General features: G+C 48.0%; 41 protein-coding genes, 1 tRNA gene and 4 pseudogenes (2 of these 46 only partly in view). 22 read left to right on the forward strand and 24 right to left on the reverse strand.

From position 1 onward, the window contains the following. The 5 genes and pseudogenes from hemF to scpB all read right to left on the reverse strand — a co-directional run. Positions 1-141: the 5' end (the start) of an oxygen-dependent coproporphyrinogen oxidase gene (gene hemF / locus KMZ15_RS04200; protein WP_223694505.1), read on the reverse strand. 786 nt of this gene lie to the left of the window's left edge; 141 of the gene's 927 nt are visible here — the first part of the coding sequence; the start codon lies at positions 139-141; its stop codon lies off the left edge, out of view. A gap of 97 nt (positions 142-238) precedes the next feature. Further along, positions 239-1,507: a phosphoribosylamine--glycine ligase gene (gene purD / locus KMZ15_RS04205; RefSeq protein WP_223694506.1), complete on the reverse strand. Its 1,269-nt coding sequence runs from the start codon at positions 1,505-1,507 to the stop codon at positions 239-241. A gap of 24 nt (positions 1,508-1,531) precedes the next feature. Beyond that, positions 1,532-2,260, reverse strand: coding sequence for a YebC/PmpR family DNA-binding transcriptional regulator (locus KMZ15_RS04210; protein ID WP_223694508.1), 729 nt, complete (start codon positions 2,258-2,260; stop codon positions 1,532-1,534). Between the two features lie 30 nt (positions 2,261-2,290). After that, positions 2,291-3,802: a 23S rRNA pseudouridine(2605) synthase RluB gene (rluB, locus tag KMZ15_RS04215; RefSeq protein ID WP_223694695.1), complete on the reverse strand. Its 1,512-nt coding sequence runs from the start codon at positions 3,800-3,802 to the stop codon at positions 2,291-2,293. 147 nt (positions 3,803-3,949) lie between these two features. Next, positions 3,950-4,504: pseudogene (gene scpB / locus KMZ15_RS04220) on the reverse strand (SMC-Scp complex subunit ScpB); the annotation flags it as partial. A gap of 310 nt (positions 4,505-4,814) precedes the next feature. On the opposite strand from scpB, the gene KMZ15_RS04225 reads away from it, so the two are divergent. From KMZ15_RS04225 to KMZ15_RS04245, 5 genes are all read left to right on the forward strand, one after another. Next, a complete protein-coding gene (locus KMZ15_RS04225; protein WP_223694510.1) occupies positions 4,815-5,516 on the forward strand; it encodes a peptidoglycan DD-metalloendopeptidase family protein in 702 nt (233 codons plus the stop codon). Between the two features lie 55 nt (positions 5,517-5,571). Beyond that, positions 5,572-5,648 (forward strand) — tRNA-Arg (locus KMZ15_RS04230). 12 nt (positions 5,649-5,660) lie between these two features. Next, entirely contained in the window at positions 5,661-6,434 is a 774-nt protein-coding gene (gene tsaB, locus KMZ15_RS04235; RefSeq protein WP_223694512.1) for a tRNA (adenosine(37)-N6)-threonylcarbamoyltransferase complex dimerization subunit type 1 TsaB, read from the forward strand. Positions 6,435-6,438: 4 nt separating this feature from the next. Beyond that, positions 6,439-6,933: a ribosomal protein S18-alanine N-acetyltransferase gene (rimI, locus tag KMZ15_RS04240; RefSeq protein WP_223694515.1), complete on the forward strand. Its 495-nt coding sequence runs from the start codon at positions 6,439-6,441 to the stop codon at positions 6,931-6,933. After that, positions 6,920-7,672 carry a uracil-DNA glycosylase family protein gene (locus KMZ15_RS04245; RefSeq protein WP_223694517.1) on the forward strand — a complete coding sequence of 251 codons (753 nt, stop codon included), beginning with the start codon at positions 6,920-6,922 and terminating at the stop codon, positions 7,670-7,672. Before rimI ends, KMZ15_RS04245 begins: the two co-directional genes overlap by 14 nt. A gap of 144 nt (positions 7,673-7,816) precedes the next feature. Here KMZ15_RS04245 and KMZ15_RS04250 read toward each other — a convergent pair whose 3' ends face one another. Then, a complete protein-coding gene (locus KMZ15_RS04250; protein WP_223694519.1) occupies positions 7,817-8,740 on the reverse strand; it encodes an Rpn family recombination-promoting nuclease/putative transposase in 924 nt (307 codons plus the stop codon). Between the two features lie 207 nt (positions 8,741-8,947). On the opposite strand from KMZ15_RS04250, the gene KMZ15_RS08975 reads away from it, so the two are divergent. Beyond that, positions 8,948-9,151, forward strand: a complete 204-nt coding sequence (locus KMZ15_RS08975; protein WP_223694521.1) for a hypothetical protein — start codon at positions 8,948-8,950, stop codon at positions 9,149-9,151. Here KMZ15_RS08975 and thiD read toward each other — a convergent pair. Beyond that, entirely contained in the window at positions 9,084-9,890 is an 807-nt protein-coding gene (thiD, locus tag KMZ15_RS04255) for a bifunctional hydroxymethylpyrimidine kinase/phosphomethylpyrimidine kinase (RefSeq protein ID WP_223694523.1), read from the reverse strand. The two genes, KMZ15_RS08975 and thiD, sit on opposite strands and share 68 nt — an antisense overlap. 34 nt (positions 9,891-9,924) lie before the next feature. Further along, complete coding sequence (gene lplT, locus KMZ15_RS04260) at positions 9,925-11,229, reverse strand: lysophospholipid transporter LplT (protein WP_223694525.1); 1,305 nt, start codon at positions 11,227-11,229, stop codon at positions 9,925-9,927. A 136-nt stretch (positions 11,230-11,365) separates the two neighbouring features. Between lplT and alr the strand changes: the two genes are divergently transcribed. Together alr and radA are read left to right on the forward strand one after the other, a co-directional pair. After that, the gene (gene alr / locus KMZ15_RS04265; protein WP_223694527.1) at positions 11,366-12,436 is read left to right on the forward strand and encodes an alanine racemase; all 1,071 of its coding nucleotides are present in this window, start codon (positions 11,366-11,368) and stop codon (positions 12,434-12,436) included. Position 12,437: 1 nt separating this feature from the next. Beyond that, the gene (gene radA, locus KMZ15_RS04270; protein WP_223694529.1) at positions 12,438-13,820 is read left to right on the forward strand and encodes a DNA repair protein RadA; all 1,383 of its coding nucleotides are present in this window, start codon (positions 12,438-12,440) and stop codon (positions 13,818-13,820) included. A 110-nt stretch (positions 13,821-13,930) separates the two neighbouring features. Here the strand turns inward: radA and KMZ15_RS04275 are convergent, their stop codons facing one another. Together KMZ15_RS04275 and KMZ15_RS04280 are read right to left on the reverse strand one after the other, a co-directional pair. Then, entirely contained in the window at positions 13,931-14,191 is a 261-nt protein-coding gene (locus tag KMZ15_RS04275) for a hypothetical protein (protein ID WP_223694531.1), read from the reverse strand. Next, entirely contained in the window at positions 14,188-14,535 is a 348-nt protein-coding gene (locus KMZ15_RS04280) for a holin (RefSeq protein ID WP_223694533.1), read from the reverse strand. The genes KMZ15_RS04275 and KMZ15_RS04280 overlap by 4 nt, the downstream gene beginning before the upstream one ends. Before the next feature lie 292 nt (positions 14,536-14,827). On the opposite strand from KMZ15_RS04280, the gene KMZ15_RS04285 reads away from it, so the two are divergent. Both KMZ15_RS04285 and KMZ15_RS04290 read left to right on the forward strand, forming a co-directional pair. Beyond that, positions 14,828-16,243, forward strand: coding sequence for an MFS transporter (locus KMZ15_RS04285; RefSeq protein ID WP_223694535.1), 1,416 nt, complete (start codon positions 14,828-14,830; stop codon positions 16,241-16,243). A 150-nt stretch (positions 16,244-16,393) separates the two neighbouring features. Further along, positions 16,394-16,537 (forward strand): annotated as a pseudogene (locus KMZ15_RS04290) (recombinase family protein); the annotation flags it as partial. Positions 16,538-16,638: 101 nt separating this feature from the next. Here the strand turns inward: KMZ15_RS04290 and KMZ15_RS04295 are convergent. The 7 genes from KMZ15_RS04295 to dapC form a co-directional block, all read right to left on the reverse strand. Beyond that, a complete protein-coding gene (locus tag KMZ15_RS04295; RefSeq protein ID WP_223694537.1) occupies positions 16,639-18,567 on the reverse strand; it encodes an ATP-binding cassette domain-containing protein in 1,929 nt (642 codons plus the stop codon). Positions 18,568-18,576: 9 nt separating this feature from the next. After that, positions 18,577-20,025, reverse strand: coding sequence for a cardiolipin synthase (gene cls / locus KMZ15_RS04300; protein WP_223694539.1), 1,449 nt, complete (start codon positions 20,023-20,025; stop codon positions 18,577-18,579). After that, positions 20,025-20,912 carry a 50S ribosomal protein L3 N(5)-glutamine methyltransferase gene (gene prmB / locus KMZ15_RS04305; RefSeq protein ID WP_223694541.1) on the reverse strand — a complete coding sequence of 296 codons (888 nt, stop codon included), beginning with the start codon at positions 20,910-20,912 and terminating at the stop codon, positions 20,025-20,027. Before prmB ends, cls begins: the two co-directional genes overlap by 1 nt. A gap of 13 nt (positions 20,913-20,925) precedes the next feature. After that, on the reverse strand, positions 20,926-22,071 hold the full coding sequence (gene dapE, locus KMZ15_RS04310; RefSeq protein WP_223694543.1) for a succinyl-diaminopimelate desuccinylase: 1,146 nt from the start codon (positions 22,069-22,071) through the stop codon (positions 20,926-20,928). Between the two features lie 118 nt (positions 22,072-22,189). Beyond that, positions 22,190-22,549 carry an ArsC family reductase gene (locus KMZ15_RS04315; protein ID WP_223694545.1) on the reverse strand — a complete coding sequence of 120 codons (360 nt, stop codon included), beginning with the start codon at positions 22,547-22,549 and terminating at the stop codon, positions 22,190-22,192. Then, on the reverse strand, positions 22,546-23,391 hold the full coding sequence (dapD, locus tag KMZ15_RS04320; RefSeq protein ID WP_223694547.1) for a 2,3,4,5-tetrahydropyridine-2,6-dicarboxylate N-succinyltransferase: 846 nt from the start codon (positions 23,389-23,391) through the stop codon (positions 22,546-22,548). The genes KMZ15_RS04315 and dapD overlap by 4 nt, the downstream gene beginning before the upstream one ends. Positions 23,392-23,419: 28 nt before the next feature. Beyond that, positions 23,420-24,625 carry a succinyldiaminopimelate transaminase gene (dapC, locus tag KMZ15_RS04325; RefSeq protein ID WP_223694549.1) on the reverse strand — a complete coding sequence of 402 codons (1,206 nt, stop codon included), beginning with the start codon at positions 24,623-24,625 and terminating at the stop codon, positions 23,420-23,422. 182 nt (positions 24,626-24,807) lie between these two features. Here dapC and KMZ15_RS04330 point away from each other — a divergent pair, with 182 nt between their 5' ends. The 5 genes from KMZ15_RS04330 (at position 24,808) to KMZ15_RS04345 (ending at position 36,395) form a co-directional block, all read left to right on the forward strand. After that, positions 24,808-25,785, forward strand: coding sequence for a DMT family transporter (locus tag KMZ15_RS04330; protein WP_223694552.1), 978 nt, complete (start codon positions 24,808-24,810; stop codon positions 25,783-25,785). Positions 25,786-26,151: 366 nt separating this feature from the next. Next, the gene (locus KMZ15_RS08980) at positions 26,152-26,358 is read left to right on the forward strand and encodes a DUF1127 domain-containing protein (RefSeq protein ID WP_223694697.1); all 207 of its coding nucleotides are present in this window, start codon (positions 26,152-26,154) and stop codon (positions 26,356-26,358) included. Between the two features lie 343 nt (positions 26,359-26,701). Then, positions 26,702-30,220 (forward strand): chromosome segregation protein SMC, encoded by a 3,519-nt coding sequence (smc, locus tag KMZ15_RS04335; RefSeq protein ID WP_223694554.1) that lies wholly within the window; start codon positions 26,702-26,704, stop codon positions 30,218-30,220. 26 nt (positions 30,221-30,246) lie between these two features. Then, positions 30,247-31,386 carry a cell division protein ZipA C-terminal FtsZ-binding domain-containing protein gene (locus KMZ15_RS04340; protein WP_223694556.1) on the forward strand — a complete coding sequence of 380 codons (1,140 nt, stop codon included), beginning with the start codon at positions 30,247-30,249 and terminating at the stop codon, positions 31,384-31,386. Positions 31,387-31,490: 104 nt separating this feature from the next. Then, positions 31,491-36,395 (forward strand): YadA-like family protein, encoded by a 4,905-nt coding sequence (locus tag KMZ15_RS04345; protein ID WP_223694558.1) that lies wholly within the window; start codon positions 31,491-31,493, stop codon positions 36,393-36,395. Here the strand turns inward: KMZ15_RS04345 and KMZ15_RS04350 are convergent. Continuing rightward, positions 36,392-36,571 carry an Hpt domain-containing protein gene (locus KMZ15_RS04350; RefSeq protein WP_258134767.1) on the reverse strand — a complete coding sequence of 60 codons (180 nt, stop codon included), beginning with the start codon at positions 36,569-36,571 and terminating at the stop codon, positions 36,392-36,394. The two genes, KMZ15_RS04345 and KMZ15_RS04350, sit on opposite strands and share 4 nt — an antisense overlap. Before the next feature lie 956 nt (positions 36,572-37,527). On the opposite strand from KMZ15_RS04350, the gene KMZ15_RS04355 reads away from it, so the two are divergent. Next, entirely contained in the window at positions 37,528-41,466 is a 3,939-nt protein-coding gene (locus KMZ15_RS04355; RefSeq protein WP_308710591.1) for a YadA-like family protein, read from the forward strand. On the opposite strand, the gene KMZ15_RS04360 is transcribed toward KMZ15_RS04355, so the two are convergent. Together KMZ15_RS04360 and KMZ15_RS04365 are read right to left on the reverse strand one after the other, a co-directional pair. Then, positions 41,463-43,973 carry an ATP-binding protein gene (locus tag KMZ15_RS04360; RefSeq protein ID WP_223694562.1) on the reverse strand — a complete coding sequence of 837 codons (2,511 nt, stop codon included), beginning with the start codon at positions 43,971-43,973 and terminating at the stop codon, positions 41,463-41,465. The two genes, KMZ15_RS04355 and KMZ15_RS04360, sit on opposite strands and share 4 nt — an antisense overlap. 284 nt (positions 43,974-44,257) lie before the next feature. Beyond that, positions 44,258-44,758 carry a DUF4385 domain-containing protein gene (locus KMZ15_RS04365; protein ID WP_223694564.1) on the reverse strand — a complete coding sequence of 167 codons (501 nt, stop codon included), beginning with the start codon at positions 44,756-44,758 and terminating at the stop codon, positions 44,258-44,260. 463 nt (positions 44,759-45,221) lie between these two features. On the opposite strand from KMZ15_RS04365, the gene KMZ15_RS04370 reads away from it, so the two are divergent. Beyond that, positions 45,222-50,912 (forward strand): pentapeptide repeat-containing protein, encoded by a 5,691-nt coding sequence (locus tag KMZ15_RS04370; protein ID WP_223694566.1) that lies wholly within the window; start codon positions 45,222-45,224, stop codon positions 50,910-50,912. Between the two features lie 135 nt (positions 50,913-51,047). Beyond that, positions 51,048-51,302 carry a DUF6429 family protein gene (locus KMZ15_RS04375; protein WP_223694568.1) on the forward strand — a complete coding sequence of 85 codons (255 nt, stop codon included), beginning with the start codon at positions 51,048-51,050 and terminating at the stop codon, positions 51,300-51,302. A gap of 124 nt (positions 51,303-51,426) precedes the next feature. On the opposite strand, the gene KMZ15_RS04380 is transcribed toward KMZ15_RS04375, so the two are convergent. From KMZ15_RS04380 to KMZ15_RS04395, 4 genes are all read right to left on the reverse strand, one after another. Then, entirely contained in the window at positions 51,427-51,624 is a 198-nt protein-coding gene (locus KMZ15_RS04380) for a hypothetical protein (RefSeq protein ID WP_223694570.1), read from the reverse strand. Positions 51,625-51,736: 112 nt separating this feature from the next. Continuing rightward, entirely contained in the window at positions 51,737-53,428 is a 1,692-nt protein-coding gene (locus KMZ15_RS04385) for an IS66 family transposase (RefSeq protein WP_223691060.1), read from the reverse strand. A gap of 21 nt (positions 53,429-53,449) precedes the next feature. Then, complete coding sequence (gene tnpB, locus KMZ15_RS04390) at positions 53,450-53,806, reverse strand: IS66 family insertion sequence element accessory protein TnpB (protein ID WP_223691061.1); 357 nt, start codon at positions 53,804-53,806, stop codon at positions 53,450-53,452. Further along, positions 53,806-54,033: a hypothetical protein gene (locus tag KMZ15_RS04395; RefSeq protein ID WP_223694151.1), complete on the reverse strand. Its 228-nt coding sequence runs from the start codon at positions 54,031-54,033 to the stop codon at positions 53,806-53,808. The genes tnpB and KMZ15_RS04395 overlap by 1 nt, the downstream gene beginning before the upstream one ends. A 191-nt stretch (positions 54,034-54,224) precedes the next feature. Between KMZ15_RS04395 and KMZ15_RS04400 the strand changes: the two are divergent. The 4 genes and pseudogenes from KMZ15_RS04400 to KMZ15_RS04415 form a co-directional block, all read left to right on the forward strand. Beyond that, positions 54,225-54,482 (forward strand): annotated as a pseudogene (locus tag KMZ15_RS04400) (IS3 family transposase); the annotation flags it as partial. Positions 54,483-54,522: 40 nt separating this feature from the next. Continuing rightward, positions 54,523-55,488, forward strand: coding sequence for an IS481 family transposase (locus tag KMZ15_RS04405; RefSeq protein ID WP_223694572.1), 966 nt, complete (start codon positions 54,523-54,525; stop codon positions 55,486-55,488). Positions 55,489-55,551: 63 nt separating this feature from the next. Further along, a pseudogene (locus tag KMZ15_RS04410) lies at positions 55,552-55,671 on the forward strand (IS3 family transposase); the annotation flags it as partial. A 600-nt stretch (positions 55,672-56,271) separates the two neighbouring features. Beyond that, positions 56,272-57,671, forward strand: partial view of an ATP-binding protein gene (locus tag KMZ15_RS04415; protein ID WP_223694574.1) — the 5' portion only. Its footprint extends 46 nt past the window's final position; the window shows 1,400 of its 1,446 coding nt (coding positions 1-1,400); its start codon is at positions 56,272-56,274; its stop codon lies beyond the right edge, outside the window.

Consider the following 57,671-nt stretch of genomic DNA (forward strand, 5'->3'; position numbering starts at 1 on the left):
ACGTAGGCGCTCGCCCGGCTCGCGGCTCCATGGCTCATGGATAAATCGCGGCTCATCGAGTTGTTCAAAAGAAGTCGTGATCTGTTGCTGCAAATGCAGCAAATAGCTGCGCACACGCGTAATGTCGATTTGAGTATCCATGCCTTGATTGCTTATCAATGAAATAAAAGTGACAGAAGTGCGCCAGATTCAAGTGTTAACACTCATAAAATGACGCACCCCAAGCCCCCTCATATTTTTAATTCAATGGTTTTCGATTCAATGCACGGTAACCAATATCTCGCCGATATTGCATCCCATCGAAAGCAATCTGATTGACGGTATCGTAGACGGCTAACTGTGCGCTGCGCACGGAGTCTGCTAGCCCAACCACACACAGTACGCGCCCGCCCGCCGTCACCAGGCGATCATCTACTAGCGCTGTGCCTGCATGAAAGGTTTGGATGTGCTCAGTTTGGGCTGGGATGCCGGAAATCAAATCACCTTTACGTGGCGCTTCTGGATAGCCGTGAGCCGCTAGCACAACCCCTAACGCAGTACGGCGATCCCACTCCAATTCAACCTTGTTCAAGGTACCCGCAATAGCGTGCTCAATCACGTTGGAGAAATCCCCTTTTAAGCGCGCCATGATCGGCTGCGTTTCTGGATCGCCCAAACGGCAATTGAATTCAAGTGTCTTGGGGTTGCCTTGCGCATCGATCATAATCCCCGCATACAGAAAACCTGTATAACGAATCCCTTCTTGCTCCATGCCTTGCACCGTAGGCAAAATAATTTCTCGCATAATGCGCGCATGCAATTTAGGCGTCACAATCGGGGCCGGCGAATACGCTCCCATGCCACCTGTATTGGGACCTGCATCACGCTCAAGTAAACGCTTGTGATCTTGGCTAGAAGCTAGGGGCAAGACATGTTTGCCATCTACCATGACGATAAAGCTAGCTTCTTCGCCGCTGAGGAATTCTTCAATCACAACGCGCGCACCGGTGCCCCCGGCCAACATCGTATCAATCGCGGCATGTGCTTCAGCCAACTCAGTGGCCACCACCACGCCCTTGCCGGCGGCCAGGCCATCGGCTTTAATGACAATCGGCGCGCCTTGGGCTTCAACGTAACGGTGGGCGGCTTGCGCATCCTCAAAACTAGCGTAGGTGGCAGTCGGAATCTTGTGCCGTAGCATAAAGGCTTTGGCAAAATCTTTTGAGCTTTCCAGTTGAGCGGCTTCCCGCGTTGGGCCAAATACTTTAAGCCCGCGGGCTCGAAACAGATTGACCGCACCGGCGGCCAGTGGTGCTTCTGGCCCGATGACAGTAAAGGCCACTCCTTCTTTGTGTGCAAACTCGGCGAGTTCTTCTAAATCGGTTAGGTCGATATTGCGTAGACGCTCGTCACGGGCCGTGCCGCCATTACCCGGGGCAACGTAGACAAACTGCACACGTGGCGATTGGGCAAGTTTCCATGCCAGTGCATGCTCACGGCCCCCAGAGCCAATAACAAGTAACTTCATGCGTATGTGTATCCTAGAAATGACTTAGATTTCGTCGATCAGTGCATTGGTAAAGACGGCTTGTACATCATCGAGATTTTCGAGGGTATCAAGCAATTTTTGCATTTTTACGGCATCTTCACCGGCAAACTCGACTTCGCTTTGTGGTTTCATGGTGATTTCGGCCAGTTCAGCCTTCAACCCCGCTGCTTCTAGCGCGCTTTTGACTTGGCTAAAATCATTGGGCGCGCACAAAACTTCAACACTGCCATCGCTATGGCTGATGACATCATCAGCGCCTGCTTCAAGCGCTATTGTCATTAAGCTTTCTTCCGGCGCACCAGGTGCAAACAAAAATTGCCCACAGTGGGTGAACATAAAAACCACAGAACCGTCTAGACCTAAGTTACCGCCATGTTTTGAAAAAGCATGCCGGACTTCAGCGACTGTGCGTGTGCGATTATCTGTCATGCAATCGACAATAATGGCAGCACCCGCCAGACCATAGCCTTCATAACGGATTTCTTCGTAGTTCGCGCCTTCAAGCCCGCCAGCGCCACGTTGAATTGCCCGTTGAATATTGTCTTTGGGCATATTGGCATCCGTGGCTTTATCAATCGCTAGCCGCAAGCGCGGATTGCTATTTACCTCGCCTCCGCCTAAGCGGGCCGCTACTGTAATTTCTTTAATCAGACGTGTCCAAACTTTGCCGCGCTTTGCATCCGCTGCAGCTTTTTTATGTTTGATATTAGCCCATTTAGAATGGCCAGCCATACGCTGTTTTCTCCTTGTCTATGCTAACGATCAACGGTCACGAGGTCGGTTACGAGAGTTACCGCGGGGGGCGGCCGGGTCGCTACGATTACCATTGCTGCGTCCTGCACCCGTGCTATTACCGTTGCTGCGTCCCGCACTCATGCTATTACCGTTGTTACTACGTCCCGCACCCGTGCTATTGCCGTACGAAGCCTCATTGTGGTAACGATTACCATTGCTATTGCCAGTGCGTTGACCGCTGCTGCTACGCACGCCGTCATTAAAAGGTGCTCGCGCTTGTCCATAACGGTTAGGTGCGGTCGAACGGTTATTGTAGTCAGCAAAGCCAAGCGCCGTTTGCATCGGATCAGGCTGGCGGCGGCGAGGCGTAGTTTGGGCTCCGCCCGTTCTGTCGGTGTAGCGCGCTGGTTTATTGCCATGGGCCGGCGGCTTCAGTCCCACCGCAGTCAATAATGTACGCACTTGATTTTCGTCCATTTCTTCCCAGCGGCCGCGTTTTAAACCTCGAGGCAAAGCAATTGAGCCGTGGCGGGTGCGGATCAGCCGGCTCACCAGCAGACCAACTGCTTCAAACATGCGCCGGACTTCGCGGTTGCGGCCTTCGGCCAAGGCGACGTGATACCAGCGATTGGTGCCTTCGCCGCCGCCTGCTTGCAGCCGCAGAAAATTAGCTGGGCCATCATCGAGCATCACACCTTGTAAAAGCTGTTGGCGCGCAGCCTCCGATAATTCACCCACCACCCGCACTGCATATTCGCGCTCAACGTTGTAACGCGGATGCATAAAACGATTGGCTAAATCGCCAGAGGTCGTAAGCAATAGCAGGCCTTCAGTATTAAAATCAAGCCGACCAATCGACAGCCATTTCGCCATTTTTATAATGGGTAATTTATCGAAGACAGAGGGCCGTTGCTCTGGATCAGCGTGGCTGACAATTTCTCCGGCCGGCTTGTGATAGAGCAGCACACGGGGTGGTTGGGTCGAGACTTTACGAGCGACCAATTTGCCGTTAATGCGCACCAGGTCAGTTGGCATAATGCGCTGCCCAATATGGGCTGGCTCGCCATTGACCGAGACCCGGCCGGCCATAATCAATTCTTCCATTTCGCGCCGTGAGCCCATGCCCGCTTCAGCCAGCACTTTGTGCAACTTAGGCACATCCTCGTCCGGGGCCAGCACGCGTTTTTGCGGCATATCTTTGCGTGGCCGCCCAAGCATTGGAGCGTGTACACTGCCGCCGGTATTATCCGCATCATAAGCTGGCGAAGTGACATAAGAAAAAACATCCTCTGTTACCTTGCTATTTTGAGCAGATGGCTTTTCATCGGAGATCAGTGCTTTTTCTGGTCTTGGCGAGCGTTTGGGGCGCGGGTTAGCGTCCCGGCGTGGTGCGCCTGGGGGCGCATCTGCCGACTGCGGTCCTTTGGTTTTTTCAGCGCGGCGGCGAGCAATTAAGCTACGTGGGCCACGGCGCAGACCGCGCCGGACGGGTCCTTCGCTCGGCGCGGTTTCTTGGGCAGGCGTGTCTACTGGCCCAATGCCAGTACCTGCATCATATGCAGCGGAGGGTGTATGAGTATCACCTTGGCTGACCTTAGGTAGATCGGTTTCTTGACTATGTTTCAAAACAACCTCTGGAAAGTAAAAGTGGGCGCCACGGATAAAGTGGTGCGTTTTGTTTTTTTAATCATTAAATTCAATTGTATGTTGCTCAATTTGATTATGTGTTGATAGATTGGACAAAGCCGGTAATGCATCGAGCGCACTTAAACCAAGATCATCGAGAAAAAATCGGGTCGTGGCATACAGCGCCGGCCGTCCTGGCACCTCACGTTGCCCGATGACCTCAATCCAGCCGCGTTCTTCAAGTTGCTTGATCACTTGGGTATTGACGGTCACGCCACGGACCCGTTCTATATCGCCTCGGGTAACAGGCTGGCGGTAAGCAATAATCGCTAAGGTCTCCAGTACAGCACGTGAGTATTTGGGCGGTTTTTCAGGATGTAGCTTGTCTAGCAAAGGCTGCATTGCAGACTTACTCTGAAAACGCCAGCCACTGGCTAATGAAACAAGCTCAACGCCTCGCCCAGACCAGTCACTGCGCAACTCTTCAAGCAGGCTGTGCACGCTATCGGCGGTCATATCAGCCGCAAACAATTTACGTAAATCATCGACTTTGAGCGGTTCCTGCGCACATATCAAAGCAGTCTCGAGCGCAATTTTTGCTTCTTCAGCATTCATCTTGCCAGTATCCTGTCCCATCAATGAATTTACAGCTTTCATCAAAAATATCACATATACGTGTAGCGCGCGCTAGTTGCAGATACTACTTTGCAAGCCCGTGGCGTTGTCTCGCAACGCTAACGCTTTTGTTTGTTTCATCATAACCAAAAATGAGGTGATTTATTTCCATTTTACCGCTTTGCTCAATTAAGCTGACTGTGCTTGCACATTTTTGCACATCCTATTTTTAGGACATGGTCATTAACAGCTGCGTTAGAATGAATGCTGTTAAACTTTTTTGCTACGCAGTAAGCGTAAGCCATGTGCAATGCAATACAGATTTTTGCGCCGGCTGTTGGCCGTTTTGGGCCTTGCCCTAATCGCCGTTTCTTTAACTGGGTGCAGTTCATCATCGGGGTACTACCGGGTACGGCGCGGCGATACTTTAGGCCGTATTGCACAACGTCACGGCGCCAATGCGAAAGATTTAGCACGTTTGAACCGTCTGTCTAAACCTAATGCCTTGGCGGTTGGCCAAAGACTGCGCGTCAAACCCTCTGGGCGCCGCAGAGCGCCGGTTCGCACAGCTCACACTCCACCGCCTCGCTCAGCGCAAGTACTTTCCAATTTGCCGTCTAGTATAACAAATATACCTGCTTCTGTTTCGTTTGCCTGGCGCTGGCCCGCTCAAGGAGCAATTATCCGTGGCTTTGATGGAATAAATAATAAAGGCATCAATATTGCTGGCAAGGGGGGGGACCCAGTCTATGCCGCAGCAGATGGCACCGTTGTGTATGCAGGCAATGGGCTGCGCGGCTATGGTAACTTACTTATTATTAGACATCCTGCCGATTTTTTAACCGCCTATGCCCATAATCGGAGGTTATGTATTCCTGAAGGACAAAATGTAAAAAGAGGGCAACTCATTGCCCAAATGGGGAATACGGATAGCACAGATGTGATGCTTCACTTTGAGGTGCGTTACAAGGGCCGCTCGCTTGATCCACTACGCTATTTGCCTGCTCGTTAGAAGGGGGTTATGTGTTAGAATCCGCCTTTATCCAAAGGCCTTGCGCCATTTATTTCTGCCCATAGCTCAGTTGGATAGAGCATCGGCCTTCTAAGCCGAGGGTCGGGGGTTCGAATCCCTCTGGGCAGGCCATTCTGCGTATTTATGAGTCGCACGACCACTCTGCTTGCCATTGATACATCCACCGAATTTTGTTCTGTGGCGCTTGCGGTAAGCTCGACCGCGAGGGCACAATCGCAACTTTTTATCCGGCATGAATTGACGGGAGCCGCCGCCAGTTCGCGTGTGTTGCCGGCTGTGCAAGAAGTATTCGCTGAGGCCCAGCTCAATCTGCGTGAGTGCACGGCGCTGGCTTTTGGAGTGGGGCCCGGCTCGTTTACCGGCTTGCGTACTGCAACCGGCGTGGTACAAGGATTAGCCTTTGCGCTGCAGGTGCCGGTGGTGCCGGTGAGCACTTTGCTGGCTTGTGCGCAAGCTGCGCGTGAGCGCGCGCCAGCGATCACAAGAGTGCTGGCAGCACTGGATGCGCGTATGAATGAAGTGTATTGGGCGCAGTTTGACTGGGATCAAAACACACATAGTTGGCAGATTGTGCAACCTGTGACACTTACCTCACCTGAAGCTGTCAAAATCCCAGATGCTCCATTCACCCTGGCGGGCAATGCTGCCGATATCTTTGGCGAGCGGCTTGCTGCTTTGCCACACGCAGCGAGTATTGATCGGTTAGCGCTGCCTCATGCAGCGGCGATTGCGACCCTGGGTTTATGCAGTTTGCGGGCGGGTCATACTGTGTCTGCTGAATGTGCGATGCCGCTTTATATTCGCAATAAAGTGGCCTTGACGACTGCCGAGCGCGCGGCTCAAGCGACTAGCAGTTCATCCATGCCTAGCCATGCGGCTACTATCCAGCGAGGATGAGCGGATGAGTGCAGTCATGCCTACGGCATATCATTTTGCGGCAATGCGTCAGATTGATTTATCTGAAGTGATGGCCATTGAGCATGTTGCCTATGCTTTTCCATGGAGCCTGGTTCACTTTGAAGATGCGTTACATAATAATAATCTTGGCATTTGCATGCGTGATATCGGTGGGACCCTACTAGGCTACTGTGTTTTAATGCCAGTTGTGGACGAAATGCATATATTAAATTTATGTGTCGCGCCACCTGCTCAGGGCAGCGGTATGGGCCACGCGCTGCTGAATGCAGCCATCCAATGCACGCGTACGGCAAAGTTGCCTCAGCTTTTACTTGAAGTAAGATCATCGAATCAGCGTGCCCTCCGGTTATATCAGCAATTTGGCTTTATGGTTATCGGCCACCGGAAAGGCTATTATTTAGCCCAACATGGCACGCGTGAAGATGCGACTGTCATGCGGTTGACATTATCCATGGAGAGTGCGGATGTCTCGACCTGATCCGATTTTAGAAGAACTGGGTTTGATGCCGGTGTGGGTGAGGCGTGCCTCGGATACAGCCAACGTTGCTGGGCCTGTGGCGGTTGATCCAAGCCCAATCACGAGCATCGAGGCGCAAACAAAAGAACTTGAAGCCACGCCTGGCTCGTTCCCAGTTTCCTCTGAAACGCCAATTAACCTGCTTGATTGGGACACCCTCAAAGCACGCGTTGCCAATTGTACGCGTTGCCGGTTATGCGAAAAGCGCACTCAAACGGTATTTGGCACTGGCGATGAAAAGGCGAGTTGGATGCTCGTAGGCGAAGCGCCTGGCGCAAATGAAGACCGCTTAGGAGAGCCTTTTGTGGGGCAGGCCGGTAAGCTACTTGATAATATGCTGCGCGCAGTAGGGCGCACGCGTAATAACGGTGTCTATATTGCGAATGTCATCAAATGCCGCCCGCCTGGCAATCGTGATCCTCAATTTGATGAAGTGGCTCAATGTGAGCCGTATCTAAAACGACAGCTAGCGATCATTCGACCGCAACTGATTATCGCGCTTGGCCGCTTTGCGGCGCAAAGTTTACTCAAAACCGATGCCAGTATTTCATCGTTACGGACGCGTGTGCATCAATATGAAGGCGTGCCTGTGATTGTCACGTATCACCCAGCTTATTTGTTGCGCAATTTACCTGATAAAGCAAAAGCGTGGGCGGATCTATGCCGAGCGCAAGAAATTTATCAAGAAATAAGCCGTTAGTTAATTTCAATTCTTGTTTTGGCGTATCGCGATAATGGTTGGGATACGAACTACCGCCACCTTAATTGCAGACCTTCCTGTCTACCCAGACGTTCAATGCTGGTTAAGTATGGCATATTGCGCTCCTACTCTAATACGTACAATTCAATGAAATGTAAGTGCTTTGATTTTATCGTCAGAAAGTTTAGTGGCTTGCTTGATCAAATCTAGCGTGACACCTCTTGCTAGCAAATTTTTAGCAATTTCAAGCGCAGCTTTTTGCCAACCTTCGAGCAGTCCTTTTTGCTGTCCTTCAAGTAGCCCTTTTTGCCGGCCCTCTTCAATTAAATATTGTGCAGCAGACATAATATCCTCCTGATAATGTGGTGCGATGTTAATCATAGATTGGACAAATTGCGTGTCTATTCCTCGGCCTTCCTTTGCTAGATAATATAGTAATGCTTGTCTTTTTTCAATCGAAATTGGATAACGCTCAAATAGCTCAAATATTTTTGGTGCAAGCTCCATCAATTCCCGATCATGAATGTATTTTTGCGCCAATTCCATTACTGCACAACGTTTATGTGTCATCAACACTTCGTCTGGTATAGTCGATAACGCAATCAGTTGAATGGGTTCTGTTAACGCAAATATTTTTTGTGCTATTGGCTTGTGTCTGAAACACTCTAAGAGACAGAGTGAGCCTTTATATGGATCTGCACCCCGATAAAAAATTAATGGCAATACCACCGGTAGCAATGTATCGCCTTGATTAAGGTGTTGTTTCATGATGGCACTTTGATAACGCCACAGCTTAAAAGGCGTTAACTTACCCACCGCACTTTCATGTTCTAGCAGGATATACGCTAAGCCTTGGTTTTTCATTACGTGGACTGAATAGACAATGTCGCTGTAATGTTGGCTTAAATTGGACTCAACGAATGCGCCTGGAGCAAGGGATAGAGTATTGAAATCAAATTCTTGTTGCCAAGAGTCAGGCAAATGGATTTGTAGAAATTCTTTGGCAATCTCGACATCCATAAGAAATAATTTAAATAAGGCATCGTGCGGCATTGATAAGTTGTTCATCTAGCATTTATCTTGTTTGTTGACTTACCGCCAACATGTTGAGAATGCTAAATATTCTGGCACGATGCCCCAATAATAAATACTAGGCTGAATGGCTAATTTGTTTTCCCTGAAAGAGTTCTTTTTAATGAAGGATTATTCGATCTTCCACATTTAACAAACACCAGCGGCTATCTATGTGAATTTGACAAAACTCGCTACGATGATGTGCTTTTCGCTCAGCACGAGATTGAGTATGCGCCTTCCCTAAACCGTGCAGACATTAAAAGAAAAGCGGAGTTTTTTGCCGGGCGTTATGCTGCGCATCAGGCCATTAAAAGGCTGGGGACAGTTGTCATGATGGCTACCACCACTGATAAAAATGATGCACCGGACCGATGCCGCTTCCTACCGTCAATCTTGAGCTATTGATTAAGGCCTGGGTCAGGTAAGCCTTGGCATCACTGACCGCACTTTCTAAATCTAGCCGTTGCGGTCTTAAGGCCGCAATCGCCGAGGACAACGTGCATCCTGTGCCATGGGTATGGGGACTTAGAACGCGTGCGCCACCCAGGCGGGCATTGCCATTTGCTTCAATCAACCAATCAGGGCTGAATTCACCATTCAGGTGGCCGCCCTTCATCAAAACCGCGCGCGCGCCTAGAGCCCGTAGTGCTTCGCCTTGGCGTACCATCTCTTCTTCACTGGTCGCGCAGTCTTGTTCGAGCAAAGCGGCTGCCTCAGGCAGATTTGGGGTAACCAACTCGGCCAGGGGCATGAGTTCTTCGCGTAAGGTGGCAATGGCCTCTGTATCGAGCAGTGCATGCTTGCTTTTTGAGAACATCACCGTATCCAGAATCACATGCGCTGGTTGGTAGCGGCGCAACGCAGCCGCTACCGCCCGCACAATACCTGCATTCGCAAGCATACCGATTTTGATGGCATCAATCTTGATATCGCTTAAGACAGCGTCGATCTGTGCGCTGACAAATTCTGCTGTCGGCGTATAAACGCTTTGTACGCCATGAGTATTTTGTGCGGTGAGGGCAGTAATCACCGTTGCTCCATACACGCCCAGCGCTGAAAAAGTTTTCAAATCAGCCTGCACGCCAGCGCCACCTCCAGAGTCGGAGCCTGCGATTGTGAGTACATTGTGAATAGAAGTAGACATAGAGAGCTTCCTTGGCATTTCCCTAAGCTAGAGGTTAATGTTTATGCTCGCCAATCAACGCCACTGAATCAAATTGGCGTTGATTGGCTTGATGTAAGCGCATCAAAGCCCACATCATGAGGCAAACCGAGATACCGAACAAGACGATTACTAATTTAACTGAAATATCAAACCAAATCAGAGCCGAATATAGGCACAGCATCACCAGGACTGACAAATTCTCGTTGAAATTTTGCACTGCAATTGAGTGGCCAGCGGAAAGTAAAACATGTCCTCGATGCTGCAGCAAGGCATTCATCGGCACTAAGAAAAAGCCTGAAAGTAGACCGACTATCAGTAAGAGCAGATTAGCCAGCACCAAATACATAGGTATTTGTAGATAACCCAGATTTAAGATCCAGGTTGGCGCAAGATCATGCGTGATAAATGCCATCACGATTAGCGCCAGGCCCATTAAAATGCCGATTGGCAGGACACTGAGCGAGCGCTGCAGTGGAATTTTGGTGGCGGCAATGATGGCGCCTATCGCTACCCCTAACGAGACTACGATCTGTAGCGCCGCTCCTTGGGACAAGCTCATGCCAAGCGATATCTCCGCCCATTTCAGTACAATAAATTGCAAGCTCGCGCCTACGCCCCAAAATAAAGTCGTGACGGCAAGCGAAATCTGGCCAAGCTTGTCACGCCATAGGGTGACAAAGCAATGAGAAAAATCGGCCAATAAGCGCAACGGATTAGATTGCTGTTTTGGATAGCGGGCGCCGGTATCTGGAATGCCAAGATTAAACGCTGAGGCCAGAATATAAACCCCGGTAATCACCAGCATGGCAGCTTGTGTGCGGGTCTCGATTAACGGTAGATTGAGTTCAAGTAGATGACGCGCAATCGGAGGGCTAATCAAGAGGCCGCCAAGCGCTGTGCCAAGAATGATTGAGCTAACCGTCGTACCTTCAATCCAACCATTTGCAGCAACTAATTTTTCAGGCGGTAGCAGTTCAGTGAGAATGCCATATTTGGCAGGTGAATAGGCGGCTGCGCCAAAACCTACAATGCCATAAGCTAGTAGTGGGTGGGCGCCAAACAACATAGTTAGGCAGCCGGCTACTTTAATGGCATTGGTGATCAACATCACCCGGCCTTTGAGCATAGAATCGGCAAAAGCGCCGACAAAAGCCGCCAGTAGCACATAAGAGAGCACAAAAAAAAGCTTCAGCAGCGGAGTCATCCACTGCGGTGCAAGTAGATCGCTCAGTAAAGCGATGGCAGCGATGAGTAAAGCATTGTCGGCCAGCGAAGAAAAGAACTGTGCGGCCATAATAATGTAAAAACCTTTTTTCATTGAAATCAAATAGCCTAGGCTACTGCGAAAAGAGTTATGCAAAAGAGGGTTGTTTTCGTGACGTTATAACACGAAAATACGGTTTTCTAAGTGAACAACCTTAAGACAACACGATTTGTCCCTACCATCATAATCCATGCCCCGTCCAATTTCTGCCGCTATTAATCTGATCGCACTGGCTCATAATCTCGAGATTATCCGCCACCTTGCGCCGCACTCCAAAATCTGGTCTATCGTTAAAGCGAATGCTTACGGGCATGGACTTGCCCATGCTTTGCGAGGACTTTGTAAGACCGATGGTTTTGGCGTGATTGATGTTGAGTCCGGGATTAAATTGCGGGAGCTTGGCTGGGCGGGGCCGATTTTGTTGCTTGAAGGATTTTTTCATCCTAGCGACCTTGAAATGGTCGATCGTTACAGTTTGAGTACCGCAATTCATTGCGATGCACAGTTGCAAATGCTTGTCGCAGCACGCTTAAGCAAGCCAATCAATATTCACTTAAAAATGAATACCGGCATGAACCGGCTTGGCTATCGGCCAGAGTTATATCAAGCTGCTTGGCAACGTGCTCGTGACTGCACGAATATCGGTCAAATTACGCTCATGACGCATTTTTCTGATGCCGATAACGGCCGCGGCATTGAACACCAAATGGATGAATTTGAACGCGGCGCCAAAGAGTTGGCTGGCTCGCGTTGCCTAGCCAATTCGGCTGCTGTGCTGTGGCATGCGCGCGCCCATGCCGACTGGGTGCGCCCAGGAATATTACTCTATGGCGCATCCCCCTCTAGCGCGGTGGCAGCGCTTACCGGCCACGGCTTTTTGCCCGCAATGACGCTGACCAGTGAGATTGTTGCCGTGCAAAACCTAACGCCAGGAGACACCGTAGGCTATGGTTCTACTTATATAGCAGAAAAACCCATGCGCATTGGCGTAATAGCGTGTGGTTATGCAGATGGTTACCCACGCGCCGCTCCTCCTGGCACACCAGTCATCGTAGATGGCGTGCGGACTCAGCTTGTTGGCCGCGTGTCGATGGATATGATGACGGTTGATTTAACCTCACTACCCAACGCCGGCATTGGCTCTAACGTACAATTATGGGGTGCGCAGCTAGCGGTTGACGAGGTTGCACAGGCTTGTGGCACGATAGGGTACGAGTTGTTATGCGCGCTTGCGCCGCGCGTCTCTGTACAGGTGAGCTAAGATGGCGAAAAAAACACTTTATGCCTGTGGTGTTTGTGGCGCGCAGTCGCCCAAATGGCAAGGGCAGTGTCTTGCCTGCAATGCATGGAATTCACTGATTGAGACCGTGGCTGAAGCACCCGCCACCCACCGCTATCAAGCGCTAGCCAAGACCGCTCCGGTGCAAAAACTGGCGACCATCGAGGCCGCCGATGTGCCACGCTTTTCAAGCGGCATTCAAGAGTTTGACCGGGTGCTTGGTGGTGGTTTAGTGGCAGGTGGGGTGGTCCTAATTGGCGGAGACCCGGGCATTGGTAAATCAACCCTGTTATTGCAGTCGCTTGCCGTCTTGGCCCGTGAGCGCCGCGCGCTTTATGTGAGCGGCGAAGAGTCGTCTGCACAAATCGCCTTGCGGGCGCAGCGCTTGGGTCTAATGGAAAGCACGGCGCCCGCAAGCGAACTGCATTTGCTGGCCGAGATTCAGCTCGAGAAAATACAAGCAGCAATTACTGCTGAACGGCCGGCAGTGGCGGTTATTGATTCGATCCAAACCGTCTATTCAGAGGCGCTGAGCTCAGCGCCTGGCTCAGTTGCCCAAGTCCGCGAATGTGCCGCGCAACTCACGCGCTTAGCCAAGCAAATGGGCGTGACTATCATTATGGTCGGCCATGTGACCAAAGAAGGCAGTCTGGCCGGGCCGCGGGTGCTGGAACATATTGTTGACACAGTGCTGTATTTTGAGGGGGATACTCATTCCGCCTACCGGCTGGTGCGGGCCTTTAAAAATCGCTTTGGCGCAGTCAATGAGCTCGGGGTGTTTGCGATGACCGAGCGCGGTTTGCGCGGGGTGGCGAACCCCTCTGCGCTTTTTCTATCACAACATGAACACAGAGTGCCCGGCTCTTGTGTATTAGTGACCCAAGAAGGCTCGCGGCCATTATTGGTTGAGATTCAGGCCTTAGTCGACACCGCTCATATACCCAATCCCCGTCGACTCGCAGTGGGGCTTGAGCAAAATCGGTTGGCGATGTTATTGGCGGTATTAAACCGGCATGCAGGCATTGCGTGTTTTGATCAAGACGTGTTTTTAAATGCCGTAGGGGGCGTCAAAATCTCTGAGCCAGCCGCGGATCTTGCAGTGTTGCTGGCAATTCAATCCTCCCTGCGCAACAAACCGTTGCCTAACGGCTTAGTGGTATTTGGCGAAATTGGGCTGGCTGGCGAAATCCGCCCCTGCCCACGCGGACAAGAGCGCTTGAAGGAAGCGGCCAAGCTTGGTTTTTCAATGGCTTTGATTCCAGCCGCAAACGCCCCTAAGCAGCCGATTGAAGGGCTTGAAATAATCGCTGTTGAGCGGATTGAAAAAGCGATTGAACAGATACGGGCACGCAATAATAATTCATGATGGCCAACCTACCTGTGCGCCCGTGCATTCAGTTGATATGCGTGCCAGTTTGCAGCACCATATGCAAAAATGCTTTGCACAGCTCGGCTTAGCCATTTTTTTAATGAAAGCTATTTCCGTCGCACCCAGCGGATAAAAAACCATATCCCTACTAGCGCATTGCAGAGCACGAGCATCCATTCTGTCGGCTTGATGCTAACAGCATTTGCACTGTAGAGCGCAGGTTCTACCACAATCGATGAAAAAGAGGCGAGGGCGATTCCCGATAAACCAAAAGTACCGATAATTTTGGTCGGAATACGCGGATTAAGCACCGCCCAAGTTGTAATCAAAAAAATCACGCCATAGCCAATCGCAATTAAAATATTCATGGTTTTCCCAACAAATAGCGCTTGATTGTGCCGATGAAATCCGCTGATTGAATTTCTTTGAAGATTTGGCTGATGACCGCCAACGCAAACAATCCCACCAGAAAATTAATACAAACTTCTGTCTTTTGGCCAGTAATGCCCAAAATTTCGACCAGAGCAGGTGCAATAAAAACCGCACAGCCGACTCCGCTCAGAAAAGTATAGAGCTTTTGCCATCTATGCAAAGGCTCGCCCAAACATTTTAACGAGCAAGCCGAACCCGCGGCGCTAGGCAAAAGTAGGAGTAGCCAGGCTTCGCTATCGAGCCATAGGGCAACCGCTGCATTTACGATCGGTTCAATCATCTTTTTAACTTTTGTGAATAAAGAGTGAGCTTCAATCCAACGTTATGATTTGACATTCTTTCTATTATTTTGACACACTCTAATCTATAACGCCTGGGAGTTGAAGTCCAGCGGAACCTAAAACTGAGGCAAGCAGCAAAGACTGCGTCTCAAACCTTGCGCTTGATGATATGCTGAGAAATACTATACATGTACCGGCTAACCTCACCCTTTGACAAGGGCTTACTGCCCAATCAAGTAGGAACTACTTACGGTTTAATGCAAGCAGGAAAACTTTGAGATTAGGAAAAAAATGAGTAAAACTGTTCCGCTAACGCCGCCGTCAGCCAACCGTCCCCTCTTTATTCTTCAATTCATCATTGCCACTGCTCTTCTAATGGAGGGCATTGACAGCAGCATGCTCTCGACGGCGCTACCCGCTATTGCTGCGAGCTTTCAGGTTGAGGTCATACAGTTAAAGTTGGCTTTTGTTGCCTATTTTTTAGCCATGGCCATTTTCATTCCGATTAGTGGTTGGTGTACAGATCGTTTTGGTGCCCGCAATGTTTTTTGCAGCGCGATTACTCTTTTCACATTGGCCTCGATTGTCTGCGCCAGTGCCCCCAATTTTTATATTTTTGTAGCAGCTCGTGGTCTGCAAGGCGTTGGTGGTGCGATGGTCTTTCCGGTTGGGCGATTAATCCTGGTGCGCTCAATGGCTAAGAGTGAATTCATCCGAGCTTTCTCAAACATAACCATCCCTGCCACCATCGGAACTATCATTGGCCCAATGATTGGGGGCTTGGTGACGACTTATGTTCACTGGAGCTGGTTATTCTGGATCAACGTACCCATCGGCATCGCGATCATCGTAGTCGGCATTAAGTACGTTCCTAAATTTCGTGACGCACCTTCAGCTTTCGATCTAATTGGCTTTCTCCTTTCCGGACTAGGCTTGGCAGCAATCGGATATGGCTTTTCGGTGATGGGGGACCGGTCATGGTGGCCATATGTACTGATAATGTCAGGGGTTGTTTTAATGCTCGTTTATTTTTGGCGAGCAAGAAAGATGGTGGCTCCCGCACTAGATTTGAGGCTTTTTGCTATCAAAACGTATCGAGTAGGTATCGTCTGTGGCTTCATCAGCCGTGCTGTAGGCGCTGGCGCTTTTTTCTTTCTTTTACCCATGATGCTGCAAGTGGGGTTCGGTTTTACTCCTCTCCAATCTGGCAGCGTGATTTTCGCGAGTGCGGCGGGATTTCTAACCGGTAAATTTTTTATTCAAAAAATATTACGGCGCCTAGGTTTTCGTCGGACCCTCAGCATCAATGCGATCATCGGTGGTCTCAGTATCAGCATGCTGGCGTTATTTTTGCCGACAACCCCACGCATTATCATGCTCGCGATCTTATTTATAGGTGGGCTTAGCAGGTGCTTGCAATACATGGCGTTGGAGGCCCTGTCTTATGCGGATATGCCGCTGTCAGCAATGAGTCGAGCCTCAACCGCCTCGAGTGTTTCGAAGCAACTCGCAATTGCGGTGGGAGTCGCTTTTGCGGCGTTGGCGCTAGAGAGCGTTGAAGCTGCGCGTGGAGTTGTTTCGGTCAACATGAGCAATTTTCAAATTGCGTTTATGCTTGTTGCAATTCCTACCATGGCCACCATTTTTATGATTTTGCGCATGGCCCCAAACGCGGGTGCAGAGGTGTCTGGCTACCAATCGACTTAGTCTGCATGCTGTCATTTTCAGAAGACGACTGCACCAATTTACTGGAAGTGAGGCCCACTGTGCACAAGACTGTTAATAATCCAATGACCAGCAGCCATGTGCACAAAACTCGCCTATACTCAAGACTTCTGTGCACGGAAACGAGGCGCGGCCATGGCTGCAATGGGACAGTCAGAAACCAAGGTCAATGATCTATGCCAGGAACTCGGCATTACCCGGCAGACACTGTACCGGCATGTGTCGCCAACGGGCGAGTTACGCCCCGATGGTGTGAAACTACTTGGGCGAGCCTGATTTCATCTTAATTTTCCTGGCACCGTTGCTCGCCTCGAAATGAAAATGCAATCGACTTATGATATTGCATGCAGTCGCCTTCTGAAAATGACAGGAGCCGCTTACAACCCTAGCTGCTCCAAGGCGGCTTGTTCATTAAGCCACGCACTTTCCGTTTCTGCCAACTGCGCAGCAATTTCAGCCTGGCGCTTTAAGGCATTGGCCAAACGACCTTTATGCTCGATTTCATAACTTGCGGGGTCTGCCAACTCGGCATCAATTACGTTTTTTTCTTTACCTAAGCGCTGCAACACTTTTTCCAACTGCGTAATGCGTTGCTGGATCGGCTTTTTCGATTGTATCGCCTGTTGCCGTAGATCAGCTTGGGCGCGACGCTCGGCTTTTCGGTCAGCCGTATTGTTGCTGGTTTGACTGGTATCACGATTGTTGTTTAGGCTACGTTTAGCCGCTGCATCACGCAACAGCCAAGCGCGATAATCATCAAGGTCACCATCAAAAGGTTGCAAACGATGGTTGGCGACGAGCATAAATTGATCGCATACGGCACGCAGCAAATGCCGATCGTGCGAAACCACAATCAGGGTGCCATCAAATTGTGCCAAGGCCAAAGTCAGCGCTTCGCGGGTTTCAAGGTCAAGATGGTTGGTTGGCTCATCCAGCAACAGCAGATTAGGCTTTAGCCAGATCATCAAAGCCAGTGCCAGGCGGGCTTTTTCGCCACCGGAAAACGGGGCGATGGGCGAGATGGCAGTGTTGCCACTAAAATTAAAGCTGCCAAGAAAACTACGTAGCTCTTGCTCGCGCGCCTCTGGTGCTAAGCGGATTAAGTGCTGCAGCGGTGAATCTGCGTCGCGTAGCGTTTCCAATTGATGCTGCGCAAAATAGCCAATGCGTAACCCCTTGCCAGTGTGCATATTGCCAACTAATGGCGGCAGCACGCCAGCGAGGGTTTTAACTAAGGTTGACTTACCCTGACCATTGGCGCCGAGTAAGCCAATGCGCTGGCCGTTTTGAATCGATAGCGTCAAGTCGTTAACGATGGCGACATCGCGGCTCGCCGAGCGATAGCCACACTGGATGTCATCCAAGGTCAACATCGGATTAGGCGCGGCCCCCGCAGTACGAAAACTAAAGCTGAAAGGGGAGGCCGTCTGTACGCTGGCGATTTGCTCCATTTTTTCTAGTGCTTTAACCCGACTTTGGGCTTGGCGAGCCTTGCTGGCCTTTGCTTTAAAACGGCTAATAAAACTTTGCAAATGCGCGATATTGCGCTGCTGTTTGTCGTAAGCGCTTTGTTGTAAGTTGAGTTGCTGCGCGCGCAATAGTTCAAATTGACTGTAATTGCCGCCGTAACGGGTGATTTGCTGCTGGTCGATATGCAGGGTTGACGCACAGACCGCATCCAAAAATTCACGGTCATGCGAAATCACAATCAAGGTGCCCGCATACCGGTTAAGCCAATCTTCGAGCCAAACAATCGCATCTAAATCCAGATGGTTAGTCGGCTCATCTAGTAACAGCAGATCGGAGCGGCACATCAGCGCTTGCGCGAGGTTAAGCCGCATGCGCCAGCCGCCGGAGAAATGAGCCACGGATTGCTGAGTTTGCGCCAGCGTAAAACCGAGCCCTAGCAACAGCGCTTGCGCCCTGGCTGGTGCTGTATATCCATCCGCATCGGCAAAAGCCGCATGCGCATTGCCTTCGGCCAAGCCATCGTGGGCCGCGTGTGCACGCGCAATCTGCGCTTCAATCTCACGCAGTACGGTATCGCCATCTAGCGTATAGTCAAGTGCGCTGCGCTCGGTCGCTGGGGTCTCTTGAGCGACGTGGGCAATGCGCCATGATAACGGCCAAGATGCGTCTCCGGCATCCGCTTGCAAGGTGCCGCGCAAGACCGCAAAGAGGCTTGATTTGCCCGCTCCATTGGCGCCGACAAGACCGGCTTTTTCGCCAGGATTGAGGGTAAATGAAGTCTTTTCAAAAAGAGGCTTAACGCCACGGGCTAAGGTAAATTGGTCAAAACGAATCATGCCTATACACTATAAAATCGGGGAAAAAAGCCGCGCAACATGCATTACCGTGCGCCGCCAAGCGGGAACTCTTGTATATTCAGCTAACTCTACGGTCTCGGCTAACGCAAAATCTGCCTTAAGCATCTTATTAACTTCAGCGGCGAAGGTAGAGTCAAGCGTTAATAGCATGAGCTCAAAATTAAGTCGGAAAGAGCGATGATCTAGATTCGCGCTGCCGATGGCGGCAGCGGTTTCGTCAATGAGCAGCACTTTCTGATGCACAAAACCAGGCCGGTAACGCAATACCTTGACCCCAGCCCGCACAGCATCATAGGCATACAGCATAGACGCCTCGAAAACGACCGCATGATCACTGCATGCTGGAATCAAAATGCGCACATCGAGGCCGCGCAAGACGGCCAGTCTGAGGGCGGCAAATAAAGCCTCATCAGGCACAAAGTAGGGCGTGCTGATCCAGATTCTTTGGCGGGCGGCATTGATCAACTCAATACAAAATAACAAATAGGTTTCAGAAGGATCTGCCGGACCGCTTGGCATGACCAGACAATGCATATCTGCTGCAAGCGGCGCGCGGGACTTGGCTGGCTTAATCACCGGAAATTGTTGGGTTGCCCAATACCAGTCTTCGATAAAAACAGCTTGAATATCTTTAACCGCGGGCCCTAAGATGTCAATATGGGTATCGCGCCATGGCGAAAGCGGTGGCTCTTCGCCAAGATATTCAACACCAACATTATGACCACCGATAAAAGCACGTTCACCATCGACCACCACCAACTTGCGATGGTTGCGGAAATTCAGCTGAAAACGATTCAAGAAACGCCGTGCGGCAAATTGATAGACCTCGATGCCGCCGGCTTTTAAGCTATCGGTATACTGCCGTGGTAGCTCATAGCTGCCAATCCCATCGTACAGAAAATAAACCCGCACGCCAGTGGCTGCTTTGTCCAATAAAATATCTTTCAGCTGCCGCCCGAGGCGGTCATCGCGCACCACAAAAAACTGTACCATCACATAGTGGGTGGCGCGCTCAATCGCCGCAAAAATCGCCGCAAAAGTTGCTTCACCATTGATCAGCAGGCGAACTTGATTGCCTTCTGTAAAGGGCCTCTGAGCTAATTTGGTCAACGCAGTGAGAGTATTTTGATTTAAACCATCAGTCCGTTTGTGATGCTCAGGTCCTTGATCAAGTGCGCTAGCCGCTATTCTTTGCGGTGCGTGACGACGCATTTGCCGATTACACAGCCGCCGTGCATTGACATACCCGGTAAACCGGCTATGGCCTAAAAAAAGATAAGGAATCAGCGTGATATAAGGCGCGGCGACCAATGACACGGCCCATGCCACCGCCCCTTGCGAAGTACGTGCATGCCGAATCGCATGAAAAGCCGCCAGCGCCCCCAACAACTGAATGAGGGCAATGAGTGTCCCAATCCCCAATAAATTGAGCAGCATTAGGCGTTTAAATCAGCCGCATTGAGCATAAAAACAAAATCATCCCCGGCACTGGTGGTGAGCCAATTGAGATTGAGCGTACTGAACGCCGCTTCTGCGTATGCCCGCTCATGCCCAGTCTCAATGATCAACATACCATGAGGTGTTAGCCACTGCCGCGCGCCCTCAACAATGCGACGCACAATATCCATACCATCACCGCCGCCCGCTAACGCAAGCCGCGGCTCATGTTGATATTCAGCCGGCAACTCGTGCATCGATGCCTCATTCACATAGGGCGGGTTGGCGATAATTAAATCATAGCGGCGCTGCGCTGGCAGTGGCGCGTACAGGTCACCCTCGTACAGGTTAAGGCGCGCATTCAACTTATACGTAGTGACATTGCGTTGAGCCACGGCCAGCGCATCCGCCGACAGATCAACCGCATCCACTTTAGCCTCAGAAAAAGTCTCGGCAGCGAGAATCGCCAGACAGCCGGAGCCGGTGCATAAATCAAGCACGGTCTGGACAGGTTGCGTTTCATCCAGCCACGGCGCGAATCTTTCTTGCAATAATTCACCAATCAGCGAGCGCGGCACAATTACCCGCTCATCCACATAAAATTGATAGCCATGCAGCCAGGCTTCATGCGTAATGTAAGCCGCTGGTACGCGCTCCTTGACCCGCCGCTCAAGCACGTGCAAAAGCGCCGCAATCTCGGTCTCAAGCAAGTGCGCATCTAAAAAAGGCGCCAGCATATCAAGCGGCAAATGCAGTGTATGTAAAATCAAATAAGCAGCTTCATCATAGGCATTTGTACTGCCATGCCCAAACGATAACTTGGCTTCATTAAAACGCGATACAGCATAACGCAACAGATCGCGCACAGTCAGAAATGGGGGGTGCATGGGATGAGTCTTCCTAAATTATCAGTTGGGTAAGCACTCTAAAATAAATATTTTTTAGAGGCTCAATATGGTTCAGAGGGATGGACTCATTGATTTGATGAATGCTCTCATTGCTCGGCCCAAATTCAATCACCTGGTCGCAAATCCGGGCGATAAAGCGGCCATCTGAGGTGCCACCGGTGGTAGAGAGCTCGGCTTGGACGCCGGTTTCATGTTTAATCGCTTGCATCAGTGCGCTTGATAAAGCACCTGGCGGTGTCAGGAAGGGTTCACCACTGAGCTGCCAGTCAAGGGTGTACTCTTTATCCTCTTTAAGTCCATGTGCATCAAGTATAGCGTGGACACGCTGTTTGAGCGTATCAGCGGTGCTGGCGGTTGAAAAACGGAAGTTAAAGTTAACTATTACTTCGCCTGGCGTCACATTGGTGGCGCCCACCCCAGCATGAATATTTGAAATCTGCCAACTCGTTGGCGGAAAATATTCATTGCCGCGATCCCATTCGGTCGCAACCAGTTGCGCTAGCACTGGCGCTAACAGATGGACTGGATTGCATTGCGGATACGCGATATGCCCTTGGCGGCCGAATACCGTTAGCGTACCGGATAATGAACCGCGCCGGCCATTTTTGAGTGTGTCGCCGAGCTGTTTGCCGCTGGTGGGTTCGCCGACAATGCAATAATCGAGCCGTTCACCGCGCGTTTGTAAGTGCTCGACGACCTTGACCGTGCCGTCGGTGGCTGGACCTTCTTCATCACTGGTCAGCAAAAATGCCAGCGATCCAGTATGAGCTGGGTGTGCCGCAACAAATTCTTCAGCGGCTACCACAAAAGCTGCGAGCGAAGTTTTCATATCGACTGCGCCCCGGCCGTATAGTGTGCCATCGCGTTGGGTTGGCGTAAACGGAGGGGACAGCCATTCATGTAGTGGGCCAGGCGGCACAACATCAGTATGGCCCGCAAAGACCAGCAACTTGCCCGCCTCAGCGGCGGTGCCACGGCGCACCGCCCAAAGATTGGTTGTCTCACCTGCGGTAATGGTTTCGCAAACAAAGCCCACTTGTTTAAGGCGCGTGGCAATCAGCGCCTGACAGCCCGCGTCATTTGGAGTGACTGAAGCACGGGCGATCAGTTCTTCAGCAAGGGCAAGCGTGATAGACATTTGGTTTTAATAAATCAGGTCAAAGAGCGGCAAGAATCCCGACCACCTTATAGAATAATAAAATTAATTGTATTAATAATCAGCCACTTGAAGGTTTTTGTTCAAGCAATAAATAGAATTAACTCGGGTTAAAAAAAGCACCGTATACATTGGCTGAAAAGCCCACGGCCTGAACGCGATCATTGACCACCAGCACCGGGCGTTTAATCACCGAAGGGCTGTTCACCATCAACTTTAACATGCTCTCTTTATCTGCCGCAGTGGCCTTCACCTCGTCAGATAGCGTGCGCCATGTCGTACCACGGCGATTTAGCAACGTATCCAGGGCAACGTCCTGCAGCCAGTTGCCTAATATGGCTTGACTGACACCGGCTTTTTTAAAATCATGGAATTGATACTGAATACCTTGCGCATCAAGCCATAGACGGGCTTTTTTCACCGTTTCACAATTTGGAATGCCATACATAACAATGTTCATGCATCTTCTCTTAACAGCTCGTTAAGCGCTGTTTTAGCACGGGTTTTTGCATCCACTTTCTTGACAATAATGGCGGCGTATAAGCTATAGCGGCCATCTGGCGAAGGTAAATTACCCGGCACCACTACTGAGCCAGGCGGGACTCGGCCGTATAGGATTTCACCTGTCTCACGATCATAAATCTTGGTGCTTTGACCAATAAAGACACCCATCGAGAGCACTGAATTCTCGCCCACAATCACGCCTTCTACAACTTCCGAGCGCGCCCCAATAAAACAATTGTCTTCAATAATGACTGGGTTTGCTTGCAACGGCTCAAGCACGCCGCCAATGCCAGCCCCGCCCGATATATGCACGTTTTTGCCAATTTGCGCACACGAACCTACGGTAGCCCAGGTATCGATCATACTACCTTCATCAATATACGCACCGATATTCACATAGGAAGGCATCAGCACCACATTTTTGGCAATAAACGCACCCCGCCGCGCAATCGCCGGCGGCACCACCCGAAAACCGCCAGCAGCAAAATCATCTGCCGAATACGCGGCGAATTTGCTTGGCACTTTGTCATAAAATTGCGTATATCCGCCGGCGGCGACAGGCGCATTATCGCTCAGCCGAAAGGATAGCAAGACAGCTTTTTTCAGCCACTGGTGGACTTCCCAGCCACCGCCGGTGGGCGCCGAAGGGCGTTTAGAGGCAATTCTTAAGTCACCTTTATCCAGCTTGTCAAGCACATGCGCAATGGCCTCGCGTACTTCGGCGCAGGCTGATTTGGGGGAAAGCTCAGCACGGTTTTCCCATGCACGATCGATAATAGCTTGGAGTTGTTCCGACATAAAAATAAAAAAAGAAAGTTTAGACTCGTTAAATTCGTTTAAGCCCTTGGCAAAACGCAACAATCCGTTGTGCCCCGGCCAAACACTCATCCAGTTCAGCCACCAACGCAAGCCGCACATAATCACGGCCTGGATTGACACCACCCACATCACGCCCTAAGTAGCTGCCCGGTAAAACAGTCACATTGTATTCAGTAAAAAGACGCTGCGCGAATTCTGTGTCATTCACCCCCAATCCGTCAACGCGTGCCCACAGATAAAATCCGGCATCCGGCATATGCACATCTAGCACCTCAGCTAACAAGGGCGTCACGGCTTGGAATTTACGGCGGTATTGCGCACGGTTTTCACGCACATGCGCTTCATCGCTCCAAGCCGCCATACTGGCCGCTTGTACCGCTGGATTTAAGGCGCAGCCATGATACGTGCGATAGCGTATAAATTGTTTCAGCAGCGCCGCATCGCCGGCGACAAAGCCCGAGCGCAGACCTGGCACATTCGAGCGTTTAGATAGGCTAGAAAGCACCAGCAACCGCTCAAAGCCACGGCCCAGAAGGTGCGCCGCTTGCAAGCCACCGACTGGCGGCTGAGCGTCATCGAAATAAATTTCTGAATAACATTCATCGGCGGCAATCACAAAGCCATAGCGCTCAGAATAGTCAAATAATCTACGCCAATCTTCAAGGCTCAAGACAGCCCCCGTTGGATTACCTGGCGAACACAGGTAGAGTAACTGCGTCCGCGCCCAAACCTCCGCCGGTACCGTAGTATAGTCGCAGGCGAACCGGTTATGCGCACTAGCCGCTACGAAATACGGCTGGGCTCCCGCCAGTAGCGCCGCGCCTTCATAAATCTGATAAAACGGGTTAGGACAGATGACCAGCGCGCCTGGGCGGCTGCTATCGATAACTGTTTGCGCCAGCGAAAAAAGCGCCTCGCGTGAGCCCGCTACGGGTAACACCTCGGTAGCTTCATCAACCGAGGGCAATTGATAACGCGCTTGTAACCAGGCCGCCAGCACCTGTCTTAGCTCTGCTGAACCCACGGTAGATGGATAGCTGGCCAGCCCGCTTAATGCATTAATCAATGCGTCCTTGATAAATTGTGGTGTAGGATGCTTAGGTTCACCCATGCCAAAACTGATCGGTGTTAGCGACGCTGGCATAATATCGGCAAACAGCAGCCGCAGCTTTTCAAACGGATAGGGCTGTAATTTATTGAGAAGAGGATTCACGTCAATGGTCTTGCAGGCGAAATTAAAAAAGGCATAATCAATTTAAGCTTAAGATTGTAGGGCAAAAACGCTCGAGCGAAAGCGCAAGACGCAGCCTAAGCATTGCTTGCACAACCAAGACCAAGATAAATAGAACAAACCATACAATTTTTGTAAAAAAACAGAACACACAGAAAGGCAATATGAATTTAAACGTAAAGGGAGAGGGGCGCCCACCCCTATTGTCCCATAACAGGCAAACTTTGCCAGCACTGGCTATTTTATTAGGCGCATCCGTTTGGGGCGTTATTTGGTATCCGCTGCGGCTGTTAGCCGCGCTCGGCATCTCTGGCACGCTGGCGAGTGCGTTAGTGAGCTTGGCCACCTGCTTATTTTTAGCAGTTGTATTTTGGCGTTCCTTATCCGCCGCGCTACGCTCAATCTGGTCGAATTCGCTCGCTATTTCTAGATACGATGCCTGTTTACTGTTGGCCGCGCTGGCGCTTGCCGGCGGCGTGACAAATGTTGGCTTCGTGTGGGGCACGATTCATGGGCAAGTCATGCGGGTGATGCTGTTATTTTACTTATCGCCTGCTTGGACCGTCTTTTTTGCACACTGGCTATTGCATGAGCGTTTAAATTTAGCCGATATAGCGATTGCGCTCTTATCGTTAGCAGGTGCCATGCTGATGCTGTGGTCCCCTGAGCTTGGCCTACCGCTGCCAGCCAATCTAGCTGAATGGGCCGGACTGATCGCGGGTATCAGCTTTGCGCTGCAAAATGTACTGTCCCGCAGAGTGAGCCATGCGTTACCCACCTTACCCGCCCAGCTACGCACAGCAACCGTATTTACTGGCGGTGTTTTAATTGGCTTAGCATCGATCGTGTTTGAGCCTATTTCGCTTGACCGCCTACCACTTGCACCGCCCGTATTAACCCATGCGTTGCTCTTAACAATCTGCCTGGGCGCGGTGCTTGCATTAAACAATATGCTTGTGCAATACGGGATACAGCGCGTCGCAGCAAACCGCGCAGCCCTCATTATGCTCTTTGAAATCGTGATCACCGCGCTATCTGTCTGGTGGCTGACGGGCGAAATGCCTGGGCCGCGCGAGTGGAGTGGAGCGAGTTGTATTATTGTTGCTACGCTTTTATCAAGTTGGACTCATCGGCGGCGTTAATCAACCCATAGCCGCATTGGTGCGACGCACCATTGCGGCCTCATTTCTATACAAAAATAGCATCTTACTTAGACCTTTTTTAAATTTTGCGCTGCAGCAATGCATTTTTAGAACGGGCATATTAAATCACCGCTATCTTTTATATCGTTGCTACTTAAATCTTGACAAAGATTTTTAATAGATTATCTTAGAAAACCCCAATTAATTTTGTTTGGTCCAATACTAGCCAAATAAACGGGGAGAAAAAAATAGATTTTTTTGAGCTCTTAGCCTTATCTAGCTTAGAGTTCACGATTTTCTGAGCTGCACATTTTTAAACCAATCTATTTATTATTAGCTAAATCGGGTGTTAATATGGTTGATTTTATGGGCTTAGGGGTAAAGATACTCAAAATATTGCAAAATGAGTGGCGTATTGCTTGTACCCGCTCAGCATTGAGCGCACTAGACGATGAAGCATTAAAAGATATTGGGCTAACGCGGGTCCAAATATGGCAAACGGAGGAAACCCCGTGCGTCAACAAGTGCTCAAAAAGCTATCCTTATAACCATCGTAGGGTGAACCAAGGGTGAGCAACGGCTGTTTTAACTCAAGAAAAGCGGCGCATTGATGCTGATCAGATGCGCTCATGGCAGCAAGATATTTTTAGGATACACATCACTTAGTAGACTACCACAGCACCCAGAGACCTAACAAGCATCAGTTTTTCCCTCTGTACGACCGATTCACATCCGATTTTTAGATATATACTGCGGGAGTGTGCCTTGAGCATAGTGCTTTCAAAGATGCACTCAAGCGGTGGGATGATTTCAACTTAGCGCCGTGCATCGACCTCGGCCTGTCAATTGGCACGGGGCAGTACAGTGTTAGGCACATTGTACTTTTTCGTTAGGTTTTCTATTCAGCGGTTGCTTCGTGCGTTTAATCTCAATCAAACTGGCCGGCTTTAAGTCATTTGTCGATCTAACTTCTTTTTCGGTACCTGGCCAACTGGTTGGTGTGGTTGGTCCAAATGGCTGTGGCAAATCAAATATCATTGATGCCGTGCGCTGGGTGTTAGGTGAGTCGCGCGCCTCGGAATTACGCGGCGAATCGATGCAAGATGTCATTTTTAATGGCTCAACGCATCGCAAACCGGGGAGTCGCGCAAGCGTAGAGCTGGTTTTTGATAATCAAGCCGGCCGCGCCGCCGGCCAGTGGAGCCAATACGCTGAAATCGCGGTTAAGCGTGTGCTTACGCGCGATGGCACATCAAGCTATTACATCAACAACCTGAGTGTGCGCCGCCGCGATATTCAAGATATTTTTCTCGGCACGGGCTTAGGCCCCCGGGCTTATGCCATTATTGGGCAGGGCATGATTGCGCGCATCATCGAGGCCAAGCCCGAGGAGTTGCGAGTTTTTCTTGAAGAGGCCGCGGGTGTTTCAAAATATAAAGAGCGCCGGCGGGAAACGGCCAACCGTTTGCATGACACGCGTGAACACCTGATACGGGTTGAAGATATCCTCCGTGAGCTCAGCACTCAACTCGATAAACTTGAAGCCCAAGCGACTATCGCGCAACGCTACCAGGCGTTAACGACTGACAGCGAAGAAAAGCAACTGCTATTATGGCTATTACGCAAAAATGAAGCACAAGCAGAAAAAGCACAGCAGCAAAGCATACTGACGAGTACTCAGATTGAACTCGAAGAGCAGACCGCCAAGCTGCGTGAAATCGAGGCTCAGCTTGAGATTTTAAGAGCGGCTTACATCACTGCTAGCGACACATTGCAAGCCGAGCAGGGCCTACTGTATGAAATAAATGCGCAAATAAGCCAACTTGAGACGCAAATACGCTTCATTACAGAAACCCGTAACCGGATCCAAACGCAGATTGCAAACCTAAGCGCTCAGCGTGAGCAATGGCGGACCCAAGCGGCCCAAGCCAGCACTGAATTGATTAATGCAGAACAGACCTTAGCCCGCGCCACAGAAAAAAGCGCGCAGGCAGATCATCAAGTTCAGACCCAAAACGATGCATTACCAGCCCTCGAAACGCGCTGGCGCGACGCGCAAGGTGCGTTAACCCGGGTGCGTGCTCAAATCGCCCAGTTTGAACAGGCGTGCACACTTGAAACCGCTCAGCAACAGAATGCGCAACAGCAGTTACAGCAATGGCAACAACGGCGCGAACGGCTGCACAATGAAGTTCGTTCACTGGCCACGCCCGATCTGGCACAGCTTGAAGCATCGCGCATCCAAATCGCTGAACAAGATGACCATCTCCGTCATCAGCAGCACCGTTTAAACGAAGCCCAGCAAGCCACCCGACAAACCGAGCAAGGGCTGCGCTCAGCCCAGCAACAGTGGCAAGCTGAAAGCGCCGCCCTACAGCAACTCGAAGCGCAACTCAACGCCTTAAAGCAACTACAACAAAGCGTACAAGCCAACGATACACTCCAGCCCTGGCTTGAGCAGCACGATTTCGCCGCGGTGCCGCGCTTATGGCAAAAACTCCATATCGAACCAGGCTGGGAAACTGCGCTTGAGGCAGTGTTACGTGAACGCTTGGCCGCCCTTGAAATTGCAGATCTGGCGCAAACGCCTACACTAGTAGCTGGAGCGCCTGCCGCGAAACTCGCCTTTTTTGCGCCGCCGCCAGCGTGCCCGTTAACGCCGGCCACCGGTACCGGTTTACATCCGCTGTTCGCCTTCTTACGCATTAACGACCCCAATTTGCGCACTGTACTAGCGGACTGGCTAGCAGGTGTCTTTATTGCCGAGACTCTGACGCAAGCGCTCGCCGAGCGCACGCAACTGCCGGTTGGCTCAGTCTTTGTTGTGCCAGCGGGTCATCAGATCAGCCGCGTCGGCGTGCAATTCTATGCTGCGGACTCTGAGCAAGCAGGCCTGCTTGCGCGCTCGCAAGAAATTGAAAACTTGGACAAACAAGTGCGTGCGCAAAGCCTACTCACGGAGGACGTCAAAACAGTGGCAACGCGCGCTGAAGCCGCCTGGCGTCAAGCCAATCAAACGCTAACCGAAGCCCGCGCACAGATCGAACAGATCACCCAACACGGCCATGGCTTGCAACTAGCCGCACTGAAACTGACCCAAGCCGAAGAACGTTATACTGCACGCAGCGCACAAATCAATGAGGAGCTAGCGGAAGTCGTGGCGCACATTGAGACGCAACACGAACACCTCGCTCAAGCTGAAGATAACTTTAAACAGGCGCGCCAATCGCTACTGGCGGCCCAGGCAACTCTCAGCGATGATCAACACCGCTTCGGCACCCTTGAGCAAGCGCTGACTCAAGCGCGTCAGCAAGCCCGCGAACATGAGCGTAGTGCGCAAGAAGCACACTACGCAGTGCGCGCTGCAGCCAATCGAATCGATGAGTTAAAACGTCTGATCCAAGCCGCCCATGAGCAAGCTGAGCAGCACCTGAACACGCTACAGCAAACCCAGACTGAACTCGAAACAACCCATAGCCAAATCTTACAGGAAAGCCTTGAGGATGCGCTGAACGCGCGCGTTGCCAAAGAACAAACAGTATTGGCGGCACGCACCGAGCTCGATACGCTTGGCGCGCAACTCCGTACGACCGACGAGGCGCGTTTAACGGCTGAGCGCAGGTTACAGCCGCTACGCGAACAGATCACTGGACTACAACTCAAAACACAAGCCGCACAACTGAATCAAACGCAATTCGATGAACAACTTGCTAGCGCCGGCGCCAACCAAGCTGAACTTGCCGCCAAACTCTCCCCGGAGCTTAAGCCATCTGCTTTGCAAAGTGAGCTTACCCGCTTAAATCAGGCAATCCAGGCACTTGGCCCGGTCAATATGGCGGCGCTTGACGAATGTGCAGCCGCCCGTGAACGTAAGCAATTCTTGGATGCGCAATCCACCGATTTAAATAGCGCGATCGATACGCTTGAAACAGCCATTCGCAAAATCGACCAAGAAACACGTCTGCTATTACAAAACACTTTTGATGAAGTGAACCGTCATTTTGGTGAACTCTTCCCACGCCTTTTTGGCGGCGGGCAAGCAAAACTGTTGATGACTGGCGACGAAATTCTCGATGCTGGCGTACAAGTGATTGCCCAGCCGCCGGGCAAGAAAAACTCAACCATTCATTTACTTTCCGGCGGTGAAAAAGCCCTGACGGCCACCGCTTTGGTGTTTGCATTGTTCCAACTTAACCCAGCACCATTTTGTCTACTGGATGAAGTGGATGCCCCCCTTGATGATGCAAACACCGAGCGTTTTGTCAATTTAGTGCGGGCGATGTCCAGCCACACGCAATTTCTGTTTATCTCACACAACAAAATTGCGATGGAAATGGCGCAACAACTGGTTGGCGTTACTATGCAAGAGCAGGGTGTTTCGCGCATTGTCGCAGTCGATATGGAGGCGGCAGCAAATTTTGTGGCCGCCGCCTGAGGCACGGAGAAAACTAGAGAAAGGGCATGGACGAACTGCAATTCGCTTTAATCAGCGCGGGAATATCGGTTTTACTGAGCGTTATCACTTACAACGCATGGCAACGGATTAAAATTCGGCGTGCTTTGCCACGTTCATTGCCAACTGAACTCAAGCCAAAGGAACAGGTAGAAGAACTATCTGATGAACTCGCATTGCTTAATTCTGCACCAACCAGCCTTCAGCCTCAAGCGGATAGTACACAGTACGACGAAGTAGCCAATGGAACAACCTTAAGCATACCCTCAGCCACCCATCCGCCAGCTGAGCCCACAAACGATCTGCCTCTAACCAACGATCCCAGGCTGGTGAGCATCATCGATCGCCGTATCGATTGCATTGTGCCATTACATCTGAGCGCGCCGATTGCTGCCGAAAAACTCATGCCACTTGCGCAACGACTACGCCGCGCGGGCAACAAACCTATTTTTATCGAAGGCAAACCTAGCGACAACAGCGCCAACTGGCAAAGCTTACAGCCTGGTGGCCGTTATCAAGCTTTGCGTATTGCCGTACAGCTAGCCAATCGTTCCGGCCCATTAAACGAGCTAGAGTTTTCTGAATTCATCACCGGCGCACAAACCCTTGCCGAGGCGCTAGATGCCGAATTAGATTGTCCCGATATGGCTGCAACTGTCGCTATTGCACGCGAACTTGACGCATTTGCCGCCCAATGTGATGTCCAGCTTTCAATCAATGCAACCTCGGACGGCGCTCCTTGGTCAGCCCAATATATACAAGCCATTGCAACCCAGGACGGACTGCTGCTGTCACGCGACGGCATGCGCTTCATCAAACTCGATGCTAAGCAAAATCCAGTATTTGTATTGCAATTTAATAACATTAATTTCCTGCGAGACGACCTAACATATAAAGGAGGTCAAAACATTACACTTTTACTTGATGTACCAGCCGCCGACGAGGAAGTTTTGCCGTTTAGGCTCATGTGTCACTATGCATCATCCCTCTCGCAACGCATTGGCGCACACTTAACTGATGACCGGCAACGCGCTTTGTCAGCAGCTGAATTAGCTGCAATCGAACAGCAATTAATAACTCTCTACGCTAAGCTTGAAAAAGTGGGTATGCCAGCTGGTTCGCCACTGGCACGGCGGCTGTTTATGTAAGCGTTACTTAACTAAATATAGATTAATATTTAAACATTAAAATAATCTAGATTTAAATTTGAATTGTAAGTATTAATTGGCAATTACGCAAATAATTAAAATAAATGCCTTTATTTTATTTAAGGTTATTCTCATATTCAATTCAAGTTCCTTTAAGATACATTTCATTATTTTTTTATTTTGAGGTTTTAATGCAGTACTTTTGCAATTTAAATGCGGTGAATACGCTTGCCCAAATTAATATTAAGCGGAGTAAATTTATTGAATGCATATACACATTGTTACGGAAAACAATTTTTTATGCAGTGGTTATCTTAAGTGTTATTGCCAGTACATTTGGGCATGCTATGAATAGCAACCAGGGTGAATCTAAATCGCCAGGTCAGCGCGCTGAACTTAAAATAACTATTCCTTTGACACGAAGAGGGTCTGATTCTCAGTTACTAGTGCCAAGGGATAAACCTAGATCTAACTCTCGAACTCTATCACCCACTACCCCAGCTAATATTGACTCAAACGAAATTAGTACAGGCAAAATCATGCTTGAGCAAAGTGAGCATTTGAAAAATGTATTAGAAAAAAGGTTATCTTCAGATAAATTAAAATATGATGCCATAGAAAATTCAATAGATTTTAGTCACGAAGATTCTTTTGATTCTAATGTCTCTCTGGTGTTGGGTGGAGAAAGATATGCAAGTTATTCTGATTATTTTTCTCATCTTGACAATATCACAAAAGAAATAGGAGAATATAATAAAGAAATACGAGAAGAGGACAATCACTCAATGCCAGTCTTCTATGATGCTAATCAAGATAATGAATCTGTTACAGAGCTAATCACCCTCACTAAAAATTCTGGTCGCCCTACAATAATTCGTGGGCTCGCAACAGCTGAAAAAGATGAAGATGCGGTTTCATTTGGCTTATTTAATGAAATATTAGATACAAAAATCGAAGCAATACAACGTTTTACAAGTGAGATTTTTACACAAAACTTGAATCAAGTGAATCACTTGAGTTCTAAACTTGATTCATTATTCGAGATAAATGATCCTACCCAAATAGGAAGGGGTATACCTCCGCTTTCCTTGGGCCGGAGTAGCCATGCAGTCGGCCCCGGAGCAACTGCATTTGGTGTGCGTGCGTTAGCCTCAGGTGCTGGTACGACTACATTTGGCAGTGGCTCACAAGCGGCTCGTGATCAGGCTTCATCATTTGGACATGAGGCTATTGCGAAAGGATTCAATTCACTCGCACTGGGTTGGCAGAGTATTAGCGATAGAGCAAATACCGTATCAGTAGGGGGACCAAACAATCTACGTCAAATGACTCATGTCCAGGATGGTGAATATCCGACTGATGCGGTGAATGTTAGGCAACTTGATGAAAAATTAATGGGAGCCGAGGAACGAATGGGAAGTTATAATTATAATAATATTAAAAAATCATATGAAGATTGGCATAATAAATTTAACTCCTTACAAAATGATGTTGAAAAGTTAATTCCTATAGATGATAAATTGACAAAAATAGATAGAAAAATTAAGAAACAAGAACTTGAATCTTTAAATCAAAAAGATAGAGTGGATGCATTAACTTATTTCAAAGATGAGAATCATGATGCGCTATCGAAACTTCGTGGTTATTTGTTAAAAAATAATAATATTATAAATAATAATTTTGATTATAAAACATCAAATAATTCTGAAAAACTTATTAGTAACAGTAAGCGCCAATTGAATCTAAATTATCATAAAAAATTGGATGATACTACTACTAGTATTAGTTTGTTTCCCGAAGAAAAGTCAGGCGTAATTCTTAGAAATATTGCTCCTGGCAAGTTTGACAACGATGCGGCGACAATCAGCCAACTTAATGATCAGTCGCAAAAATTTGATAACCATATTACTAAAAATTATTCTCAAGTCCATGCGGAAATTAATCAATTTTACACAGAGTTGGATAATTTTTCACAAGGTTTAACCTCCGTAGAAGCTGATATAGGAAACGTTAAAAAAAGTATTGAGCAGATTAGCTTGGATCTTACAGGAGCACCTAATCTTCAGTCCTATGTTAACGAGCGTCTTGACAGCTATGTTGACAACTATGTTGACAGCCAAGATTTTGAAGACAGGCTAAGTACTAGCCCAGTATTAAGTCACATGTCAAGATCTAAGCAATCACCTCATCCATCTTCTATTGGAGTGGAGCTTCTTACTAAGTATGCTCGAGATTGTAACTCCTTAGGAGAAAGCAGTAACACCTTATTTTCTTCAACTTCAAATAATCATCGTGCTAACCAAAAAACTCACTTTAGCCCGATTAAAAGATCTATGATTTTCGAAAGAAGAAAAAATAAGAGGGGAATGTACCTTAATGAAGGAAACTCAAGCGATAGTAGTGCAACCACAAACAAGCCAAGCACTTCTATATCTAACCGCCAAAACACAGTATCTAGAAAAACATTCAATCTTTTGGCTAAAGATGTAAAAAATCTATACCATATAGTTGACTCTTTAAGTCAAATAGAACCTCCCCTTCATAAGTTCCTCGAGTCGACCATAAATAGTATGACGCAAGCAACTGAGATAACAGAAATGCTATTACACTCATCTAATCTTACAAGTGATAGCGACAATATTTCCTATTCATTATCCGACAGCGATACAGATACTAACTACACTACAATTTCTGAATCTAGTCCAAGAAATCGGTCAAAGAGAAAAAGCTACAGTTCAAATTTAGTGCCTATTCGTGAAAACAGTAGTGAAGCATTGGCGAGTATATTTCAAACTAACAATGTTGTTGCTGTTAATCAAGCTACTACGGATGCTAAAGAAAATATTGAGACTAACGTAGCAATTGTCGCAAGCGCTACTACAGATGCCCAAGAAAATATTGCGGCTAACGTAGCAACTGTCGCAAGCGCTACTACAGATGCTCAAGAAAATATTGGGGCTAAAGTAGTAACTGTCACAAACGCTACTACAGGTGCTCAAGAAAGTATTGCGACTGACGTAACAACGATCGGAAATGCCGCTACAGGTGCTCAATACAAAATTGCGACTAACGTAGCAACTGTCGCAAGCGCCACTACAGATGCTCAAGAAAATATTGCGGCTAAAGTAGTAACTGTCACAAACGCTACTACAGGTGCTCAAGAAAATATTGCGGCTAAAGTAGCAACTGTTGCAAGCGCTACTACAGATGCTCAAGAAAATATTGAGACTAAAGTAGTAACTGTCGCAAGCGCTACTACAGGTGCTCAAGAAAATATTGCGGCTAAAGTAGTAACTGTCGCAAGCGCCACTACAGATGCTCAAGAAAGTATTGCGACTGACGTAACAACGATCGGAAATGCCACTACAGGTGCTCAATACAAAATTGCGACTAACGTAGCAACTGTCGCAAGCGCCACTACAGTTGCTCAAGAAAGTATTGCGACTGACGTAACAACGATCGGAAATGCCACTACAGGTGCTCAATACAAAATTGCGACTAACGTAGCAACTGTCGCAAGCGCCACTACAGATGCTCAAGAAAATATTGCGTCTAATGTAGTAACTGTCGCAAACGCTACTACAGATGCTCAAGAAAATATTGCGTCTAAAGTAGTAACTGTCGCAAGCGCTACTGCAGATGCTCAAGAAAATATTGCGTCTAACGTAGTAACTGTCACAAGCGCCACTACAAATGCTCAAGAAAATATTGCGGCTAAAGTAGTAACTGTCGCAAGCGCCACTGCAGATGCTCAAGAAAATATTGCGACCAACGTAGCAACTGTTGCAAACGCCACTACAGATGCTCAAGAAAATATTGCGGCTAACGTAGTAACTGTCGCAAACGCTACTACAGGTGCTCAAGAAAATATTGCGGCTAACGTAGTAACTGTCGCAAGCGCTACTACAGATGCTCAAGAAAATATTGCGGCTAACGTAGTAACTGTCGCAAGCGCCACTACAGATGCTCAAGAAAATATTGCGGTTAACGTAGTAACTGTCGCAAACGCTACTGCAGATGCTAAAGAAAATATTGCGGCTAACGTAGCCACTGTTGCAAGCGCTACTGCAGATGCTAAAGAAAATATTGCGACTAACGTAGCCACTGTTGCAAACGCCACTACAGATGCTCAAGAAAATATTGCGGCTAACGTAGTAACTGTCGCAAGCGCCACTACAAATGCTCAAGAAAATATTGCGGCTAATGTAGTAACTGTCGCAAGCGCCACTACAGATGCTCAAGAAAATATTGCGACCAACGTAGCAACTGTTGCAAACGCTACTACAGATGCTCAAGAAAATATTGCGGCTAACGTAGCAACTGTTGCAAACGCTACTACAGGTGCTAAAGAAAATATTGCTAATAAGACAGCTGATTTTATGAGAGCAGCTACAGTAGCTGAGCAAGACATCACTGCGAATAAAGATAAACTCGTAGCTTTAGGAGAAAAACTTGGCAGTTTCGAGCTACGATTTAATACGATTGAGGAAAATATAAGTACCCTCTCTCCTTTTGCAGGAGAGCATAGCAATGCAGTACTTTACGATAATTACAAACGTAATAGCGTTACTCTAGGTGGCGCCGATTCAGAAACTCCTGTCAAAGTCTCTAACGTAGCGCCAGGCGAAATATCAGAAGACAGCACTGATGCAGTCAACGGGGCTCAGCTTTTTGAGAGCATCAATTATTCAATGACTAAATCAGCACAATACACAGACCAACGTTTTTCTGAAATGGGGCAAAACATAAATGACATGCGCCAAAGCATCAACAACGTAGCAAACCACGCCTATTCAGGTGTAGCTGCCGCCATGGCTATGCCCAGCATGGGGCCCGCCCGCCCTGGCCACACCATGGTAAGCGTAGGCGCCGCAAGCTTTAAAGGACGCAAAGCAACCGGCGTTGGCGTGACTTACCGTTCACGCGGTGGCCAAGTGATTATTAATGCTGCTGCTTCAAAAGCAGGCTCAGACACAGGGATGCGCGTACAGGTTGGTTATGAATTTTAAGCTTGGTCCAACTGCCCGCGATCAGCGCTACGAGAGCGGGCTACCCTTTCTAGCTGATCAGCGGTATGAGCAATAGCTGAAAACTTGCACATCAGGGTTGATCCTTTAATTTGGTGCGCATAGTGGGCAACGCCTGCTATGTCGCACCGGTTCAAAGCAGTATCAAGTTGACTCATGTCTTGCGCCATACTCTGTTGAAAACGTATGATCAAGCGGCTCGGATCTTCGATTGAAATCCTAGCTGTTTTATTTCAGAGAGAACTGTGGGCTTATCCGAAGTGCTGTCGACGCTACTCTCAGGGCCGCAATGGCACCCAAAACGTCAACATACAGCACAGCGCTGTCTAATGGTTTACTCAATACGCCGTCCATCCCGCTTGCAAAATATTGTGTTTGATGCGTATTATCAGTAGCCGCGGAAAGAGCGAGGAGGGCAGTACGAAGGTAATTTTGACCCTACTGTTGTTCCATGCGTCTAATCTCACGCGCGATGGTACTCGCTTCATCAAACCGGATGCTAAGCAAAGCTCTGTCTTTGTGTTGCAATTTAACAACATCAATTTCTTGCGAGATGACCTAACATATACAGGGGGTAAAAGCGTTATTTTTTTACTGGATGTACCCTGTTGGCGAAGAAAACTTGCCGTTTAGGTCGATGTATAACTATGCAGAGTTACTCTCGCAACGCGTTAGGTGCCCACTTAACGGATGACCGTCGGAACGCTTTGCCAGCGGCTGCACGGGCCGCAATTGAGTAGCAATTAAGGCTCTCTACACTAAGCTTGAAGAAGCAAGCATACCCGCTGGTTCACTGCTAGCGCGACGGTTATTTATCTAATTCCAATTAAAATATTTAGACATAAAAACCTAATTTTTATTTTGAAAAGATAAAAATTATATATTTAAATATCAATAAATTCCTTCTGCTTTACATTTTTAAGACTATTATTATATATGGCTAAGTTTTACTCATCTAAACTTAAAGTATATTTTTGTTTTTTTTCGTTTTAATTTGAGGTATTTAATGCACTATCGTTGTAAATCATATCATAGCCCCCTGGGAAATCAAAGACAGGCAGAAGAAAATAATTTTTTCTCCTGGTGCCTACATAGATCTATAACTTTTATTATAGTGATCAGTTTAGGATTTATTAATAGTAAATTAGTTTATGCAGCAGAGAACTCCGAATCGGCTGCGGACTCACTGAATTCTGCTACGAGTTCAGAAAGGCCCAGTTCATTTGCAAGTTCCACTGATGCAGGAATTTCACGTAAAGAAAGAGTGGATCTAAAACGAAATTCAAATAGTAAAGAATTATTAGGTAAAATAATATCTGATACAGAAATTTTATGGGCGAAAGATGCAAGGCGAATGAGAGATAGCATATCTTCGATGTCTTCTATTTCTTCTCCGCTAGAAGAATCGGATAGCATTTATATCACATCCTCTGCATCAGGAATCAGCCATAGTCTAATGCAAGATAATAGCTTAATCACAACAAGTGATGCTTTACTTGACGAAAGTAATAATTTGCTCCAACAACTGAAAAGTACTACACAAACATATAAAGAAGAAATAGAAGAGTTAGAGGCTGAAGGTAAACAAGTGCATTATGGTTTACATTCTCTGGTGGATACAGATATAGGAACCGCGATCGGATTTCAGGCTAAAGTACACAAAAACGCAAATAATTCAGTTGCGATTGGCGACTATAGCGAAGCCAACGTAGAAAATGTCGTATCAGTTGGAAACTCAGCGTCTAAACGAAAAATTGTCAATGTGGAACATGGTAGACGGAATAGTGATGCCGCAACGGTAGGGCAAGTAAAAAGTATGGCAGTTTTGTATGATGAAAATTCTGATGACCCTGAATTTGACAAAATCACGCTCTCAAAAAAAACGGATGGAAATAAGCTCGTGAGAATTTCCGACGTAGCACCGGCTAAAAGTGATAACGATGCAGTTAATCAAGGGCAAATCAACGATCTTATTATGCATATTACCCCAGAAGAAGGCTCTCGTATTATGGAAAATACGGGAAATGCTTTGAACTCCCCCCCAATTTATATGGTGCCGGAAATTCCAGAAGCACTGGGAACTCAAAGAATTCCAGCGTCTATGTTAATGGGTGGACGTCAAATTCGTGGTGTAGAAGCTGGCACTGCCGAAAATGATGTAGTCGTGATGGGCCAATTGGAAGACATTTTTAGGGGGGCTGTAAATGTAGGCATTGCAAATCTTATTGAACCATTTTACATCAAAAAATCTAATGAAAATATAATTGACTTTTCAACTAATGATCCTTCGGATTCCAAAAAAATGATGCCATCAATATTAAATGGAATTGCGCCGGGCGACTCTGAGTATTCAGCAGTAAATAAGGGGCAACTAGACCTGCTAGATCAAAAGTTTGAGTCATTACAAAGGCAAAAGTCACTTGTTAAATTTAGCCATGATAGAGAATTGGTTCGTTTTATTTCAGAATATAATAATCCAGTAAGATTAGCTGGAATTGCAGATGGCATAGAAGGCAATGATGCAGTTAACCGTCAACAATTAGATGGTGAAGTCAATAAATTAAATCAATCAATTATGGAAAGTCAACGTTTTATCACAAGCTTGGATAATCATTTATATAAATTATCAAATGATTACCATGATACCCGAGAAAACCTAAAGAAAGAGTTATCAAAAATAATTGAAACAGACACTTATAAATATAGAAAAGATTTGCAAGATTCTATTGCTTTAACAGAAGCAATACGAGAAGACACGGATAAAATAAAAGCAAAACAAGAAGAGTTTCAGGAAAAATTAGAAGGGAAAGTCAGCCAAACACATTTTGATGAAGCTACTGCTATATCTAAAAGATTATCCGCAAGAAGAGAACGTACTGAAAATAATTTATTTGATCAAATTTTTGATTTATCTGGAAAACTTGAAAATTTTGAAAAAAAAGTAGATATTTCTATCGTGAAGTCTAAATCTAAAAACGATTTAAAACCAGAAAAATTAGATGAGTTGTTTTTAACCGTAGAGACGGTAGAAAATCGTTTAGATCAAGCTGAGATTGATATTGATAGGCTTAATAATGTATCTATGGAACTACAAGATTCTATAGATACAATGAATCTTAGAGAAATTCCTAGTGAAGCACAAATTAAGCAAGCCGTTTTAAACGAATTTGATATATTAACAGGTAATAGCCCATTGCTACCTCTTAGTCGGGAGCTATCAGATTCAGAAAGTCAAGCCTCAGATAATGAAAGTCCAAACAATAGGCGCAATAGTAGGTTTTTTACGGCTGATAACAAACAGGCTTTCAGCTCCTATCCTACTTTTTCATCCGTAATGGGCGCATTGCCGGGAAACAGCGAGATTCATACAGACAGTTCTACGAAAGATGATCCACAATCTGAGGATGATTTATCTCCCCCTCCCAAAAGGTCTAGACCTTTAAAGGAGCTTTCTATTGATTCAGATTTAGCAAATTCTATGTTTAGATCTACCGTTTCTGCTGAAATAAGCGCTCAAAGCAATGCTGAAAACAGGAAAATTGAACTGGCCAGAAAAGAAACAGAGGCAGAAGCTAGACAAACGGTCCTTGCTGACACAGACACGGTTGCAGAAGCGAAACAAACTGTCCTTGCTGACACCGATACGGTCTCAGAAGCGAAACAAGCTGTCCTTGCTGACAAAGGCACGGTTGCAGAAGCTAAGCAAACTGTCCTTGCTGACAAAGGCACGGTTGCAGAAGCTAAACAAACTGTCCTTGCTGACACCGATACGGTCGCAGAAGCGAAACAAGCTGTCCTTGCTGACAAAGGCACGGTTGCAGAAGCTAAGCAAACTGTCCTTGCTGACACCGATACGGTTGCAGAAGCTAAACAAACTGTCCTTGCTGACACTGATACGGTTGCAGAAGCTAAACAAGCTGTCCTTGCTGACAAAGGCACGGTTGCAGAAGCTAAACAAGCTGTCCTTGCTGACAAAGGCACGGTTGCAGAAGCTAAACAAGCTGTCCTGGCTGACACCGATACGGTTGCAGAAGCTAAGCAAACTGTCCTTACTGACAAAGACACTGTTTCAGAAGCTAAACAAACTGTCCTTGCTGACACAGACACGGTTGCAGAAGCGAAACAAACTGTCCTTGCTGACACAAACACGGTTGCAGAAGCGAAACAAACGGTCCTTGCTGACACAAACACGGTTGCAGAAGCGAAACAAACGGTCCTTGCTGACACCGATACGGTCGCAGAAGCGAAACAAGCTGTCCTTGCTGACAAAGGCACGGTTGCAGAAGCTAAGCAAACGGTCCTTGCTGACACCGATACGGTTGCAGAAGCGAAACAAACTGTCCTTGCTGACAAAGGCACGGTTGCAGAAGCTAAGCAAACGGTCCTTGCTGACACTGATACGGTTGCAGGAGCTAAGCAAACTGTCCTTATTGACAAAGATGTGGTTGCAGAAGCGAAACAAACTGTCCTTGCTAACAAAGATGTGGTTGCAGAGTCTACGCAAAATATCCTTGCATTTGAGATGCTTACAAAAAATATGGCTGCCTCTGCCTTTCCCTCAGGAAGCCATAGCAATGCAGTACTCTACGATGATGACCAACGTAATAGCGTTACCCTAGGCGGCACCGATTCAAAAACTCCGGTCAAAGTCTCTAACGTAGCTCCTGGCAAAATATCAGAAGACAGCACTGATGCAGTCAACGGGGCTCAGCTTTTCCAGAGCACTATGTATTCAATGAATAAATCAATGCAATACACAGACCACCGCTTTTCTGAAGTTGTGCAAGGCATGAATGACATGCGCCAAAGCATCAACAACGTAGCAAACCACGCCTATTCAGGTGTAGCTGCCGCCATGGCTATGCCCAGTATGGGGCCAACCCGTCCTGGTGGCACCATGGTAAGCATAGGCACCGCAAGTTTTAAAGGACGCAAAGCAACCGGCGTTGGCGTGACTTACCGTTCACGCGGTGGGCAAATGATTATTAATGCGGCTGCTTCAAAAGCGGGCTCAGACACAGGGATGCGTGTACAGGTTGGTTATGAGTTTTAAACTAGCGGGCCCTCCTGCCCGCTGCAAGCCTTGCGTAAATCCCGTAGCGCTTGGTCCAGCTGCTCGCGATCAGTGCTACGAGAGCGGGCTACCCTTTCTAGCTGATCAGCGGTATGAGCAATAGCTGAAAACTTGCACATTAGGGCTGACCCTTTAATCTGGTGCGCATAGTGGGCAACGCTTGCTATGTCGCACCGGTTCAAAGCAGCATCAAGTTGGCTCATGTCTTGCGCTATACTCTGTTGAAAACGTATGATCAAGCGGCTCGGATCTTCGATTGAAGTCCGAGCTGTTTCGTTTAAGGGATTTATTTCAGAGAGAACTGTGGGCTTATCCGAAGTGCTGTCGACGCTACTCTCAGGGCCATGCAATGGCGCCCAAACCGCCAACATGCGTTGCAGCACAGCACTGTCTAATGGTTTACTCAATACGCCGTCCATCCCACTTGCAAAACATTGTGTTTGATGCGTATTATCAGTAGCCGCGGAAAGAGCGAGGAGGGCGGTACGAGGGTAATTTGGGCCCCGCTGTTGTTCCATACGCCTAATCTCACGCGCAATGGCATAACCATCAAGATCAGGCAATGAACAATCCATCAGCACAAGTGGAAATGAATGCTCTTGCCACATTTTCAATCCTTGCGTGCCATTAGCGGCCAGTACGGCACGATAGCCAAGCGCGCTAATTTGCTCGAGTACGATAGATTGGATAGCAATATGGTCTTCAATCAAAAGCACCGTGGGTGCAGTGGAAGTAGGCGCAGAAGCTTGCGCTGACGGACGTTGATCAACCTGTTGTTTTGCCTGTTGTTGTGGGTGATTTGAATTCCATTGCAGCACCTGTATAGGCACCCACACACTGGCTGTTGTGCCTTGCCCTCGTACGCTCTCAATCGTAATGCTGCCGCCCATACGTTTAACGAGCTTATTTGAAATCATCAGCCCTAAGCCAGAACCGCCATAGCGACGGGTGATTGAATGATTGGCTTGCGAGAAAGGGTGAAATAGACGGGTTTGCTGCTGCGGGCAAATTCCAATCCCTGTATCGCGCACCTCTATGATGAGTTCAGCTGTATTTGCAATGAAATCGGATTTATCTATTACGAGCTTCAAAGTAACTGAACCTGTATCTGTAAATTTAACTGCATTGGCCAGCAAATTAACGCAAATTTGCTTTAGCCGCAAAGCATCTATGCAAATCCGCTCGGGCAGGTTTTCGCTCATATCTATAAAAATGGGCAAACGCTTATTTGCAGCAGGTGCAGCAATGACATCGATCGCTTCTTTAGCCAATGTCGCTAGTTGTACCGAAGTTTTTTTAAGCGGCAGCTCACCCTCATTATTTAACGTATCATTAAGTAATAGCAGCAATGATTGGGCCGTTGATTCCGTCACGGCAATCAAGCGCGATTGCCGCCTTGCATCACCAGAAAATCGTTTAAGCATTTCAACTGCACTGATAATCGCACTAATCGGCGTGCGTAATTCATGACTGAAAACAGCGAGCAACAGAGATTTTTCTTTTACTGTTTCGGAAGCTTTTTTATGGGTCTGCCACACGTGCAAAACTAGGCAAATAAAAATGATCGAGCTTATCGCTAGCACCAGGGCTTCATGATATGAGCGATAAAATGAAGTATGGTGGAGCACTGTTTGAGACGCGGATTGCGCCCCGGAAGGCTGAGGCGAGAGATAAATCCAGCGCTGTTCAATCTCATCTTTTTGTGCCGCTGAGAGCATCGCGAGCGATTTATCTAAAATATCTCGCAATAAAGCAAGGTCACCTCGCACCCCCATGCGGCCAATAATCGGTAAATTAGGGACTTTACTTGAATAAAAAAGCACGCCACGGTACTTGGTATTTATTAAATGATGAAAATTCATGCTAAACCCCAACGCTGCATAAGCTTTACCTGTGGCAACAGCAGCCAGAGCAGCCTCTGAAGAGGCAACCTTTAAGATTTTAATGTCGGGATGATATCGACCTAGCCAATGCGTATAAAATGTACTGTTGCTGATTGCCACCACATGACCGGCGAGTTGTTGCAAATCGGCGGTCACCGGCACCTCCCCCTTAGTAATGAAAACGCTTGAGCCGCTGAAATAAGGGCGGGTACAAAGCACATAGCCCAATGCTTCATCCACTTCAGGAAAACCATACGCGATTGGCAATAGATCTACATGACCCGCTCGCAATTCTTTGAGCGATGCCTGCAAGGAGCCGGTGGGTACCAACTGAAATTGCAAACCACTGATTTGTGTAATAGCCTGTAGGTATCCAGCGGTTAAGCCTTGATGCTGGCCGTGCTCGATAAATTCAATCGGTCCCCAACCCGGCGCGACCGCAATCCGCACCACTGGATGTTGATTAAGCCAAGTTCGCTCCTCAGAGGAAAAGCAGATTTTATTCTCGGCGCCATGCGCGTGAATCGAGATCGTGTAAACCCAAACGAATAGCACCGACCACACCCAGTAAAAATGCCCATAACTTAAATAACCTGTGTTCATGAGAAATTTGCCGACGCTGTAGTGTGCCTCATGATTACCCAGAAATTTTAGTCACTCAGGCACATAATTTGAAACATTTTGGTTGTCTCATGCAAAGCCATGAATCCATGCCATAAAGCAGTAGGGCAAGGGGGAGATCATGCTTGCGGGCTAGGTAGTATAGCGGGCAATTATTTACAACCTCTAGAGCTTCTTCTCAGCTATTGGTAATCATGAGGTATTCTGCATCACTACCCCAGTTAAGAATGCCCATAACCAAAGAGAAGGCTTGACAATGTTAGTGGTTAACCATAGTTTTTTTTCCAATCTGCTTTCATTTTCTTATATACAAAATTACTTTCCGCTTCCTGCCATTTTTGACGAAAAATAGCAGCACTCTCCGCTTTTACAGGGTCTTCCGGCGAACGCGGCAATTCTTCTCCGTTTTGCGGATTGTATTTTCTGCCACCGGCATGATTTGCGTATCGGCGCGCGCGTGTATAACCCATTTGCAGAAATTTGCGCGCCATATCCGCCCCTACGAAATCTGTTTTTGCTAGATATGCTTGAAAAAGATCGAAGATTTTAGTGCTGCTTATTTCGGAAATCGAAGCATCTTTGAAACGCCAATGAGGCAGGATTTCTGATTTGTAAGGCTCACATAAAAGAACGCCTTGTTCGCCTTTGCCAACTTTATATTTTTCAGGATGCAATCGATAATCTGTTTCAGCATTCCATGAGTAGCTATCCTTAATATTATCCCAGTTCTCTCTTTTATGCTGTTTGGTAGAGGATTTATAGACCATAATAGAAGCTCCAACATTGAAAGTAATTTTTATTTTTAAAATTGCTAGAATTTAACATGATTATCTTATTTTGCATGAGTGCAGTCAATTCATAAAATAGTCATACATAAGATCAAACTCATTGATCAAGATCCTACATGGGGGCTGGGATATCGTAATTCCACTCATAAATTCCAGTGAGCGTGCGCGTTTCCTGCTTCACATCAGGCAGGGCCGGGAATGGCATTGCTTGAATACAGGCGACTTCGGTTTGCCATGAGTTTTTCTCCAAAATGAGCATTAGGGGAGGGAGGATGGATGGGTATGAGAGCAATAGATTTTTTGCTGATCGCAAAAATATCCAATAGCCAGCAACAATAAAATAAAAAGTTTTTTGCTTGTTTTCCGACAGTAGTGCTATTAGTATCTATTAAGTGTGTTCAAGTTAATCTAATTAATACGATCAAAGAAATGGAGGCTAAATATGTTTGGCAAAATATTTCACTCGACGTTACCCGAAAACATTACGCGCAACCTCGGCGAGTTTTATTTAGGCCAAGCTCGTACTGAGAAAGAACAGGGACACTTTGAGGTAGCGCTGGCTTTATACGATCAAGTGAAAGAAGCCCTGATGTCGCTTGGGAGCGTAAAAGAGGCGTTGAGAAAAGCGCAAAATCCCCAAACATTAGCCGATGAGACGGTGCGCTCCATGATGGCCGATGCCTATTTCGAACGTGGGGAAATATTAGAAGATTTACAGTCACTTGACAAAGCACGAGCCAGCTATCTTAAGGCTGAAAAGTGGGGCCACGAAGGCGCCAAACATCGTGCGCAAGCTTCGTCATCCCTGCTATCAGCACATAGCACCCACTCCAGTAGCTCAGGGTGGGGGCGGTTTAGGTCGCCATCTTTTTCTGCTCCATCCACTCAATTGAGCATTTCTGCTGCTTTTGTCGCTCCGGTTCCTCACTTGAGGGCGATTGCCAATATAGGGCTCGAAACGCCCCTTTTAGAGACTCCGGCCTTACAATTTTTCAGAGAAAATTTAGCCACGCCGGTGATGAAAGATGCGCTGCCCGTAGCTGGCGCGCGTCCCAAGGATCTGCAGCAGTTAGCGAATGCTCTTACCCTATTATCGTTGCAAGCGCAGAAGAATGAGGTTTTTGCAAAAATTGAACTCGCTGACGAGGCGCGCGCTTGGTTGCATGACATAGAAAGGGATGGAGCCGAAGTAAAACGGCTCTATAGCTTGGCTACCGATGTCATCCGTGTTTTTGTCGACGACGAACTGAAAGCGCTTTCAGTCGCTGAAGTAGTGGTACTTGCCCCGGGCCTTACAAAAGAGTTATTTAACGCGCTACTCAAAAGATTGATCAATGGAATTCAGCAAAGTACGTTGTTAGAAACCGATTTACTCAATGGCTTAGCTGAGATGATCCATAACGCTGCCCCTGAGTATCTGGATGCGGATGATTTAGTCAAAATTTTAGAGGTCGTCAGTGAGCGCTTGCAAAAAACCCACGGCCAAAGCGAAGATCATCTGTATCACCTAACCTCAGCGTTAACTCGTATTTTAGATGCGATGGCGGATTATGTAAAAGGCGTAGACCGTGAACGACTGCGCGAGCCGTTATTGAGCTATCTAAAAAGTTTACAAGGCAGCAGCAACCCCTACCTGGTTTATCAAGCGGCTTACGCTTGTCAAGCTTTGGCCTATGTGCCTGATAATGAAACCCTTTGGCAGGGTGCGATACGCCGCGGCAGTAGCATCCTCAAAGGGGTCTCGGGCTTAGTCAGCGCTGTCAAAGGGTTTGATCTGAATAAAATTGTAGAAAGTTTGGGCAATCTATACGAAGGGGTGGGGGGTGCAGGCGGGATCTTCGAAACGGCGGGCGATGTGTATCAGCAGGTTAAATCGCTAGCTGAAGGTGGACAAGATTTTGTGAGTTGCCTAAAGGAAGGTTTAAAGTTTGACAAAAAAGAGACCTGGTACAAGGCATTAGAAGGCGTTGATGTACTGCTGCAACAGCGCAAGCTGAGTGACTTCGAAGAATTTGTGCGCCAAGCCTCTTGCCGCCAACATAAAGCATTTCAATGGGGCTTAAGTGAGCGCTTGGGCCAATTAGCGGCTAACCCAGAGTTAGATAAAGAGACTCAGCAAGGTGCCTTGCGTTTTTTAGATGATCTTTATGGAAACGACGCGCAGTGGGGTACGCAAGCCTTTGCTAAAAAGAGAGTTATCCAAATTATCAGAGAATTAGCCATCGGCTCGCCGGTTGCGGAGGAAGCGGGAAAACTGCTCGCCCGTTTAGCTAACGAAAGCGACTCCCCCAAAAGAGCGTTCTATGAATCTTGTCTAAAAGATGCCGCGACAGGCCCGTCCCCTCTTTATAAGCAGGTACTTGCAACAACCTCTCCTACACTACTTGAGCGCGCTCAAAATACGCCCAAGGTCGAAGATGATTTGCGCCAACTGAAAAGAGAACGTTTAAAAGAATGGAAAAAGGACGAAAGACTTTACGTCAGGCCACAGGGCAAAGCCAATTTTAACGATATTAAGACATTTGATTTAACGGATGAAGTCAATACATTTCTTAACAGCGCCGATAAAAAAATCTTATTGCTATTAGGGGACTCTGGAGCAGGTAAATCAACGTTTAACTGTGCTCTCGAAGCTGATTTATGGAAGGCATATCTAAAAGATCCAAAAAATCCAGCAAAAGATCGTATCCCTTTATTTATTGCCTTACCCGAAATTGACAATCCAACTCATGAGTTAGTGGAAAAACATCTCCATCTGAAGGGCTTCAGCCAGAAGCAGGTGCGGGAATTAAAAAGTCATCACGAATTCGTCTTTATTTTAGATAGTTATGATGAAAGCCAACAGTCTAAAAATTTATATCTCAGCAATAAGATTAACCAAGAGGGCGGGTGGCAAGGACAAGTCATTATTGGCTGCCGCTCTGAATATTTTGGTGAAGATGATCGAGCTCGTTTTGCACCTGCAGATGCCACACAGTTGCAAGAAATCGTCGTAGCGCCGTTTTCAGAGACAGAGATTAAGCGATATACAGAGGCGTATGCGAAAGCGAATCCACTGAGTTGGACAGCAGAGCGCTACCAAGAAGTTCTAAAAAGTATTCCTAATTTGAAAGAGTTGGTGACCAATCCTTTTTTGCTGAAGATTACATTAGACGTATTACCGGGTCTGGAGAACCAAGAGCACAATTTATCGACTGATGGCCTAACCCGGATGGCGTTATATGACCAGTTCGTCGAACAGTGGTTCGAGCGTGCCAAACAACGATTTTTAAGGGAAAAAACGCTTGAGGGCCAAGAAAAGAAAGTCTTTGAAGAATTGATTGATGAGGGTTTTACCAAGAATGGCATTGCCTTTGTAAAGAAGCTCGCGGTCCAACTTTATGAAAGGCAGAAGGGCAATCCGGTCGTTAAATATGTCCGTTTCGAAGACCAAGAGACGTGGAAAGCAGATTTTTTTGGTTCAGAAGATGAAAAAAGGTTACTGCGAGAGGCTTGGCCCTTAAGCCGTAACAAAGATCGCTATCAGTTTATCCATAAATCGTTGTTGGAATATTTTATCGCGCGTGCGGTATTTGAACCTGGGCAAAGCGAGTTGATTGCCGCGGCGATGACGGGTTCAAGTCCTCAAGTGGAAAAGAGGGCGCGTCGCCTCAGCTTTGAGAGTCAATATTCTCTTGATGAAAGGACTATTGCCGTTGAGCAGGACTTGTTAGATTCGCCGTTGGCCCGTAAGAATTTTGTGAGTGAACCGGCGGTTATAGGATTTCTGGCTGAGCGCGCCCAGAAGGAGCCGTTATTTAAGAAGCAATTGCTGGCTGTGATTGAGCGCTCTAAAACCATCGACAAGGATCTAGCGACCTATAGCTCAATCCGTAAAGCTGCCGCCAATGCAATCACCGTGTTGGTCAAAGCAGGGATCCAATTTAATCAACAAGATTTGCAGAACATCCAGGTGCCAGGGGCGGATCTGAGTGGCGGTATGTTCGATCATGCTCAATTGCAAGGAGCGGATTTAAGACATGTCAAACTTCAGAATACATGGCTGCGCGAGGCGAATTTAAGCGGTGCTCAGATGGCCGGCGTACAGTTTGGCGAATGGCCATTTCTCGAAGAAGATAGCCAGGTAGGCTCCTGTGCGTATTCACTGGATGGGACAGCATGCGCCGTGGGTCTTAGTAGTGGCAATATCAACGTATATGCTACTTCGAACTGGGCAAAAATCCGCACCTTAAGCGGCCATCGCGGTGCGCTTTGGAGCGTCGCTTATTCGCCGAAAAACGATCAGATTGCCGCTGGTGGCCAAGACAAGAAAGTCAGGCTGTGGGACGTAACAACCGGAGCTTGCCGCTACACCTTAAGCGGCCATAGCGATGAGGTGAGCAGCGTCGCATATTCGCCCAAAGGTGATCAGGTCGTCTCTGGTGGTGACAAGACAGTACGGTTGTGGGACGTAGAAACGGGCGCTGCTCTCCATATCTTAAGCGGCCATCGCGGCAAGATTACTAGCGTTGCTTATGCGCCGAAAGAAGCGCAGATCGCCTCTGGCAGTGAAGACAATACAGTGCGGTTATGGGACATAGAAAGTGGAGCTTGCCGCTACACCTTACGTGGCCACGACGATGAGGTGACTAGCGTCGTGTATTCGCCACAAGGAGAGCAGCTTGCTTCTAGCAGTGATGACAATACAGTGCGGTTGTGGGACGTAAAAACTGGCGCTTGCCAGTACATTTTAAGCGGCCATAATTATCCGGTGACTAGCGTCGCGTACTCACCGAAAGGAGATCAAATTGCCTCTGGCAGTCATGACAAGACAGTGCGGCTATGGGACGTAGCAACCGGCACTTTTCGCCACACCTTCAGCGGCCATAGCCATTGGGTTCGGAGCGTCGTGTATGCACCCAAAGGAGATCAGATCGCCTCTGGCAGTAATGACGGTACCGTGCGGCTATGGGATGTGGAAATTGAAGCTGGCCACACCTTAAGCGGCCATAGCGGTGAGGTTAATAGCGTGGTGTATGCGCCGATAGGCAACCAACTCGCCTCTGGCAGTGAAGACAATACAGTGCGGCTATGGGATGTAGAAACTGGAGTGTGCCGCCACACTTTAAGCGGCTATAGCGTTGGGGTTCCTTGCGTCTTTGGGATTACTAGCGTTGCGTATTCACCGCAAGGTGATCAGCTTGCCGCTGGCAGTTGGGACGATAGAGTGCGGCTGTGGGACATTGCAACCGGAGCGTGCCGCCACACGTTAATCGGCCATCGTGGTACGGTTTTTAGCGTGGCGTATTCGCCTACCGGCGAGCAGCTCGCCTCTGGCAGTGAAGACAAATCAGTACGGTTGTGGGACGCAAAAACTGGAACTCGCCGCCACACCTTGAAGGGTCATAGAAGTGACGTTAAGAGCGTCATCTACTCGCCGACAGGTGAGCAACTCGCCTCTGGCAGTGAAGATAAGACAGTGCGGCTATGGGATGTAGCAACCGGAGTGTGCCGCTACACCCTGAAAGGCCACAAAGGTAATGTGAATAGCGTCGTATATTCGCCAACAGGTGAGCAACTTGCTTCAGGCAGTGAAGATAAAACAGTGCGCCTGTGGGATGTAGAAACGGGAACGTGCCGCCACACCTTGAAAGGCCATAAAGGTGATGTGAATAGCGTCGTGTATTCGCCCAAAGGTGAGCAACTCGCCTCTGGCAGCGAAGACAAAACAGTGCGGCTGTGGCAGGTTGAAAGCGGCCGCTGTCAGATGGTGCTTGAAGGGTGTAACGGTTCGGTGATGAGTGTCGCCTGGAAAGAGGCTTCCACCGCCGGCCACTATTTGGTAACCGGCAGTGGTGATAAGGCGGTACGACAGTGGCAGGTGATACAAGCGGGAGATCAATATAAAGCCTTTCTATGCTGGAGTTCGACGCATGATGTTCTTACCGCGAAGGGTACTTTAATCGAAAACGTACAGGGCTTAAGTGAGATCAATGAGCAGCTATTAAAGCAGCGCGGAGCAGTCTTGCTTGAAAAAAATAAAGGGAGCGCAGTATCTGCAGAAGAAGGTGCTGACGAGATGGCCTCTGATGATGAGGGCTCTTGGTCAACAGCCTCTGACAATGACAATGAAAGTGTGGCAGAAGCGCTTTGAGAGAAAAACCGCGGAAGGACTAGCCTGTGTGATTTCGCGGGAGCGGTATGCCAACGTTATGTAAGTGTTTTATGCTATCGCTAAATCTGGTAACGGTCAGATCAGATCACAACTAGTACACTTGAAGGAGATGCGATGGACATCGACAACGAAGCTATCGACGAAGTGGTATTGGCGTTGCTTCACTTGAATTTATGCGACCAGAACCGAGCCTGGAAAGGCTTAGACTGGCCAGCGCTGAAACGGCTGCACATCAAAGGTTTAATCCACGACCCAGTCAGCCGTGCGAAGTCGGTGGGGCTGACGGAAAAAGGGTTGCACGAAGCTGAGCGGCTGTTCACTAAGTATTTTGTGCGGCGGAATTCCGGGCCGGAAGGTCAATGCAGTTGATCGGTGCCGGTATGGGTGCGTGATCGGATCGTGTAAGCAGTTTGTTCACACCAATGCATTAAAATACAAGAAAATAAAAGTAAATGCTGCATTTCTAGTTTGCTACCAGGCGTTATGATTAAAATCATAAAAGGATACAAGTGATGAGTTTTAAAAACCATTTACTATATATATAAGCCAATTGACTGCCCAAAAAAAGAAATGTCAGTAGCGGGGTGGAGCACTTAGCAAGCTTTGGCTTTTGTTTTCCCTTTTTATAAAGGCGAGAAAGCGTAAGCACTCCACGATCCCCAGACTTGGCGCTTGGGAGAGAAGAAGGCATACTGAATTCCTCTAGATAAAACAGAAGCGATGGAGCAGAGTTAAGGATGGGAGCGGAATTTTGGCCAGAGCAGCATGTGGGAGTAGCCAAATTAGATAGGGATAAGGGACCGCTAACTGATATTGGTCAGGGGGTTAAAATTCCATGGCAACAGCGCCTCGACATCCTCGACAGTCTTTGCTGCTGGCAACTCATGCAGGACATAGCGCAGCCAGAGATAGGGTTCCAGGCCATTGGCCTTGGCCGTTTCGACCAGCGAATAGATGACGGCACTAGCATGGGCACCCGCTGTCGTATTACTGAACAGCCAGGCCTTGCGACCTACCACGAACGGGCGGATCGCATTCTCACAGCGGTTGTTATCGATCGGCAGATCGCCGCGCTCGGTATAGCGCTTGAGCATGCTCCAGTTATCGTGCATATACTTCAGTGCTCCACCAAGAGCGCTTTTCGGCGTAACGCCAGGCCGCAACTTTTCCATCCAAGCGTACAGTTTATCCAGGATCGGTATGCTCAGCTTCTTGCGCGCCTTCAGGCGTGCTTCGTCGTCGGCGTCTTTATGATCACGTTCGATGCGGTATAACTGTCTTATCATCTTGATAGCCTCGTCGGCATGCCCACTCTTGCCTTTGGGCTGAACATTGACCGCCTCGATGTAGCGCCGTCTCACGTGTGCCCAGCACATGAGATGCTCGATGCCCTCGATCTCAGTTAATTTGTTATATGCATCATATCCGTCGGTCATCAGATAACCGCGATAGTCGTGCAATAAGCGCACGGGCACCTCCCTGCCACGGCTAGGATCATAGTCGTAAATGACAACCGGTTTGCCTGGCGGTCCGCCGGTTTGTACCCACATATACGAATTGGAGGTAGGCGTTTTGTTCGGCTCTTTAAGCACTTGCACCACCGTTTCATCGATATGCAGCACAGAGCTCTCAAGCAAGGTGTCGCGTATCAGATTGTGCAAGGGCTGCAACACAGAACCACAGCTGATTACCCAGCGCGCCAATGTCTGGGTGGGCACGGACATGCCGTGGCGATCCAGTACCTTGGCGAAACGGGTGAGAGGCAAGCCATCGACGAACTTAACCGTCAACAGCATGGCCAGGAAGTTGGCGCTCGCGTTACTCTTAGGCAGAGGCTGCGGCGGCAATGGTGCTGTGACTGGAGCATGAACACTGCTGGGGCAGCCATAGCGCATACGAATGTGGCGTAGTACACGTATCTGCATGGGCACGATGTCGAGTTGCTCGCTCACATCCTGTCCGATGACCACCATCGGTGTCCCACAGGCACAGGTGCGTTCGGCTTCGGGAACATCGTACACGATCTCAACTCGTTTCAACTCTGCTGGTAATGGGCTCCGCTTGCCGCGCGCAGGTTTCTCTTGGCCTTCCGACTTGGGGGCCAGTGGTGCGATATCCTCTACCTCGGTTGTGGCTTCGGCCAATACTTCCGCTTCATCGAACAAACGGCCCTGGCCACTCATCTGCTCTGAACTCGGGCCAAACTGGCGCCGCCGCGCCAGTATAATTTGTTCGATCAGGCGCCTAATCTCATCGCGTGCTTGGCTGATCTCATTGTGTGCTTGGCTAATCTCGTTGTGTGCCTGACTGATCTCGTCGCGTGCCTGACTGATCACATTGCGTGCTGCCATCTGGGACGCCTCATACGCTTGCTGTTGCGTATGCAACAGCGCTGTGAGCGCAGCCACATCGGTTGACAAAACGGCCGGTAGCGTGACCTCTGGCAGAGCGAAGTCTATGGGTAAAATGAATTCTTTTTCGGCACTTTCAAACATGCCATATTTTATCAAATCTCTCTATGAAACAGTATTAAAATACAGTGTTTTATGCGGTTTGTTTCTCCATAAATCAAACCCTTCCAGAAGCCATTCAAATTCCTGTAAGCTCAACGTCTGCGTGGCCTCTTGGGCACCCTTAGGCCAGGCAAATTTCTCCGATTCAAGGCGCTTGAGCCACAGGCAAAAACCATTGCGATGCCAGTACAATACCTTGAGCTTATTGCGCTGGCGATTGATAAAAACATACAGTGCACTGCCGAACGGGTTTAGTCCCAATTCTTGCTCGACCAGCGCACTCAAGCCGTTGATCGCTTTCCTAAAATCAACTGGCTCCTGGCACAAGTAAACCTGCTCAATCTCACAGCCCGGATGCATCAGTGCTCTCCTTGCGCCGCACGACCAAGGGCCACCAGCCATTCTGGCGACGGCAGGTCAGATAGCTCTAGCCGCATTCCTGAGGGCAATACTAAGCTGCAACCGCAAGCGCGTGGCTCGTCAACCGCCTCCCTCACCCGCAGCGCTACAAATTTGCTTGCCTGCCTCGATTCGATACTTTCATCTGTCGCCTTTAATTTGTTCTGCCAATAATATAGGCCTTTCACAGATACACCATGCCGCTTCGCATAGCTACTCAATGAGCTACCTTTGTGTTTGGCTGCCTCCAAATGGGCTGACCAAAATTTTTCTCCCAATCTCATCTTTGTTCTATTGCTCCATCTGAATTTAGATGTGAGAAAGTATGAGGACTCCAACTTCAAGCCACAAGTCTGGGGTTCATGGCGTTCTTACAAAAAAACAATGGTCGGTATCGTTGCAGTGTGAAACACTTGGAGTAAGCTCAAGTGGCTATCATCAACACTTTGCAAGACAAGCTAAGCCACATCAGGGCAAGCCTGTCAGTAACAAAGCATTGTTAGTGCACATTAAGGCTGCCCATATGGAGTCCAAGGCTGAATATGGCTGGCCAAGGGTGTGGAAGGAGCTGACCGTACGTGGCATCGCCGTCGGCAAGGAGCGTATTCGTAAGCTGATGAAGCTGCATGGCATCAAAGTGTGCGATTTACATACATCGTTTCAATTAAAATAGGCGGATGAACGCACAAATACGCTGTCGACTTAAATGGGTCAAACTATACGAAGAGCTGGGAGATGCAGGCGTGGTATGTCGACGTTGTGGCATCTCCCGGCCGACATTACGCAAGTGGGTTAAACGCTATCAACAAGAGGGCGAAGTGGGCCTGGATTCAATGAGCCGCCGTCCACACCACAGCCCTAATCGCAAGGTCACGCAGACCGACCAGGACAATATTTTGCGTATGCGTGGTGAGGATAAGGGCGCACACCGCATACAAAATGAACTTCGTCTATATGAACAAAAAGAATTGTCACTGCGGACCATTCATAAAGTTTTGGTCGCGGCAAAAGTCAATCCGCTGGTCAAACCCAAACGGTCAATTCCGTCTAAGCGATATAGTCTTCTCATTCCAGGTGAACGCGTACAAATAGACACCATGAAAGTCGCACCAGGGGTGTATCAATATACGGCGGTGGATGACTGTTCGCGATTTCGCGTGTTGGCAGTTCATCCGCGCCGCGATGCCCGCCACACCTTGCTTTTCCTTGATCGCGTGATAGAAGAAATGCCCTTTCCGATTCAACGGATTCAAACGGATCGTGGAACCGAATTTTTCGCTGAAAGCGTACAAAGATATTTGATGAGCAATTGCATTAAATTTCGTCCAATTCCACCTCGTTCACCCCATCTCAATGGCAAAGTCGAGCGCTCTCAACTCACCGATAAAATTGAGTTTTGGTCACGCTATTCACATAAGGAACAAGGCATTGATCAGCGTATTGAAGAATGGCAGTTTGAATACAATTGGCGACGCCCACACGGCTCTCTTTCTGGAAAGACACCCGTTGGCAAGCTTGCAGAAGTAGGCGCACAGATCCCGCTTTCTGAAGACATTACTTCTGCTTATGACTTACGCAAAGAACGCATCCGTTATAGCAATTGGAAAGTCGATTTAGCTATCGCTGCTATGGATTTGCAATAACCCTACTGAACTAATCATCTCACTCATTTTTACCCTAAAAAAACATTAAAAATGGTTTGCAGAAAAGTGAAACGATGTATGTAAATCGCACACATCAAGGCACGCACCAAGCATAAGTACAGGGTGACTACGGACTCTAATCACAGCTTGCCAATTGCTCCGAATCTATTAAACCGGCAGTTCGCTATAGTGCAACCGAAATCGATGAAAACTCCTCCTTCGAATCAGAGGAGCCAAGCGAGGGGGGATGAAATTTCTAATTAAAACTCAAAGTATGGAACAGGAATTTCTTTGATTGATTTAACATAATGTGAATTATAGACACTTTGTGTGTAAGAGCAAGTTAAGATGTCCTATTTTTAGATCGGCAGCAATGTGTTCAATGCCTAGCTGGGCAAGCGCGCGGCCAAACTGGGTATGGGTTACCCCACCAGATCCCAACTATGCCCTGCTATCCATTCATGGCTACTGGCATCTTGATGCACGAGCATACCCCTTAGCTGAGTTCGCTCATCTTGAAGGTTAGTTTAGTTTTTAGTCTTTTGACAGAAAAACCGTAATCTCGACTATTTTTATAGGCGAGCCCTACCATGTCCAATACGCTGATACTGTCGGAATAAGAACTTGACAACATTCTTTTTACAAATTATATAAGTAATTTTAATCTTAATTAGTTTATTTACTGTTAGGCAGTTACCCTAACCAACTAGATTAATGCATGCAAGGTGAACGTGGGTATGCAATATTCAACGCTAGAAATCATGACGAATAGAGGCTTTATTAATGGATATCGATCAACTTAGATCAGTAATCGCGCAAGGAGAATCCGAAACCGTTGAATTTAAAACCTCAACAACCCAATTAAAGCCAGCTTTTGAAACGCTTTGTGCCTTTTTGAATGGTAAGGGCGGAGTTGTTTGCATCGGAATCAATGATCAAGGCAAAATGATAGGACAGGAAGTGAGTGACCACACGCGCCAAGAAATTGCACGAGAACTAGGCAAATTGGAACCAACGCCTCAAGTCGATATTCTCTATACCTCTATAAAAGAAAGAAAATTCGTTATTTTTATGCGAGTTGATGCGGGTGTCCACATTCCTTATATCTACAATGGCCGCCCTTTCCAAAGGAACCAATCTAGCACGATGAGGATGTCACAACATCGTTACAACCAACTGCTAATGATGGCAAGGCAATCGCCTTATGCATGGGAAGAAATCATTGCCCCTGAATATAGCCAAAGTGATCTAGAGGCAGAAGAAATATATAAAACCGTTTCAGATAGCATAAAAGAAAATAGAATCCCAGCAAGCGCACAAAAAGAAGACGTACAAAGTATTTTAGAGCGTTTTAATCTCATCAAAGATAGAGGATTAAAACGTGCGGCTATAGTGCTGTACGCTCGGCAAGCTTCTCTAAAATTGGTGCAATGCAGAATTAAGCTGGCTCGATTTAGAGGTACTAATAAACTCGGAGAATTTATTGACAACCAGCAGATACAGGGTAATGCGTTTAACCTACTGACAGAAGCTGATACTTTTCTGAGAAGACACTTACCCATAACGAGTTTTTTCAGCGGTGATCAGTTTAAACGCATTGATAAGTTTGCTCTTCCTATCATGGCTATACGCGAAGCATTGGTCAATGCGATTTGTCATAGAGACTATGCAGATCGCTCAACAGATATCTCCTTAGCGATTTTCGATGATCGTTTAGAAATATGGAACAGTGGATTACTACCGCCGAAACTCACCGTTGATGATCTCCGACGTGCTCATGATTCTGTGCTCAGAAATACATTGATTGCCAATGTTTTCTATGTGCGAGGCTATATTGAAAAATGGGGAATTGGCACTAATAAGATGATCGATTTCTGCAAAATGGAGGGCATCCCAGAGCCTATATTTGAAGAACGCTCAGGAGGCTTGGTAGTCATTTTTAGATTTAAAACTCCTATTAGCCAGCCTAGTCGTGTCACCAATGCCATGAACTCTAGGCAAGAAAAGATCGTGGAATTTCTCAAAGAAGTAAAAACAGCCACTAAACAGGAAATTTTGAAATATCTGACTTCGCAAACCTCTACTACGAAGCCGCAAACATTTTCTGCTTCAAGCAAAACGATCTTGAGAGATTTGCAATATTTACAAACCATTGGATTGGTTTATTTAAAAGGCCAGCATAG

The organism is Mycoavidus sp. HKI, assembly GCF_020023735.2.
Lineage (GTDB): Bacteria > Pseudomonadota > Gammaproteobacteria > Burkholderiales > Burkholderiaceae > Mycoavidus.

What these genes read in the sequence shown, in the direction of transcription:
- purD (WP_223694506.1), bottom strand. Translation starts at nt 1,507, where the DNA reads ATGAAGTTACTTGTTATTGGCTCTGGGGGCCGTGAGCATGCACTGGCA.
- KMZ15_RS04210 (WP_223694508.1), bottom strand. Translation starts at nt 2,260, where the DNA reads ATGGCTGGCCATTCTAAATGGGCTAATATCAAACATAAAAAAGCTGCA.
- KMZ15_RS04225 (WP_223694510.1), top strand. Translation starts at nt 4,815, where the DNA reads ATGCAATACAGATTTTTGCGCCGGCTGTTGGCCGTTTTGGGCCTTGCC.
- tsaB (WP_223694512.1), top strand. Translation starts at nt 5,661, where the DNA reads ATGAGTCGCACGACCACTCTGCTTGCCATTGATACATCCACCGAATTT.
- rimI (WP_223694515.1), top strand. Translation starts at nt 6,439, where the DNA reads ATGAGTGCAGTCATGCCTACGGCATATCATTTTGCGGCAATGCGTCAG.
- KMZ15_RS04245 (WP_223694517.1), top strand. Translation starts at nt 6,920, where the DNA reads ATGTCTCGACCTGATCCGATTTTAGAAGAACTGGGTTTGATGCCGGTG.
- KMZ15_RS04250 (WP_223694519.1), bottom strand. Translation starts at nt 8,740, where the DNA reads ATGAACAACTTATCAATGCCGCACGATGCCTTATTTAAATTATTTCTT.
- thiD (WP_223694523.1), bottom strand. Translation starts at nt 9,890, where the DNA reads ATGTCTACTTCTATTCACAATGTACTCACAATCGCAGGCTCCGACTCT.
- lplT (WP_223694525.1), bottom strand. Translation starts at nt 11,229, where the DNA reads ATGAAAAAAGGTTTTTACATTATTATGGCCGCACAGTTCTTTTCTTCG.
- alr (WP_223694527.1), top strand. Translation starts at nt 11,366, where the DNA reads ATGCCCCGTCCAATTTCTGCCGCTATTAATCTGATCGCACTGGCTCAT.
- radA (WP_223694529.1), top strand. Translation starts at nt 12,438, where the DNA reads ATGGCGAAAAAAACACTTTATGCCTGTGGTGTTTGTGGCGCGCAGTCG.
- KMZ15_RS04275 (WP_223694531.1), bottom strand. Translation starts at nt 14,191, where the DNA reads ATGAATATTTTAATTGCGATTGGCTATGGCGTGATTTTTTTGATTACA.
- KMZ15_RS04280 (WP_223694533.1), bottom strand. Translation starts at nt 14,535, where the DNA reads ATGATTGAACCGATCGTAAATGCAGCGGTTGCCCTATGGCTCGATAGC.
- KMZ15_RS04285 (WP_223694535.1), top strand. Translation starts at nt 14,828, where the DNA reads ATGAGTAAAACTGTTCCGCTAACGCCGCCGTCAGCCAACCGTCCCCTC.
- KMZ15_RS04295 (WP_223694537.1), bottom strand. Translation starts at nt 18,567, where the DNA reads ATGATTCGTTTTGACCAATTTACCTTAGCCCGTGGCGTTAAGCCTCTT.
- cls (WP_223694539.1), bottom strand. Translation starts at nt 20,025, where the DNA reads ATGCTGCTCAATTTATTGGGGATTGGGACACTCATTGCCCTCATTCAG.
- prmB (WP_223694541.1), bottom strand. Translation starts at nt 20,912, where the DNA reads ATGCACCCCCCATTTCTGACTGTGCGCGATCTGTTGCGTTATGCTGTA.
- dapE (WP_223694543.1), bottom strand. Translation starts at nt 22,071, where the DNA reads ATGTCTATCACGCTTGCCCTTGCTGAAGAACTGATCGCCCGTGCTTCA.
- KMZ15_RS04315 (WP_223694545.1), bottom strand. Translation starts at nt 22,549, where the DNA reads ATGAACATTGTTATGTATGGCATTCCAAATTGTGAAACGGTGAAAAAA.
- dapD (WP_223694547.1), bottom strand. Translation starts at nt 23,391, where the DNA reads ATGTCGGAACAACTCCAAGCTATTATCGATCGTGCATGGGAAAACCGT.
- KMZ15_RS04330 (WP_223694552.1), top strand. Translation starts at nt 24,808, where the DNA reads ATGAATTTAAACGTAAAGGGAGAGGGGCGCCCACCCCTATTGTCCCAT.
- KMZ15_RS08980 (WP_223694697.1), top strand. Translation starts at nt 26,152, where the DNA reads ATGGGCTTAGGGGTAAAGATACTCAAAATATTGCAAAATGAGTGGCGT.
- KMZ15_RS04340 (WP_223694556.1), top strand. Translation starts at nt 30,247, where the DNA reads ATGGACGAACTGCAATTCGCTTTAATCAGCGCGGGAATATCGGTTTTA.
- KMZ15_RS04345 (WP_223694558.1), top strand. Translation starts at nt 31,491, where the DNA reads ATGCCTTTATTTTATTTAAGGTTATTCTCATATTCAATTCAAGTTCCT.
- KMZ15_RS04350 (WP_258134767.1), bottom strand. Translation starts at nt 36,571, where the DNA reads ATGAGTCAACTTGATACTGCTTTGAACCGGTGCGACATAGCAGGCGTT.
- KMZ15_RS04360 (WP_223694562.1), bottom strand. Translation starts at nt 43,973, where the DNA reads ATGAACACAGGTTATTTAAGTTATGGGCATTTTTACTGGGTGTGGTCG.
- KMZ15_RS04365 (WP_223694564.1), bottom strand. Translation starts at nt 44,758, where the DNA reads ATGGTCTATAAATCCTCTACCAAACAGCATAAAAGAGAGAACTGGGAT.
- KMZ15_RS04370 (WP_223694566.1), top strand. Translation starts at nt 45,222, where the DNA reads ATGTTTGGCAAAATATTTCACTCGACGTTACCCGAAAACATTACGCGC.
- KMZ15_RS04375 (WP_223694568.1), top strand. Translation starts at nt 51,048, where the DNA reads ATGGACATCGACAACGAAGCTATCGACGAAGTGGTATTGGCGTTGCTT.
- KMZ15_RS04380 (WP_223694570.1), bottom strand. Translation starts at nt 51,624, where the DNA reads ATGCCTTCTTCTCTCCCAAGCGCCAAGTCTGGGGATCGTGGAGTGCTT.
- KMZ15_RS04385 (WP_223691060.1), bottom strand. Translation starts at nt 53,428, where the DNA reads ATGTTTGAAAGTGCCGAAAAAGAATTCATTTTACCCATAGACTTCGCT.
- tnpB (WP_223691061.1), bottom strand. Translation starts at nt 53,806, where the DNA reads ATGCATCCGGGCTGTGAGATTGAGCAGGTTTACTTGTGCCAGGAGCCA.
- KMZ15_RS04405 (WP_223694572.1), top strand. Translation starts at nt 54,523, where the DNA reads ATGAACGCACAAATACGCTGTCGACTTAAATGGGTCAAACTATACGAA.